We start from the raw sequence: 57,671 nt of genomic DNA on the forward strand, positions 1-57,671 counted from the left end.
CCACTGGCACGCCAGCGTCGATCATCCTCAGCAGCGTGTCACGGTGCTGGTGAAGGTCCTCCGAAAACGACATGGTCGTTGCAACCCCTCAGATCGAGGTGTTGCAACGACCACGTGAACCCGCCCTGCCGGAGGGCCCCGGCTGTTTCGTGCTGATCACCAGCCGGCGCCGGCTGGGCGCGCTGGAACACCTGCGGTCACTGGAACTGGCCAAGATGCCGCCAGCCGACGCCGCCGAACTGTTCCTCACCCTGGCCGGAGAGCAGCACCGCGCGGCCGCGGCGGACGTCGCCGATCTGGTGGCACGCTGCGATTTCCTGCCCCTGGCGATCCGGCTGGCCGCCGGGCGGCTGCGGCACCACCCGCGCTGGACCGTGCGGCACCTGGTGGACCTGCTGGCCTGCAAACAGCACCGGCTCAGCGAGATCCGCGCGGAGAAGCTGTGCATCACCGCCGCCTTCGAGCTGTCCTACCAGGGCCTGTCCGCGGACCGGCAACGCCTGTTCCAGCAACTCGGCGAGCACCCCGGCACCGAGATCGACGCCTACGGCGCGGCCGCGCTGGCCGGGACCGACCTGGCCACCGCCAGTCAGGGCCTGGAGGACCTCTACGACGACCACCTGCTCACCGAGACCGCGCCCGGCCGCTACGGCCTGCACGATCTGTTGCAGGAGTACGCCCGGATGCTCTCCCCGCCGGACCGGCGGCAACAACGGCGGGAGGCCCTGGGCCGGCTGCTGAGCTACTACCTGCACACCACCATCGCCGCCACCGCGCAGATCCTGCTCGCCGCCCCGGTCACCGAGGCCGCCGAACCCGCGCGGCCACCAGCGCACAGTCCCACCATCACCGGCGCCAACGCGTTGTCCTGGCTGGACAGTGAGCGTTGCAACCTGGCCGCCTGCGTGCTCACCCCCGTGCCACCAGAACACGCCGGACTGATCACCGCGCTGGCCACCGCCCTGCACCCGTACCTGCGCCGCCGCGGCAACTGGCAGCAGTCCTCGGTGCTCAACCAGACCGCGCTGGCCGTGGCCCGGCACGTCGGCGACCGGCGCGGCGAGGCCAACGCGCTCAGCATCCTGGGCAACGTCGCCCGCCTGGACGGGGACAACCTCGCCGCCACGGGCCACCTCGCCCAGGCCCTGGAGCTGTACCGGGAACTGGACGACCTGGCCGGGCAGGCAGGCACGCTCAACGAACTGGGCGTGGTGCAGACCCTGCTCTGCGATATCCCGGCCGCCAACACCAACCTCGTCGAGGCAGCCGCGCACTACCGCCGGATCGGCAACGAACTGGGCCAGGCACACGCCATGAACGACCTGGGTTTCCTGCGTTTCCTGGCCGCCGACTACTGCTGCGCGGGCGGCAACCTCCGCGACGCGCTCACCCTCTACCGGCGGCTGGGCAACATCCTCGGCCAGGCCAACACCCTGCGCGACGCCGGGTTGATCCGCGGTCTGTGCGGCGACTTCACCGGTGCGCGCTTCGACCTGGCCGAGGCACTCACCTGCTACCGCGCCCTGCACGACGAGCACGGCGAGGCCAACGCCCTCATCCACCTCGCGCTCTACCGGATCGCGACCGCCGAGTACGCCGAGGCGGCGCAAGACATCTCCCGGTCGCTGGCGCAGACCCGCGCTCTCGGCGATCGGCTCGGCGAGGCCAACGCGCTCGCCACCTTCGGGCAGCTGCGCTCGCTGACCGGCGACCCGGTCCAGGCCGCCAGGGACCTCACCCAGGCCTTGGCGCTCTACCGCCGGATGCGCAACCCACTAGGCGCGGCGGTGACCCTGTTCCGGCTCGGCGCGGTCCGGCTCGCCGAGGGCCAGGTCGAGCAGGCCCGCTCGCTGTGCCAGCGCTCCCTGGAAATCAGCCAGGAGATCGGCACGCCCTCGGTGACCGCCGATGCCTCACTCGGGCTGGGCCGGTCCCTGGTGCGGCTGGACAAGCTCGAAGAGGGCCGGGACCACCTGCGGAAGGCGCTGAGGATCTTCACCATGCTCCGCTGGCCGGTGGCCAGCCAGGTGGCCGCGGAAGTGGCCGAACTGGATCGAATTTTGCCGTCCTGACCAGGTGTTTTGCCAGGCTGTCCTGGATCTTGTCCGGAGTGGTGTCCGCACCCGCGGGAGAACCTTGCCTCGATCACACGAGGAGGTGGGTGCGGCCATGGTGGAGATCCGCCGGATCACCAAGAAGATCTTCTGCGACTGGGACGAGCAGGGTTGACCGGGAAAGGGGAACCCGTGCTGCGACCGCGGGTGAAAAGCGAGCACCGGCCGGTCCGCCGCGCCGACGGCCTGGTGCGCATTGGCGGCGCGGTGGCCGGGATCGCGGCCGAACTGCCCGATCCGGACGGTTCGGTGTGGACGTTGCTGACGGCCATGGACGGGGGACGGACGATGGACGAGGTGGTCGCGGAGGTGGTGCGGCAGTGTCCACACCGGACCGCGGCGGATGTGCGGCTGGCGATCCGGCAGCTCGCCACGGCCGGGCACCTGGAGGAGGCCGACGAGTCGGTGCCGAACGGGCTCACCGAGCAGGAGCGGGAGCGCTATGGGCGGGGGCGGGCGTTGTTCCGGTGGATGGACCTCACCCCGCGGCTCTCGGCCTGGGACGCGCAGTTGCGGTTGCGGCAGTCCCGGGTGGTGCTGGTCGGACTGGGCGGGGTGGGCTGCACGGCGGCGCTGGCCCTGGTCAGTTCCGGGGTCGGCCACCTGCACTGCGTGGAACCGGACGTGGTGGAGTTGTCCAACCTGAACCGGCAGGCGCTCTACACCGAGGCGGACATCGGGCATCCCAAGCTCGACGTCGCGCTGACCCGGTTGCGGGCGCACAACTCCGACATCACGGTGACCGGCGAGCGCACCCGCGTCGACGGCCCGGCCGCCCTGCGTGCACTGGCAGGCCGGGCCGAGGTGCTGGTGCTGGCCGCTGACGAACCGGCCGAGATCCGCTCCTGGGCCAACCGGGCCTGCCTGGCCACCGGCACCGCCTGGGCGCACGGCGGCTACCACGGCCCCCAGGTCAGCTTCGGCGTCTACCGACCGGACGGCGGGCCCTGCCACGACTGTGCCCTGACCGCCCGCCGCTGCCGCGATGCCACCCACCCGTGGACACCGCTGCCGGTCGGCGCCGCGGTGCACGCGGCCAACGCGGTCTCGGCGGGGCTGGCCGGGCAGTTCGTCGCGCATGCCGCGCTGAGCCTGCTCACCGGGGTGCCCGCGCTGCCGGTGAACCGGCGGTACGCGCTGAACCTGGTCACGCTGGAGCACCTGGCGTTGCCCGGTCCGCGGCGGCGCCGGCCGGACTGTCCGGCGTGCGGAAACGGAGGAATTCGCTGAGCCAACCGGGTGTTCCCGGACTCGGGCCACCAGGTCCGGGAACACACTGCCAGGGTGGGGTCGAACGAGGTCAGTGGCCGGGTGGGCGGCCATGTCGTGCAGGCGGGCACCATCAACCAGGTGGTGCTCGGCCCCGCCGCCGAGCTGCCCGTCCCCCGCCAGCTGCCACCCTCGGTGCGGGATTTCACCGGCCGCACCGGACCCCTGGCCACGCTCGACGCGCTGCTGTCCGGCCCGGCCGCGGCCACCGTGATCGCCGTGCTGGACGGCACCGCGGGGGTCGGCAAGACCACCCTGGCCGTGCACTGGGCACACCGCGTGCAGCCACAGTTCCCGGACGGCACCCTGTTCGCCAATCTCCGGGGTCACGGACCCAGCTCGCCACTGGACCCCCGGCAAGTGCTCGGCTGGTTCCTGGGCGCACTGGGGCTGCCGGAGGCACGCATCCCGGCCGAGCTGGACACCCAGACCGCGCTGTACCGATCGTTGCTGGCCGGGCGTCGGGTGCTGCTCGTGCTGGACAACGCGGCCGGCGCGGACCAGGTCCGGCCGCTGCTGCCCGGTGCGCCCGGCTGCCTGGTGCTGGTGACCAGCCGGGCCGGGCTGTCCGACCTGGTCATCGGCGAGGCCGCGGTGCCGGTCACCCTCGATCTGCCCTCCACCGCGGAGGCCACCGAACTGGCCGGGCGCCTACTCGGTCCGGTTGCGCCGCAAGGGATCGCGGATCTCGTGCGGGTGTGCGCGCGGTTGCCGCTGGCGCTGCGGGTGGCGGCCGGCCGGGTCCGCCGCCGGGGCGACCTGGACACGGCGATCGAGGAGATCCGGCGTGATCAACAGAGCGGGGTGCGCACCGTGTTCGACTGGTCCTACCGCCAGCTCACCGCCGAGCAGGCCCACCTGTTCCGCCGCCTCGGCCTGCACCCGGGCCCGGAGATCAGCGTGCCCGCGGCCGCCACACTGGCCACGCTCGACCTGGCCACCGCACACCGGCTGCTCGACGAACTCGCCGAGGTCCACCTGGTCGAACCCTTGGGCCCCAAGCGTTATCACCTGCACGACCTGTTGCGCGCCTACGCCGCCGAGGTCGCCGAAGCCGAGGACCCAGTCACCGACCGCGAGCAGGCCGTGCGGGCGCTGCTGGAGTGGTACGCCCAGGTCTCGGCCACCGCCGACCAGTTGCTCTTCCCCGGTTTTCCCTTCCTGCCCAAGGACTTCCCCGCCGCCGAGATGCCACTGACCGACCCGGCTCAGGCACTGGCCTGGTGCACCACCGAACGCGCCAACCTGTTCGCCGCCCTCCAGCTCGCGGCGGAACTCGGCGAGCACCGCCTCACCACGTACCTCGCCTCCACCAGCCGTTTCCGCCTGCGCCTGCCCCGCGATGTGCTGCCGGAACACGTCGAAGCCCTGTCCCTGGGCATCCGGGCCGACCCGGACTCCGCCGCCGAGGCGCTGCTGCGGCTGTGGCGCGCGGCCACCTGCCGGATGCTGTCCCGCTGGCCGGCAGCCCAGGCCGACCTCGATCGGCTGCTGGAGCTGGCCGAACAACTCGGCAGCGCGCGCTGGCGGGCCTCGGCGCTGTGCGAACTCGGCCTGGGCTGCCTGGAACAACATCGGTTCGCGGCCGCCCGCGAGCACTACACCGCCGCGCTGCCACTGGCCAGAACGACCGGCAACCTGCGTCAGGAAGCCGTGGCCGAGGGCAACCTCAGCACGATCTGCACCCGCCTGGGTGAGTACGAGGAGGCCCTCGGGCACGCCGAACGCGAACTGGACCTGCGCCGCGCGGCCGGTGACCGCTCCGGCCAGGCCTGGGCCTGGCTGGACGCGGCGCTAGCCTGGCAGGGCCTCGGCGAACACGACACCGCGATCCGGTTGTGCCAGGAGGCGATCCAGGGCTACCGGGACCTCGGGCGCGGCGGCGAGCCCCTGGCCAGGTGCCTGGAGACCTTGGCGGTGTCCTTGGCGCACACCGGCGATCCGGCCCAGGCCGCGCGGTGCCGGGACGAGGCGGCGGCGATCCGGGACGAATTGGGGCTGTGACCGGCCTGCCGCGATGAGTTCCGGCCGCGGCCCGAGTCTGTCCTGGTGACCGTTCGTCCCAGACCGCACGGAGGACAGCATGACCACCACGCCAGAGCACTCCACCACCACCTCGCCCGGCCGCCCGCCGGTCGTCGATCAGGCCACCTGGCAGGCCGCCAGGGACGAGTTGCTGGTCCGGGAGAAGGCGCACACCCGCGCGGGCGACGCCCTGGCCGCGGCCCGCCGCCGGTTGCCGATGGTGGAACTCGACGGCACGGTCGAGGTCGTCGGACCCCACGGCCCGGTCCCGTTCCTGGAGTTGTTCCAGGGCCGCCAGGAACTCGTGGTCTACCAGCACATGTGGCACGACGGCGCACCGCACCAGGGGCAGTGCGAGGGCTGCACCACCACGGCCTGGCACCTCCAGGACGCCTCCTACCTCAACGCCCGCGGCGTCTCCTTCGCCATCCTGACCGAGGGCCGCTGGGACGAGGTGGCCCCCTTCGTCGAGTTCATGGGTTACACCCAGCCCTGGTACTCGGTGCGCGGCCTGGCCGGGCCGGTCGGCGGCGAGATGGGTTACCTGGTCTGCTTCCTGCGCGTCGGCGACCGGGTTTTCCGCACCTATTCGTGCACCGCCCGCGGCAACGAGACGGTCAACTCCGCCCTCGGCCTGCTCGACCTGACCCCCTACGGCCGCGGTGAGGCATGGGAGGACAACCCCGAGGGCTGGCCCGAGGGAGGCCACTCCTGCTGGTCCTGGCGTACCGACGCCGACGGCAACGCCACCTGGGGCCCGACCGGCCGCCCGGTGCCGCAGTGGACCCGGCCCGGCGCGACCCCGGTGGAAACCCTCGGTCGGCAGGGCCACTGCCACTGACCCCACCGGTAACCTCCGAGAGGGGCAGGAGGAACCTCGGCGAGAGGATCACGGAGATTCACGCGACGGCTGGCGTGGCGCGGGCAGGTCTGATCGCCGATCTCGGCGCGCTGCTCCGGTGGACCAGGTTCGCCGGGCGCATCCCCCGGGTGCCCGCCCGCGCCGCCGAGTACGCCCGTCAGTACGACCGGGTGATCGCGCCGATCGTCGAGTCCACTGTGGACAGTGCACGGCGGGAGCGGATCGGCCGGGCGCTCAAGGCGGCCAGTGTGAAGCTCGGGTTCCTGCTCGGCGGGTACGCGGCCATGGCGGGGTTGCCGCTGCGCAGTGATCTCGCCGCTCTGAGCGGGGCGGTGACCAGGGCCTATGACGATCTGATCGACGACTTCGGCAGCCCCGCACTGGATCGCCGCCTGGCGGAGCTGTTCCACGGCCGGGACTTCCAGCCCGCCGGGGAGCTGGAACGGCTCTTCCACGGCCTGTTCCGCGAGGTCGAGCGGCGGCTCGGCCGGGACCGGGACGATCCGATCTTCACCGCGTTGCGCGAGCTGCACGGCTGCCAGGTCGAGTCCCGGCTGCGCCAGGGCGATCCGGCCATTCCCGCCGCCGAGCTGGCCCGGATCACCGCGGGCAAGGGCGGTTTCGGCACCGTGGTGCTGTTCGCCCTGGTCAGGCCGGGAATGCCGGAGCGTGAGCTGGCGCTGGTGTACGAGCTGGGCGGGGTGCTGCAACAGCTCGACGACTACCAGGACGTCGAACTCGACCGCCGTGCGGGTGTGGTCACCGCCGCCACCAGGGACGGCCTGACCCTGGCCCAGGTCTGCGCCGGACTGCGTGCGCTGGCGCCCCGGTTGCACGCGCGCTACGGCCGGGTGCGCCCGCTGTACGCGGTGGTCTACGCCTACCTGTGGGCCTCCTTCCTGCGCCGCCACCTGCCCCGCCTGGGCAGCGGCGGCGGCACTGCGCGCGGCCCGCTGGGTTTGCTGCTGCGGCCAGGCGACAACCTGGTGCAACAGGCAGTTCACCGGCGGCGATGACTTGTCCAGGGGCAGCCGGGTGGAGGATGGTGGTGCGGTGGCCGCGCCAAGCTCCCACGACCGCGATCTGCCGCGTCCCGACCTGGTGACGCCGCTGGTGGCCCGGTCCAGGGTGCTCGCCCGCGGCCTGTGCGCGCCGCGCGAGCCTGCCTTCGGCGCCGCACACACCCAGACGCTGTGGCTGGTGCTGGCCGCGCTGACGGTGCTGGCCCTGGGCCAGTGGGCGGTGCTGCCGCCACTGCGCGGCCCGGTCACCGCGGCCGGGGTGGCCCTGGCCGTGTACGCGGCCGCGCGCACCGGTTACCTGGTCTGGCTGGAGCGGCGGCAACTCGCCTTCGAACCGGCCTGGCTGGCCGAACGCTCGGCCTGGCTGCGCGACGGCGAGTTCGAGGTCCTCCGCTGTCTGGTCGACGGCCAGCTCCGCCAGCTCACCGAAGTCGACCTCGACCAGGCCCACTGGGTGCAACTCGACTTCACCCACTCCCCGGCCGGGATCGAGCGAATCCGCTTACGCGCCAAGGATGTGCGCATCGAAACCCGCCCCGGCGGCACGCCGACGGTCCGCTTCCCCGAGGCCCGCTACGGCTTGCAGCCCTCGGCCCGGACCACGTTCTGGCGACTGGGCGCCAGCGCGGTGCTCACTCTCGCCCGGCCAGCCGATCCCGCAGCAGCTCGTGCCGGAACTGGTAACTCGCCCCGGCCAGCCGCAGCACACCCAGCCGGTGCGCGTCGTCCAGGAACCGCATAAGCCGCAACGGTGTCCGCCCGCGCAGCCAGAACCACACCCGCGTGGTCCGGAACCGCCCGGCCGCACTGGTCGCCAGCACGGTCAGCCCCAGCCCACCGGCCCCCAGCAAGGCGCCGACCCCGGCCCCCAGCAACCCGATCAGCACCGGACTACTCACCGGCACCGCCAGCCCCAGCCCCGCCACCCCCACCACTCCGGCCAGAAATCCCCCGGTCACACACCCCAGCACCGCACCCAGCCCCGCCGCGTACACCGCCGAAAGCTGATCCCCGCGCAACACACTCGCCGGCGTGACCGCCTCAGCCGGTTCGGTCGGCTCGGTAAACCGCCGCACCACCCCAAAAGCGAGCCCAAAAACCAACCCGATCACCAGCCCGTACACCCCGCCGTACACCACCCCCACCGCGATCCCCCCGGCAATCGCGCCCACCAAACCAAAAACCAGATCCCGCCCCAACTCGTGCCGCCGCAACAACCGCGGCACGAACCGCCGCGGCGCCTCCGCCCGCAACAACCCCAGCAACGCGCCGCCCCCGGCGCCGATCGCCAGTCCCAGCAACGCCCCCAGCCCCGGCCGCCCGAACAACCCCAGTAACAGCAACCCCAACGGCGTGGCCGCGAATCCACCCACCAGCGCGCCACTGACCAGGAACACCGGCCGCGGCACCCGCAACCACAACCGCCACCAGTCCAGCTCCCGCTCCCCCGTGCGCGCGAGGTAGGAAAGCCACCGCTCGGCCTTGACCGGATCCCACCGCCCCACCGGATCCACCTCATTCGACAGCGGCGAGGGCGGCCTGGTCGCGAAGGCCTGACTGGTGAACTCATCCAGCAACCGAGCCTGCACCCCCTCCGCGCTGGCCAGGGCCAGCAGGTCGCCCGGATCCGTCCCCGGCTCGCGATAGGCGGTGCGCGCCAACGACACCATCAACGGCGTCCGCAACGCCCGCGCCAACGGATCAGCCGAGGCGTCCACCAACCGGTCCAGCACCGGCTCCCACAGTTCAAGGCGGCCCCGCGGCGTCGAGTCGAGCAGGTAGCCCACGATCGCCTCCTCCGTCAACGGCAACAACTCCACCACCTGGGATTCCCGCACCGCCCCACCCGCGTTGGCCGCCGCGAACTCCGCACTCCGGCAGGTCAGCACCAACGGCTCCTGCTGTCCCAGATCCTTGTCCAGGGCCCGCAAAGCCACCTCCCGCAACTCCGCGGGCAGTTCGTCCAGGCCATCCAGCACCGGCAGAATCCGCCCCAGCCCCAACAGATCCCGTGCCGCCGTCACCCCAAACCGCGACTCATTCCCCAAGAACGGATAGGCCGACACCAGTGACCGCAACAACCAGGCATCCAGGTTCTCCGCCGGATGCCACCCGGAAACCTGCAACAACACCGGCGTCCGCCCAGGATCCCCCCGCCGCAACAACTCCAGGATCAACAACAGGCAGAACCCGGTCTTCCCGGCCCCAGGCTCCCCGATCACCACCAACCGCCGCGGCGCGTCGCCAAACCCGGAAATCAACTCCCCCAGGTCAACCGACCCCGGCTCCCCCAACCCGCGGCACCGCACCGGCAACCGATCCCCGTCCTCCAGCATCCGCCGCCGGGCCTCCGCCGCCCACTGCCGCCGCACCTCGAATCCGAGCGCGTCGGCGGCGGCCTGGAGCTGTTCGGGCGTGCTGGGCTGGCTACCGGGACGCCAGCGGGTGGCGACCAGCAGCTGTGCCACGGCGGCACCACCGGAGAGCAGGGTGAGCAGGGTGGTCGCGTTGGACGCGCCGTACCGGACCCACATCACGGTGAGGCCCAGTACCAGCACACCCCATACGGCCATCTGGGCGAGGGTCGCGCGTCGGGTCACGAGTCCATTCAACCCTCGCGGTGTGTGCCTGGGGGATCACATTCAGTCAACTATTACCCGGCAGTTGACTGCCTGGCTGGTCGAAGAGGTAGCGGTTGCCGTGGTCGGCGCTGGCGCGGCTACAGCCGAGGCGTTGACCGGGCCGGCCGCGAGGGCGCTGCCGACCAGGAGCATGCCGACGGTGGCAGCCAGTGTGCCGACTGTTCTCGACCAGCGAGCGGGCGCACTCGGGTGACCATGCGTTGACGTCTCCCCACCACTGGCGAAAGCCCAGACAACTTCCCCCGAAAAAGTGCGGCAGGACCAACGGTCAACCACATCAATGACCGTATACGAGAAGACGTGGATCGGGAAAAACTCCGAATCAGCCAACCGCACGGCGTTCGACAACGCGATATTCGGAAAAGGGACTACCGGCAAGGGACTTTCGGACACTTCACTCCGAACGGTGCGGTGGGCCAAGGACTCAGCGGACCTCTCTCACGGCGTCGGCCACCCCCAGCACGGCCTCCCGCACGGCGGCGGGGCATTCCTGCGGGATGAGGTGCCCCGCCTGCTCGACGATCACGACCTTCCCGTTGCCTGCCAACGACATCAGCTCGGTCGCGACCCGGTTCAGCTCCGGCCGGACCGTGGCCATCCCGCGGTCGATCCGCCCGCCCTGCAGGCACACCGTGGGCACCGCGGGCGTGCCCGTGTCCTGGAGCCGTTGCAGCACCGGGAGTGCGGGCGGGATCTGCCTGGCCTCGCGGACTCCGGCTCGCATGGCCCGGCCGCAGGCGTAGTCGCGCCGGATGATCGCCAGGTCGGACTGGCTGATCTCCTCGGATGTGCCGTGTGGCAAGGAAAGCCGCATGATCAGGCGGCCGCCGCCGAGGCGCGCCAGCACCGACATGAGCTGGAAGGACCGGAGAATCCGGCCGGCGTGTTCCGGTGGGATGACCCCGGCGAGGGTGGCGTCGACGAAGACCAGTCCGGCGACCCGCTCCGGGTGCCGGTCGGCGAACAGCCGGATGATGGGTCCGCCCCAGCTGTGCCCGACCAGGACGACGGGAGCGTTCTCGCCCAGGACATCGAGCAAGTTGGTGAGGTCGTCGACGATGCGTTCGAGGGTCCGGTCGTGCGGGTCGAGGTCGCTGCCGCCGTAGCCTGCCCGGTCGTAGGACAGGGTCCGGTGCCGGGTGCTGATCTCGCGCTGGGTGTGGATCCAGGACGCGGCGGGCGCGCTCATCCCGGCTTCGAAGACGATCAGCGGGCCGGGGCCCTCGCCCGCCACCACGGTGCGGAGCGCGCGGCCATCGGGCAGCACGACCCGGTGTTCGGTGAGGCCCGGTCCGGGGTCCAGGGGGCGGTTGTGCGGCATGGGGCGGCCTTTCACTGGTGCCAGCAGGGCGGGTGGACGTCCGCCCACGGGGCCGCGTCCTCGACCTGGGCGGCCAGTGCGAGGAGTTCGACGTCCTGGCGCGGCCTGCCCACCAGCTGCACGCCGTGCGGCAGGCCGTCACCGTCCACATGCGACGGTAGCGAGAGCGCGGGCTGGCCGGTGAGGTTCACCCATGGCGTGTAACAGGACCAGCCGAGCATCAGGTCCGCCTCACCGTCGACGCCGTTGGCGAAGTAGTGGCCGATCGGGACCGGCGGACCGTTGGTGGTGGGGGTCAGGGCGAGGTCGAACTGGTTCAGTGCGGCCAGGAATGTGCTGGCATACCGGGCGAGGACGGTCTGGGCGGTCACGACGGCGGCCGCGGTCATGGTCTCGGCGGCGGCGATGAGGTGCTGGGTGTAGGGCTGGAACAGGTGTTGCCGGTCCGCGGGGACCAGCGTCGGGGCCATGGTGCCGACCGCGTACACGAACATGTCCTTGAGCGCCTGCCGCACCGGCCCGTCGCAGCCCGCCGGGATCGCGATCTCCCGCACCTCGTGGCCAAGTTCGCCGAGCAAGGCGGCCATCCGCCGCACCGCCCGCACGGACTCCGGATGTGCTGCCACGCCGTCGAGTCCGGTCCCGGTCCACATCGCGATCGTGAGCGGGCGAGCGGGCGGCCGGGTGGCGGCGCTGGCGAAGCTGGTCGTGGGTCGCCAGCCGTACAGGTCGCCCGGCGATGGCTGCGCCAGCACGTCCAGTAGCAGCGCCGCGTCCCGCACCGTCCTGGCGATCGGACCTTCCGTGCCCGTGCTGAGGAAGGAACTCACCGGCGGACTCACCAGGCCCCGGCTGGGTTTCACGCCGACCAGGTGGCAGGTCGCCGCCGGAGTGCGGGTCGAACCCGCGCCGTCACCGGCATGGGCCACCGGCAGCAGTCCGGCGGCGACCGCGGCGGCCGCGCCACCGCTGGAGCCACTGGCGTAGCGGCCAGGGTCATACGGCGTGACGGCCGGTCGCGCGGTGACGTCGTTCTCCGTGTAGCAGGCCGCGCCGAACTCCGGGGTGTTCGTCTTGCCCAGGATCACCGCGCCCGCCTGCCGGAGCAGTCCTACCGACCAGGCGTCCTCGGCCGGGACGTGCTCGGCCAGCGCGGCCGACCCGAACGTGGTGCGGATGCCCGCGGTCGCGTACAGATCCTTCAGCCCGAGCGGCAGCCCGCACAGCGGCGACCACTCGCCGCGGGCCAGGCGTTCGTCCGCGCGGGCGGCGTCCCGGCGGGCGAGTTCCGGGGTGACGGTGACGAAGGCGCCGAGCCCGGCGTCCAGGCGGTCGATGCGGGCCAGGTAGTGCTCGGTGAGTTCGCGGGAGCTGATCTCGCCTGCGCGCAGGGCGTCCAGCTGGGCCACCGCGGACAGCTCGTGCGGCTCGCTCACGGCGTCACCGTCGTTGCGGTGAGCAGGCAATGTGCCGTGCGGGTGATCGTGTCCAGATAGTCGGGGGTGAAGCTCGCGCGCCCGATCAGCCTGCGGTGCATCAGCGAGCCTTCGATCACGTCCGCGACCAGGTCCACATTGGGCGCCACTTCGATCTCACCCCGTTGCACGGCCCGGTCCAGCGCGTTGCGCAGCGGCAGGATCCGGCCGGAGGCCATCGTGAGGAACCTGGTCTCGGCGCCATCGCGCAGCTCGCCCAGCAGCCCGACCAGCCCGTCGATCCACGGCGCGGACCAGGCCGCGGCCAGGTCGTCGACGTAGGCCCGGAGGTCGCCGTGCAGGGAGCCTGCGTTGAACTCGCGCACCGGCGGCAGGTGCGCGGCGAGCGCGTCGGTGGCCAGCTCCGCCTTGTTGGCCCACCGGCGATACACGTCGCTGCGGTGCGCCTCCGCCTGGGTGGCGACCTTGGTCATGGTCAGGGCGTCATAGCCCTTGCTGGTCAGCAGCGCCCACGCCGCCGTCAGCAACCGGTGCTCAAGATCGAGATCCCGTGGTCGGCCAGCCATCACGCCCGCACACCCCCATTACGCTACGACTTGTAGCGGAAACGGTAGGGGTCGCGGGGCATCAGGTCAACCGGTCGCGGCGACGGACCATCCGCCAGCCGAGCCGCAGGGCCAGCGCGACCACCGGGATCGAGTCCACCGCGTTCATCACCTCGCCGATGATCGGCACGCCCAGGCGGGAGAACACGGGCGCCGACCGCCAGGAAGATCCGGATAGCCAGGACCTTGCTGAGCGCGAACCAGAACTCCAGTTCGCCGAACCGTTTCACCGACACCAGGTTCACTACCAGCAGGACGGCCAATGCGACTAACGCAGTCACCCATTGCGGTACTTCTGGCAACCAGCGATTGAGGTAGCTCGCGACCGCGGTGATCTCCACGATGCCGGTCATCGCCCAGCTCGCCCAGTGCCCGCATCACGAAGAAGGCCCAGTGACCTGGCGTTGCCCCCGTCCCGCGTCGCCGCGGCGGCCCGCGCTCGCTCCATGGCAGTGACCCCTCCGGCTCGGCACGCCATGGCGGAGCGGCACCCCATTAACAATTCAACAACGTCGGTACGCTGGCGAAGGATGCGATGGACTTTCGGGCAAGATGGAGCCAGGGCAGGCAGCGTCGCCGACTCACCGGAGAAGAATTCGCCGACATGATCGTCAGCTTCGAGGGACTCCAGTTCACCGCCGATCACAACTGGGTTCGTATCGGTGGCGATACCGCGCGGATCGGGATCACCGCGTGTTTCGCCGAACGGCTGACCGGGTTACGTGAGGTGCGGCTGCCCCGGCCCGGCGACCGGGTGCAACACCTGGCCCCGTGCGGGCTGCTCGCCACCAGCTGCTGGACCGGCGACCTGTTCACCCCGGTGACCGGCATGGTGACCGCGGTGAACCAGCGGGTGCTCGACGAGCCCGAACTGGTGCGCGGTGATCCCTACGGTGCGGGCTGGCTGTTCGAGGCCGATCTGGCGGACCAGCCGGGGCGGCTGCTCGACGGGCTCAGCTACCTGGAGCTGACCAGCCAGCACACCTGAACGTCGCCCGACTGTCCACAGTGGACTATCGGTGGCGCAACCGTTTCCAGGTGAACCAGGTCAGCACGCTCACGCTGATCACCGCGCCCAGCACGATCAACTCGATCCAGGCCCCGGACACGCCGATCACCAGCACGGTCAGGCCCAGCGCGTACGCGCCAAGCACGCCCAGCAGGGCCAGCACCGCCTGCCGGTTGCGCAGGGACGGCGAACTCAGTCCCAGGAACCGTTCCGCCAGCCGGGGATCCTCCTCGGCCAGCCGTCGCTCGATCTCGGCCAGTGCGCGTTGCTCGTGATCTCGTAGTGCCATCTCCGGCCTCCGCCCGTGTGCCCTCACGGGTACTACCTCGATCAGCGCTCAGTATCCACCCGGATCAGCCGGTCGGGTAGCTCCCACGCCCTGCTGGGGGACACGAACCGGTAGGCTGCGCGCTCTGGCGAGGATGGGGGTGGCGGCGGTGATCCGCTGGGCACGGGCCGGCGCCTGCTTCGCCGGTCACGGTCAGCCGCACCGGATCCGCTGGTTGCGCGCCCGGCTCGGCGAGCTGGCCCAGTTGATCGACTGGCGCACCGCCCAGTACTCCACCGGCTATCCGCTCGGCGAGTTGCTGGGCATGCCGTTACCGCCGGAGTTGCCCAGCGAACCGGTGCTGGGCACGTTGTTGCGCGCCGCGCTGCTGGACCGCGACGATCCGGCCGAGATCCAGCTGTGGTGGGAGCCGGACTTCCTGGCCGAGCTGCGCGCGGGCGTCACCAGCACCCTGGACACCCTGGACGAGTCCACCGGGCTGATCTCGCTGCCCGCCGATCCGGCCTCGGTGCGTGGCTGGAGTTCGGTGCTGCTGCACCTGCGCATCGCCTACACCGCCACCTGGGCGCCCGAACTGCTCACCACCGGCGAACTGCCCGACGCGCCCGCGGACCGGCAACTCACCTACCAGCACGCGGCCTGGCTGTGGGACGCGGTGAACACGCTGCACGCCTTCGCGGTCAACTGACCGTTCCTAATCAGTGAACATTAGTTGCACTGGCACGCCCCGAACGGTGTTGGGCATGCTCGGTTCCCGCGTTCTCGTCGTTCCCGCTCGGGCACGCGCATCCTGTGCGCGCTCCGTGGCGAGTGGGCGGGTTCCGTCACGCCCGCAGACACCACGATCGGCCTGGACGCTCCGATGCCCGGCACCATCGCTCTGGTGGTGCCGGGGCGGTGTCGTCCGTCGCCGGATCGGGTGTCCGAGAGCGCGTCGTCCGATCGCGATGCTCGCAGCATCGTGCCGGGTGGTGGCGCGACGGGGCGTGCACAATGGTTTCTGCCAGTGTTGCGCGCCCCACTGGGAGGTGTAGGCCGGGTCGACGGCCATAATCGCGAGACCGGTCTCAGCGGCCATGGAGACGAGCCGGTCGCGGAGTTTGCCGGTGGGCATGCCAGAGATCAACTGCCGGAAGCGTTTCTTCCGGCCGTGCTTCTCGCGGGTTTTCTCCGCTGTGAAGTCCAGGTTCTCGATCCCGATGGCAGCCACGCCGCAGCTCTTGGCCCAGTGCAGCAGGCCGGTGATGGCGTGCCGGATCTGCGCGTCGCGGTGATCAGCCGACCCGGACAGGTCGTAGCAGAACCGGCGCGGGTCACCGACCGGGTTACCGTGCACATCGAGCCGATAGGCCGCGAGGTGGTCTGCGTTGAAGTCCACGCCCACCATGCCCGCCGCGCGAGCCGTCTCCAGCGGGATGGTCTGGACAACCGGCCGCTGCCAGGAGGCGGTCACGTACCAGCGGCCCCGGTCCACGTCGTAGTGGATGCGGTAGGCGACCGCCTGGTTCGCCTCGATGCGGTCGCGCCATTGCGTGCCGCGGTGCGCGAACGCGATGCGGGCGGCCAGGACATACCGGCCATGCTTGGCATTGGCGAGATGGGTGAGTGGGGCCGGGAGCTTGATCGACACTTCGCCATCCGGGGTGACGCGGATGGTCTCGTTGCCGTACCGCTTCCCGGACTCGCCGTCGGCCTGGAGAAACCAGCGGGCCGCGTCCCAGCGTTCCCGCCACTCTGGCTTTGTGAGCTGTGCGGCATCCAGGTTGTGCCGGGTGTTCAGCAGGCGCCGGCCACCGCGCACGACATGCACGGCCCCGGCCTCCCGCTCAGCGCGGGCCACGTCGAGCCGGTGTTTCAGAATGTGCAGGCGGCGGGACTTGGCGAACCACTCGTGGTGGGACCGGTAGCCGCCCGGTGTCCGCTTGGTGCCCTTCTGGCCGATCGGCTGGGACAGTCGGTGCGTGAGCGTGCGCACACCGGCCTCAAGCCGTTGGATGTGCGCGAGCTGGCCACGGCGGGCCAGCGCCCACTGATCGTGCGTGGCCTTCGTAATCGACCCGGCCCACCGGGAGGACGACTTGGCGGTCAGGCCCTGCTTGCGGGCCGCCCACGTGCCCGCGGAGTGGCCGAGCCCGTCACGGCACCGCTGGGCCAGATCACCGGATGCCAAACGGCCCAGGTGGTCACCGAAGAGCTGGAGAACCTTGTTGTCCTCGGCCGTGAGGTGCTTGAGCCGGTCGCGGATCGCCACACCGCACGGCCCGAGGGCGACGAACGGCGCGTCGATGGCGCGGAGTTGCTTCGGCTGCTCAGTCACCGGCAGCCGCTGCTTTTAGGGCCTTGCGAGCCCTGTTCTTCGCCGAGCGGCGACCGCACAGGCGGGCGCAGAACGAGGTCAGCACCTCCACCATGTCGCGCACCAGGTCGTCGTCGACTTCGCCTTCCTCCAGCACTACCAGGCGGCGGCCGGTCACGGACAGGGCGGCCTCGACCAGCTCGACGTTCATCCGGCCGAGCCGGTCCTTGTGCTCGACCACCACAGTGGTCACGTTCGGGTCGGCCAGCAGACGCCGGGCCTTCATACGGCCACCGTTCATCCCGGAGGCGATCTCGGACTCGACACGGACGACCTTGTGACCGGCTTTGGCGGCCCATGCCGACAAACGGGCCGTCTGGCGTTCCAGATCGGCCTTCTGATCATGCGAGGAGACACGGGCGTCCAGACCCACCCCGCCCGTTGCCAACGGTGATGAATGCGCGTCGATGTTCACCAGGATCGTGCGTGGCCCGACCCGCTCAGCGGGGACCGGAAGCCGTGCCCTCACGGAACCAGCGGTATGCGGTATGCGGGTGAACACCGTTCGCTATCGCCCATTCCTTGAGGTTCGCGAAGTGAACATAACGCCTACTCAGAGGCTGTAATGCACACTAGAATTGACTCAATCCCGACCAGGTCCCGACCCCGCGGTGCAGGTGCGCGACCAGCGCGGAGCGGCGTGGCACGCCGAGCTTGCGGTAGACCCTGGCCAGGTGGGTCTCCACGGTGCGTTCGGAGAGGAACAGCCGGGTGGCGATGGCCTTGTTGGTCAGCCCCTCCCCCGCCAGCGCGGCGACCTCGGACTCCCGCCGGGTCAGATCGCCGGGCGCGCTGTGCGCGGGTCCGGGGCCTGCCGGGACGCGGCGCAGGCCGAGGCGGCGCTGCTGCCGGGTGGTCTCCTTGAGCAGCAGGTCCGCGCCCGCGCCGGTGAACAGGGCGGCGGCCCGGTCGAGTTCGATCAGCGCGCGCTCCCGGTTGCCCGCCTCGGCCCAGCCCGCTCCGGCGAGCAACCGCGCCCGCCCGTTCTGCACCAGGTCGCCCGCGGTGTGGAAGCTGCGGGCGGCGGTGACCGCGGTGTGCGCGGCGGTCCGGCCGTCGGCCTCGGCGAGCTGCATCCTGGCGCGGGCCAGTAGCGCGAATCCCCAGCCACGCGGCCGGTTCTGCTCGGCGGTGGACTCGGCGCGCCCGGCCCAGTCGCGGGCTTCGCTGAGCGCGCCGCGGGCCAGCGCGGCCTCGGTCAGCGTCTCGTAGTGCTCGGGCCGGTAGGCGTGCAGCAGGCCGGGCAGTTCCGGTCCGCCGAGGGCCTGGACCTCGGCGCGGAAGTCGGCGGCTTCGCCAAGGGCGAGGCGGGCGGCGGTGCGGCGGAACAGCACCCAGGCGCCGAGCTGGAAATCGCTGTCGTAGACATCCGGGTGCACCTCGGCCGCCTCGGCGCGGGCCGCTTCGACGCCGCCGCGCCAGCGCGCGATGGTCAGCGACTCGGTCAGCCCGATCAGGTAGGGCGGCAGCGCGCCGACCAGCCGGGCCGCCTCGATCGCGTCCCGCACCGTGGTCGCGGCTTCCGGCAGCCTGCCCAGCGCGGACAGCGACACCGCGCGCGGGGTGAGGAACTCGCAGATCAGCAGGTGCTGGTGGCGTTGCCGGGCCAGGTGCAGGCCGCGGTCGAGGTGGCGCACCGCGTCGGCGTGCCGGTCGTGCGTCTGCTCGGCCATGGCCACCCACATCAGCGTGTTCCACAGCGGCAGCACCTGGGCGTCCGGGAGTGTGTCCAGTGCGGTGGCGGCCATGTCCAGGTTGGCCCTGGCCTCCGCGCCGCCGTCGGGCGGGGCGAAGAGCACGGCCATCGCGCGGGCGGCGATCTGCAGTGACGGGTCGCGGCACCAGATCGCGGCGGCCCAGCCGAGCCGGGTGGCGGCCAGCGCGGATTGGTAGCCGCCGCGGCGGAACTCGATCAGGCCTCTGGTCAGCCACAGCACCGCACCGGCCGCGGTGTCGGTCATCGGGGCCCGGTCCAGTTCGCGGCGGACCAGGATTTCGGAGTCGGCGAGCTGGCCGCGCCAGCGGTGCAGCAGGGCGCAGCGGCCGACCGCGGTCTGTCGCAGGTCGTCGTCGCCGGGGGTGCGGGCCAGGATGTCGTGCAGGACGCTCAGCGCCTCCTCCACGTTGCCGGTCAGCGCGATGCTGGTGGCATAGCCCAGTTGCAGCCGCAGCCGGGGCAGGCCGGCGTTCTCGGGGGTGAGCCGGAGGGCGGCGCGGTGCAGGCCGGCGGCGGCGGCCGGGGCGTGCAGTTGCAGGTTCTCCGCGGCGCGGGTGAGCACCTCGATGGCCGAGACGTCGCCGATCTCGCCGCAGCGGGCCAGGTGCGGGGCGAGCTGGGTGGCCGGGGCGCCGCGGGCGCGCAGCAGGTCGGCGACCCTGCGGTGCGCGGTGGACTGCCAGAGCGGGCTGGCCGACTCGTACACCGCGGCCCGCAGCAGCGGGTGCCGGAAGGTGACCACCCGCTCGGGACCGTTGGCGCGCAACAGGTCTGCCGCGATCAGCTGCTGCGCGGCGGCGAGGGTCTCGGCCAGGCCGAGGCCGGCGGCCGCGGCGACCAGGTCCGGCTCGATCGGTTCGCCGATCACCGCGGCGGCCTTGGCGACCAGGCGGACCTGTTCGGGCAGCCGGGTGAATTCGGCCAGCAGCGCGGTTTTCGCCGGTGCCGGGACCGCTTCGGCGAGCTGGTGCGGGTGCAGGGCCGAGGCCGGGGCGCGGGCCAGCGCTTCCAGGTAGAGCGGGTTGCCGCCGCTGGCCTGGTGCAGGGCGGCGGCGCGCAGTCCGCCGACACCGGGTCCGAGCAGCCGCCGGGCCTCGGCCAGTTCGAGGGGGCCCAGCTCGATCCGGCGGGAGCTGCCAGCCGGGACCGCGCGGGTGAGCACCGCGGCCACCGCGCTGGGCAGTTGCCGTGGCCGGTAGGCGGCGATGAGCAGCACCGGCGCGCGTGGCGGCTGGCGGAGCAGCTGGGCGAGCAGTTCGGCCGAGGCCGGGTCGCACCAGTGCACGTCGTCGAGTACCAGCACCAGGCCGCGGTGCTCGGCGAGCAGTTCCAGGGCCCTGATCACCGCGCGGTGCAGCACGAACCGTTCGGCGTCCAGGTCGAACCGGTCGGTGTCGCGGCCTGCGCAGGCGGGGAAGACCGCGGCCAGCCGGGTGCGCAGGGCGACGGGCAGCACGTGGTCGGCCAGCAGCGGGTCGAGGGCCTCGACGAACATGCCGAAGGCCGGGCGCGGCTCGAACTCCACGCCGCGGCCCCAGCCGAGCAGCCGCCGCCCGGTCGCCTCGCGCAACTCCTCCAGCAACCGGGTCTTGCCCAGGCCGGGTTCGCCCACCACCTCGGCCACGGTCAGCCCGCCCGCGGCCGGTTGGCCGAGCAGCCGGGTCAGCTGCCGCAGCTGGGTCTCCCGGCCCACCAATGGCATCCTGCTCCCCCTTGCCAGTGCATCCCCCATGGGCGACGTTGCCAGTCCGGTTCACCGCGGGGCAACTCGACGATCACGTGCACAGACAACTGGATCGCGGATCGGCGCCAATCCTGCCTGACCGCTCGGGCAGCCACCGTGCCCTTCGGGGCAACGGGGTCCGGCCATCCGGGTGAACATCGACGTTCACCTCAACGGAGCAGTCCTGGCGTATTTCCGGCCCAGCGCGGCGTTCAGGCAGCCACTACGGCCAGTCACAGTCCACAGTGGACATACGTGTGGACGGTGCAGGGCGATGCTTGCTTGCCGCACAACACATCCAGCCACCAGCGGATTCACCCTCGCGGTGGTCATCGGTCGGATCATCCTGTCCGGGGGTATCCGCGCCGGTTCCGGACGAGATCAGTTCGCAATGAGCCTGTTGCCGCAACGCGGCGGGTTTGGCCGGATGCCCGCGCTAGACATGATGGGATGTGGGGGTGGATCTGGACGAGGTGCGAACCGACGGCCGGACGCCCGCCGAGCGAAGGGGACTCGCAGAGGCTTTGGGGCGAGCCGGGCATCCGGGTGCGGCCGCCTCCGCGCTGCGCGGACTGGTGACCGAGTTCATCGACCGGCTCGGCCCGGTGCACCGGGAGACGCTGGTGACCCGCGATCTGCTGGCCCGCTGGACCGGCGAGTCCGGTGATCCGCTGACCGCGGCCGCCGCCTTCGACGATCTGCTGCCGCTGCAACGCGCCGCCTTCGGCCCGGAGCACCCGCGCACCCTGCGCACCTGGCACAGCCTGGCCTACTGGACCGGTGAGGCGGGCGATCCCGACCGCGCGGTCGAGCTGTCCAGGGAGTTGCTGCCGATGCGCAGGCAGGTGCTCGGCCCGGCCGAGCCGGAAACCCTGCGCACCCAGCACTGCCTGGCGCACTGGACCGGCGAGGCGGGCGCCGTGCTGGCCGCGGTGGCGATGCTGCGTGCGCTGCTGCCGCTGCGCACCGCCACCCTGGGCCCGGAACACCTGGACACCCACACCACCGCGCACGAACTCGCCCTGCGCCGCGGCGAGGCAGGCGACCCCGGGTCCGCGGTCGACCGACTACGGGAGATCCGCACCCTGCGCCGCGACACGTTGGGCCCGGACGACCCGCACACCCTGAGCACCTGGCACGCCCTGGCCCGCTGCACCGGCCTGTCCGGCCAGCCGGCCAAGGCCGTGACCATGCTCGCCGACCTACTCGACCACCGCCGCCAGTCCCAGGGCCCCACCCATCCCCGCACCCTGCTGACCTGGCACGAACTGGCGGTGTGGGAGCTGGCGGCCGGTCTGCTCGCCGCGGCCAGGGAACGGCTGCGCGGCCTGTTGCCGGTGCGGGAGCGGGTGCTCGGGGCGGCACACCGGCACACCAGGGCGACCGCGCGGTTGCTCGCGGAGACCGGCGCGGGGAGCTGAGGCGCCGCGCTGCTCAGTCGTGGTGCTGCCCCGGCCGCACCGCCTGCACCGGCCGGGCCAGCAGTCCGGCCACCGCCAGCCGCACACCGTCGGCCGGGTCTCCCGCGAACATCTCGAACCGGCCAGCCGCGGGCCCGACCGGCGTCACCACGATGAACAACTCGACCGGCCAGGCAGGCACCGGGACGTCCTCGCGACGCAGCCGGCTCACCTCGACATCGGCACAGCGGATGACGAAAAACTCCGCACCCGCTGCCAGCGCGAGTTCACCAAGGCCGGCGGCGGCGCGGGCCTGACTGCGGCCGGTGAAGACGTCCACCTCGGGCCAGGGACCGGCGTCCGGCGGCAGCCGCCACACCTGGGTGCCGTTGAAGTCCGGTGGTCCGGCCGGGATGCCCAGCACCGGATGTGCTCCGGTGTCGGCGGGCTCTTGGCACGGTTCGGCGATGCTGGTCATCCGCGTCTCCCTCACGGCCGGGTGCGGCGTGCTGTGACCACTCCGATGAAAGCCGAGTTGGCGCAATCGTTGTGGCCACGGGCGGAAATGTGTCCAGATGCCCCTCGGGACGCGCCCGATCCGACCCACCCGGGCTCAGCCGGTGTCGTCCTCGGAATACAACGGCCGATCCTTGGTACGCCGCCAGTGGACCACACTGCCCACGATCAGCGCCCAGAGCGGGATGCTCCACAACCAGCCAAGCAACGGTTTTCTCGCCTCCCACCGTCGAGCCCGGCAGGCTCCGCGCGCGAAAAGGCCGGTCAGCCCCGCCGGACCAACGCAGGCTAATGGGATTACGCGGTCACCCGACAGGGCACCATCGGGTGAAACTCACGGTTGGCAATTTGCCAATAGCAGCCAGGCGGTCATCGGCTCCCGGCAGGCGAGCGCCCATTCCCACTGCTACTCAGGTACTTGGCCCGGCTGCTCAGGTAACTACGTCGAGTTTGCCCAAGTCGTACGCATGGTTGGCACAACTGGGCGTACCACTTTGGCCAAGTCGACGGCGGCTCACCCGGGTCGGAACACGACATCCGCCGCCGCGCGCAGGCTCAGCGTTCCGCCGGGGTGGATAGCGGCGCTGAGGATCCGGTTGTGCCGGTCGATGATCTGCTCGGCGGTCAGCCCCGCCACCGGGTCCCCGTCCGCCGCGGGCGCGTGCCCGTCGCTGACCAGCAGCACGTCCAGGCCATGACTCAGCGCGGACCGCGCGGTCGCGTCCACGCAGTAGTCGGTGGCCACCCCGGTCAGCACCAGGGTGTCCACCTCCCGCGCGGCGAGAAACTCCGCGAGATCGCTGCGGTAGAAGGAATCCGTCGCGGTCTTGGGCAGCACCACGTCGGTCGGTTCCAGCCCGAGCCGCGCGCTGAGCCGGGTGCCAGGAGATCCGGGATCGAACATGGATCCACTGGGCCCGAACTGCTGGACCGCGATCACCGGCACGCCGTGCTGCCGGGCGTCCCGCGCCAGCGCGGCGATCCGGCCGGCCAGCTCCACGCCTTGCCAGACCAGGGGGATCAGGACTTCCTGCATGTCGACGATCACCAACGCGGCCTTCATACCGGCACAGCCTATCCGGGCCGGGGCAGGCCCGGCGGTCTCCCGATTGACGGGGCCAGTGCGCTCAGGGCAGCAGAGCGGTCAGCGGCAGGTTGTCGATCTCCGACGCCCGCCGGGACAGGTACAGCTCGGCGTGGTGATAGCCGGTGTCCTCCTTGCCCGCCACCGCGATCCCGCGTTCGGTGCGGATGTCCCGGACCGAGCTGGCCTCGCCGGCGGAGGCGAATCGGCGCTGCGGGAAGGTACGCGTGGTCAGCCGTTCGATCACCAGGCCGAACTCGGCCAGGGTGTCCGCGATCGGCTGGTACGGGACGCCGCGCGACACGAAGGCGGCCACCCAGGGCGGGCGAGACAGTCGAGAACCCGTCGGAAGGTCGCCCGCGAGATGTACCCGACGCCACCGGTGAGGGCGATCAGGCTCGTGCCCGCCACCGCGGCACGCGGCGCGGGGCTCGGGTCCGCGAGTTCCAGGCTTTCGCCGAACCCCCTGTGCAGCAAGCCCGTCCGCCGCGCGTAGCTGATCGCCGATTCGGACATGTCGATCCCGATCACCGGCGGGGGCGTTGTGGCGCTTGCGGCTGGCGAAGAACTGACTGTCCGGCACCGCGGACTCAGCCGAGGTCCCGGCGTAGTGGTCGTACAGCTCGGCCAGGGTCAGCTCGTGGCCGAGCAGGGCGGCGTTGATGCCGTAGGAACAGCACAGGTCGATCACCGGACCGCCGCCGCTGGAGACCGCCAGGGTGCGGAAGATTCCCTGTGCGTGGTGCGGAATCTGGTAGTCCAGCGGGCGCAACGCCGCGAAGTAGGCACGCGGATCGCGGCCGATTGGCTACAACTAGCCTCATGCTCACCCGCTTCGCGACGCCGCGATTCACCGCCGATCACCTCTGGGTCCGGGTGGACGGCACCACCGGCCTCGCCCGGGTCGGCCTCACCGCGTTCCTCGCCGAGCGACTGACCGAGCGCCGGGAGGCCGGGTGACTGGAGCGGCTGGAGGTCGCCGATGTGCGGAACACATGACCCGGCGAGACCTCGGGCGGCCAGGGTCAGCGGGTGGCGGTGGCCGGAGAAGGCAAGTGGGAAGGAAGGTGTCCCGGCTCCAGGTTCCAGTAGCCGGCAGGCTGGGCTCCTGGCTGGCACGCAGTGCGGCGCCGAGGGCGTGGTGCAGTTCGGTCAGCAGCTCCAGCGCGGCCGGAAAGACAGTGGAGTCAGTTCTCACGCTGGACCTGAAACCGTTGGCGCACACCACGAATCCTGAGTTACTGCCAACACGGCCGTGGGTGGTGCCGCGGATGAGGGGGAACGTCCGGCGGTTCCGCTTTGTATCCAAGCAGATGCGGGGGCGGGGGGCGAAACCGTGACCGATTCCACCCCCCGCGCCATTACCAGCTAGTTACCCAACCATTCCGCAATGTTCTGACAGTATCGACAAGTGAACGCGTTCGTCGAGATGAGCCGTTTACTTCGCGAGTGCTCGGTGCCGATGTACCCTCGAACAGGGGTACCGACTCCCACGGCGAAGCTTAACGCACTCACCCCTTCGCCATCCCATCCCACCTCGATCTCACCCGGCCCCACGCCGCCATTGACAAAATAGCCAGTATTGTTGTCCTGCTTTTCGATATCGCCCCTGATCCACTTTGGCCCAATGCTCGCACTCACGGCAGGGACGTTCGCCAGACCCCCCTTGACGGTGCCAATCACACCTAAACCCTTGTCATCGACCGCAACGCAACCTTCTAGGCCCGCGGTCCCGTATCTACCGGAAATACCGCCACCACAGAGGGCCATTGTCGTATCGCGTGGCCGGAAGCAGACCAGCACCAGCGCAGGATTAATCAGACAGTTGGCAAGCTTGCCTGCCTCGCCAAGCCTTTCCCCAAATTTCCGCATGCTGGCGTCAAAAGCCTCGTCCTCTTTACGCTCGCGTTCCGCCTCCTGACGGTCCTTCGCTATCTTATTCGCCTTCGTCATGACCTGCGCACAGGGTCCGAAGGGCACCGCCCACTCATCGCCAGTACAGTGCATATTGAGCTCATCGACCAGCTCGGGTACTTGAATCCGCAAATTCTCTAACACCCCAGGGGCCAGCGGCGGCACAGTGGAATTGTACTCTTTCCAGTAATCCGAGGAAGACTTCTTCTGTTTCTTAGCAGCAGGGGAAGGAGTCCTGACATGATTGTCCGGGTTGAAAGCGGAAGATGTGCCCTCCGTCCAGCTGTAGAAGTTGCAGCTGTCGCAGTATGCCCCCGTGGGATCGCTGAAGGTGACCGGGTTGTTGGCGCTGTAGGTGTAGGCGTGCAGCAGCTGGGAATTGGCCAAGTCCAGCACCGGGTCCACCGAGAGGAACCGCCCCGTATCCGGGTCGTACTGCCGCACCCCGAGCGTGACGAACCCGGCCGAGGTGTCCTCGGTGCCGCCGACGAACCCCTTGTCGCCGGGCAGGTCGACCTGCGGTCCGCGCGGACCGCCAAAGGGCAGTTGCCTGCGCCGGTCGGCCTTGAGGGTCGTGGCGTCCACGGCGACGTTCATCGTGCCCTGGTGGTCGGTGGCCAGTCTGGTCAGCTGTCCACCGGTCCGCACGGCCACGACCTGGCCGTGCCCGTAGTACCGAGTCCCGGTCAACGCTCCAGTGGCCTTGTCGACCCGGACTTCCTGACCGCTCAACGTGATCGTCACCGAGGAAGGATCGTCGCGGACGATGCGTTCCCCGCCGGCCCCGTAGACGAACGAGGTGACCTTGTTCCCTTCGGTGACCTTGGTGAGTTTGCCTTCGGCGTCCCAGTCCAGCTTCTGCTCAGCACCGGAAGCCGTCTTGCGCGCGATGGTGTTGCCGACCTTGTCGTAGCCGGGTTCGTCGATGGCCACGGCGGCGCCGGGCTTGGCGAGGGCGGCACGATTCAGTTTGTGCCCGGTGTAGCCGTAGGTGCGGGTCGTCTCGCCGGTGGCCGCGTGCTGGGTGTCGCTGAGCCGGTTGCCCGACTTGTCATAGCTGAACGACTGGTAGTAGGGAGCGGGTCCGGCCAGTTTGTCGGCGGCCGGGTTGGTCGCGCAGCCGGTCGCGGTGGCCGGGGTCCATGCCTTGCTGAGCCTGCGCAGGTGGTCGTAGCGGAAGCACTGGTGATCGGCGCTCTGCCCGGCCACGTCGTCCGCGATGGACGTCAGGTTGCCCGCCGGGTCCTGGGTGTAGCGGACGTCGGCCTGGATGGGCTTGGTCGTCTCGGTGTCCACCACGGTCCGCTTCGGCCGCCGGGTGTCCGGGTCGTAGACGGAGGTGATCCAGGTGCGGCCACCGGCCGTGCCCATGGTGAGCAACTCGGGTTCGCCGAGCTTCGTGTACGTCGTGTCGGACACGTATTTCGCGGGTCCGTTCTGGTCACCGCCTTCCGTCTCCTTCATGCGGCCGAACTCGTCGTAGTGGTGCGTGACCGTTTCCGCGGCGAGCGAGCCCGGCGCGCCAGCACGACCAATCGCGGGCAGGCCCGTGCTCTTCACGCTGCCATCCGGGTTGTACTTGAACGTGGTCAGATACGAAGCGGAATGCCCTGCCTGCGTTGGCGGGATCGTCTGGGTGATCCCGGCGGGGCGACCGGCCGAGTCGTAGCTGACCGTCTTCGGGTAGGCGGCGGCGCCGACCCAGCGCGTGGTCGTTTCCGGCAGTCCCAGGCCGAATTTGGCCGTGTCGTACTTCCACTCGGTGAGCGGGATCTCCTTGCCGTCCTTGAGTTGCTTGACGGTCTTCTTCCTACCGAGTTCGTCGTAGCCGAACGTCAGCACGTCGCCGTTGGCGTCGGTGCTCTTCACCATCTGGCCGGCATCGTCATACTCCATGACCTGCCTGCCCTTGTCGGGATCCTCCGCGACGATCAGCCGGCCCCTCAGGTCGTACTCGCGCTTCCAGTACTCACGCTTCCCGACGTTGCCCGCCGGGCCCCTGACTTCGCCGATCTCGCCGTTGGGGCGGTAGCTGTACGTCGTGGAGTCAAACGAGCCGTCCGGCGCCAGCGTGCGCCGTTCGACGACCTGGCCACGCGCGTCGCTGATGGTCACGGTCGGCGTGCCGCCCGGCGGCGGAGTGACCTCGACCCGGTCACCGCCGTACTTCGTGGTCGTACGCCACGAGGATCCCGGTGACGTGAAGACCTCCGCCACCGCGCGGCCGGCGCCGTCGTACTCGGTGACGGTCCGCGGGCGTGGAGCGTCGTCGTTGGCCGCCTTCCACAACATGTCGTCGATGGGTTTGTCGTTGAAGAACGGCATGCTCTGCTCGAGGACCCGGCCGTGCGAGTCGTACCGGGTGTCGGTCAGCAGCCGCCCGCCGTCGGTCGGCGTCTGGGTCTGCCGAGGCCGCAGCTGACCGTCGTAGATCACCTTCGACTCCACGTAGGTGCCGCGCGGGCCGAGTGTCGCTGTGGTCACCACGTTCGGTGCGGTCTGTGAGGTCACATAGCCGTACTTCACGTTCCCATCAGAGGTGGCCCGGTCGCGGCCGGGTCGCCAGACCTCCGTCGTGCGACCGAGCGCGTCGAAAGCCGCTTCCGTGACGCGGCCGTTCGGGTCGACGGACTTCACCACCTGGCCGTTGCCGATGTTCATCGTCGCCGTGGTGACGAACCCCTTGGCGTTGGTCACCTTCGTGCCGGTGACCGGGCCACCGAGGGCCGGAGTGAATTCGCTTTTGGTGACGTGGCCGAGCGTATCGGCGACCTCGAGCGCCCTGCCATGCGCATCCAGCCGCCTGGCCGTGGACACGGTCACATAGACCGGACCTGACGCCGGACGTTCCTTCAGTTCCTGCACGGTGAGGGCGTTGCCGGAACCGTCGTAGGTGGTCAACGTGTCACCCAGCACGTACTTCGCCACCGGAATGAGCATCTTGCACTCGGGTACGACGAACCGCTCGACCCGCGAGGGCAGTTCCATCAGCCATTTCGCGGTGTCACGAACGTAGGTGGTCTTCGTGCACCGGTCGTCGGTCGCGTCACCAGGCACGCCGTAGTCGTGCGCCTCGACCACCATGCCGGTCGGATCGGCTTCGTCGTAGAGGTTCCGCGCACGGATCTCCTGCTGCCCACCGGCCGCGAGCGTGGTGAAGGCCCGGGTGCCGCCGGGGCGGACCAGGCGCGCGTGGTAAACCCCGCGCTTCGCGGTCGGCTCCGCGCGCACGTAGGAGTCGGTGATCGTCTTGCTGACCACCGCGGTCGTGTCGCCGAGATAGGTGATCGCCTCCCGGGCCTGGCCCTGCAACCAGTTCTCGTCGGGCACCGATCCGCCTTCGGAGTCGGTCACGTGCACCACGCGGGTGGTGCCGTCCTTGAGCTTGTCCCCGTGCATGCCGCGGTGGAAGGTCTGGGTGGACTTCGTCCGGCTCTTCGGGGCGTCGGAGACGTTGCCGGTGCGGACCTCCACCTGCTTGAAGCCGCGGAAGGAGTTCCAGGTCTTGTCCTTGTCCTCGACGAACTCCGTCTCGTCGTAATGCCATGCGGCGCCGCCGAGGTAGGCGTAGTCGGTCTGGGTGGTCAGCTCGCTGCCGATCCAGTCCGTCGTGGTCACCGACGCCACCACGTACTTGTGGAAGAAGTCCGTGCGCTCCTTGGAGTACGGCGCCGCCCACTTCGCCGGGAAACAACGCAGTGTGTTCAGGTCAGGCCTGTTCTTGTCCGGCATGGACTGGCCCGGCACACAGTCGGGATCGGCGTAACGCACCGAGGTCACCGCACCCGTTTCGGACACGATGGCCCCGATCCGGAACCGGATCAGCGCGGAATGCCCGTCGCCCTGCTCGACGACCCGGTTGGCCTTGCGCAGCCCCTCGAAGCGGACCTCTGGCTGCTTGATCTCGCCCCCGTCGTGCCCGGTGTGCGTGATGCCGGCCAGCCACAGCGCGGGCTTGCCCTTGCCGTCGTCGTTGGGATAGGGGAACTCGTGCCGGAGTTTCCACGAGTCCACGGCACGCCAGCGCTCTCCCCTGACCTCGGTGCGGATGGTGTCCAGCCGCTTGGTCGTCCAGAACGACGGCGACCAGGTGTCCTTGCAGGTCCCGCCATCGCATTTCAGCTTGAGCGGGACGTCCGGGAAATTGGCGGGGTGCTTGGCCGGGTCACAGTCCGATCCTGGCACGCAGCGTTCCGCCACCTCGAAGATCACTCGGCCGGCGCCTTGCAGTGTCCGGTCGTCGCGCAGGCCGTACTCGATGCTCTTCAGCCAGCCACCGCGCACGTACGAACGCGCCGAGGTGTTCTTGTTGAACCCGTAGTGGTTCGACTCGGTGCCGTAGTTGTAGAGCATCACGTCACCGTTGCGGTTGACCACCTTGTCGAGGTTCCAGCGATAGCCCTGCTCGCACGCTGAGCCCGGGTAGTCGTTGGGCCGGTGGCACGGCTCGCCCGCGTCGTCACCGACGACCGGGACCGTCCAGGTCGCCGCGGAGTCGGTGCGCACGCCGAACCAGTACTGCGTGCCGTCCGTGGTCGTGATCCGCCAATGCTCCCCATCCCTGGCGCCGTTCTTGTGCTGGTTGTTGAAGATTCGCTCGACCCTGGAACCGTTGTCGTGCTTCGGCCGCCACACTCCGGTCTGGTCGTCCCGGATCAGCATGGTGTTCATGCCGTTGAGCGACAGGACCGCGTTGTCGCTCTTCCAGCACAGGTCGCCCGGGTTGTCCTCGGGACGGCCGGGCAGGTCGGTCTGGCAGCCGCCGTAGACCCGCTCCACGGCACCGGACCACAGGTTCCACCCGTCGCCCACCCAGGACGCCTGGTTGTTGCTGGCACTGGTCAACCCGTCGACCGCACCCGAGGAATACGACAGCGCCAGCGAGGGCTGGCCACCGGGAGACGGCGGTACCCGCAGCGGATAGGACCAGGAGAAGTCACCACCCTGCCCGGAGACCTCCCACTTTCCGGACTGCTCCAGCGGAGTCGCCCCGTAGCCGCCCTCACCCGGCTTGCTGTCCGGCTCTCCGGTCTGGTTGCCGCGGCGAGCCGAGTTGGCCGCGTCGTCCTTCTTGGTGTCCCGGTTTCCCTGACCGACCGCGCGCACCGCTGTCGGTTCGACCTCGGCCGGCTTGACCGAAGGCTCCGTGGCCACCTCCGGTGCCGCGGCCGCCGTCGTCGTGACGAGGAGCGAGGCGCCCAGCATGACCACGACCGCGAAGGCGGTCCGCCGTTTCAGCGCGTTGAACCTTGACAAGTGCTTTCTCCTTGGAGGATAGGAAGTCACGCCGGTACCTCGCTGCCGTAGGACTTGTACAGCTCCCAGACCCGGTCCGAGCCCAGGTTCCCGGTGTAGAACCGCACGTCGTCGATGCGTCCCAGCCAGTGCTGCGTATCGGTGTCGCCGAATTTCGCCCGGCCGAGCTGCAGGTTCTTCGCGCTGTGCCAAGGATCCTTCAGCGTCCCGTCGCCGACTCGCAGGCCGTTGACGTAGAGCCAGAGCGTCTTGGTCTCCGCGTCGTAGGTGCCGGTGAGATGTGTCCACTTCGAATCGCCGATTTCGGTGGGCAGCGCCGACGTCGCGACCGAGGTGATGCGGCCGTTGGTCTCAGGTAGCTCGAAGACCCAGGTGCCGAACTGGTTGTCGCGGTCGTCCTTGACGTGCCCGAGCCGGAACTTGCGCCCCTGCCCCTGATCGGCGTCGAGGCTCACCGCGGACATCTCGCCGTTCTCGGTCATCCGCAGGTTGACCCAGGCGGAGACCGTGAAGCTCTGATCGGTCCGCACGTCGATCCCGCCGGTCTGGACCGCGCCGTCCTTGCCGTTGAGCCCAACGGCCTTTCCGGTCCGACCCGGACCGAACACCGCACCGCCGATCAGCTCGCCACGACGGCTGCCCGAGGAATCGCTGGTGTTGTCGTCGAGCTTCAGGTGGTGCGCCAGCGTGAGGTCGTGCCCGGCGATCGTGCGGATCTCGGACTCGAACAACACTCGCTGGTACACGCGGACGTCGTCGACGCCTCCTTCGAAGAAGTCCACTCCGGCGTCGTTCCGCTGGGCACTGCCCACCCGCAGGCCCTTCGGCGCGGGCGCGGGTTCCTTGTGCGCGACCGAGTTCACGATCCGGCCGTTGATGTACAAGGTGATCTGCTGCCGTTCCGCGTCGTACAGCCCGGCCAGATGGGTCCACACGCCGGGCTGCACGGCCCCGCCGGTCGCGATGTTCCGCCTGATCGACCCTTCGGTGGTCACCGCGGCGAACGCCCACTTGCCGTCGAAGGTCGACTGCAGGGCGAACCCGCTCTGCTCCTTCACCATGCCCTTGCCCGGCGGGGCGCCGTCCTGCGACACCACGGTGCCCGCGACGTCGGTTCGCACCGGGTTCACCCACGCCGAGATCGCGAAACTCCGGTTCGTCTCCAGGGCGTTGGGCATGGTGACGTGGTCGTCCCGGCCGTCGAGCTTGACCGCGAAGTCATCCGGGTTCGGCGTCGTGGCCTGCCCCGGCATCCAGCCTGGACCGCCCACGAGCGTGCCGTCCAGGTGCCTGCCGGAGTCGTCGGTGGCGGTGCGGTCGAAGCGCCAGGACCCGACGCTGACATCGTCGCCGCTGATGATGCCGCGGATCTCGGCCTCGCCCAGTGCGCGGCTGTAGGCGCGCACCTCGTCGACGGTGCCCTCCCAGTGGTCGTTGAGCTGGCCGTTCCATTTGTTCCGGCCGACCACGAGCGGACCGTTGGTGGCGAAGTAGTGCTCCCACGGTGCAGTGCCCGCGTGCACACCGTTGACGTAGAGCCTGACCTGCTTGGCCTCGCGGTCGCCCACGGCCGCGAGATGTGTTGGCACACCGGGCCTCGCGAGCTGACTCGACAGCACGCGCGCGTCCGGCGGCCTGCCCTCATCGTCCTCACCGGAGGGTGCCAGCAGCTCCCACCGGTCCTCGCTGTTCACCCGGCGCTGGCCGAGGAGGAACCCGCTGCGCCGACCGCCGTCCTGAGACAGCGCGGTGCGCGCGCACCCTCGCACAGTGGCGCGGCAGGGCTCAGGTTCACCCAGGCGCCCACGGAGAAGCTCTGATCGGTGCGCAGCACCTGGTCGCCGGTCTCCGCGGTGTCGTTGGTCCCGTCCAGCTTCAGCGCGTTGCCGACCGGGCCGCCCCGCTCGAACGCGGCGCCGTTGCGCAGCGTCAGGTGCTGGCCGCCGCGAATCGAGTTACGTGCGGTGACACCGGTCTGGTCCTCGAACCGCCACTGTCCTGTTTGGACATTGTCGAGTCCGACGAGGGTGCGGACGTCGAGGCCGCTCAGCACGCGGTCGTAGACGCGGACCTCGTCCACTGCTCCTTGCCAGCGGTAGGTCTCCGGCGTGCCGTTCCAGGTGGCGTGCCCGATCCGGAGTTCACCGGTGGCATTCCACGACGGCACGGTCCGCGGCGTGGTCTGCGCGTGGATGCCGTTGACGTAGAGCCTCAGCACGCCGCCGTGGGCGTCGTACACGCCGGTCAGGTGCGTCCAGTCGCCGCGTTGCGGCTTGCCGACCTCGGACACCGCGAGATCGGACGGCTTGTCCTCGGTATCGGAGCGGCCCATGCCGAATGCCCACCGCGGTCCCTCGTTCGACTGCATGTGCCACAGTGCGAAACCGGGGAACCGGTTGCCCTGCTGGCTGACCGCGATCGCGTGTTCACCGGCCTTCGGCGGCTGGGGGAGCTTGGCGAGGTTCACCCAGGCCGAGACCGTGAAGCCCGCGTCGGTGCGCACCGCGTTGGGCGCGCGCAGATGCCCGGTCTTGCCGTCCAGCTGCACGGCCGCGCCGACCGCGCCCGCCTCGGTCCAGGTCGCACCGCCGTGCAAGGTGGCGTCCCGATCGCCCAGATACGCCTCGTCCCGGCCGTGACTGTCCAGCGGCCACTGGGATTTCGGGCCGTTACCCGGGCGAACCTGGAACTTGTACTCGGTCTGCTCAGCACTCCGGTTGCCCGCCCGGTCGACGCTGCGCACCAGCAACACGAGCGGTCCGTCGGTCGGCGGGGTGAGCGTGACCGTCGCGGTGCCACCGAGCCCGTTCGCGTTCACCGAGCCCGTTTTGCCGGCGAATGTGTACTCATAGCGGTCGATATCGATCACGCCACGCGGGCCGAAGGTGAACCGGTCGGGCACACCGGCCCCGCCGTTCCACTCGTTGTCCTGCCGGTACAGCGTGCCCGCGACCGTGGGGCCCACCTCCGGAACGCTGAGATCCACGTAGAACTCTTGGCCTCCGGAGGCCCGCTCCCCGGTCAGCGCACCGTCATGGGCCTTCATGCTCCAGCTCACACCCTGGCCGTTGTACCTGGTGAGGTCGAACGCCGAAGCCACGCGCAACCCGGACGGCACCCAATCCGTGGTCTGCTCATGCTCTTTCACCTTGGGGTTGAAGAGCGTGATGGTCGCGTTGACCGATCCACCGTCGGGATCGGCCACCCTGCCGCCGAAGATCATCCGGGCGCTGTTGACGTAGCTCTTGCCGGCGCAGTTCGCGCAGCTGCTCGTGATCAGCGGATCGGTGGACAACTCGGTCGGCTTGTCGGGCCGCCGGTTGAACTCGACCCAGATGTGCGGGAAGCTGTCGGTGCCGTTCTCTTCCTTCTGGACGTAGAACCGCTTCCAGCCCGCGGTACCGCTCTCGGTCCGGTCCTTCAGCCCGAAGGTGATCGCGCTCTGACCGGTGTTGGCGATGTGCTGGACCTGGCCGACGACGTTGTAGCCGACCCAGTCCGGGCCACACGGCTGTCCGTACTTGGCCACCGGCTGCGTCTGTCCCACCCGGTTGCCGTCGTTCATCCCTGGCTGGTTGTTCCAGGTCGTACCGGGGTGGATGCCGTTCGTCCAGTGCAGGTCCAGCCAGGGCACGTCACCGGGATTGCAGGAGTGCGCGTATTTCCACCCCTGCTTGATGTTGAAATGCGCCTGGTTGATCACCGCCCCCGCCAGCGGGGCTGTGTCGAACTGGAAGTACGCGCGGTCGATGGAGCCGCGGCCGCCATCCGGCGATACGCCGGTGCGCGCCACGCCCAGGCGCGTGGCGCCCAGGTCCTCCGGCTGCATGTTCCAGTGCGTCGTGGCAGGCCAGACGCTGCGCACCAGGGTCCAGCCGCTTTGCCATACCGAGTGGTAGCTGTACTGCGGGTCGATGATGATCGGCAGCACCGCGGCGGGATCGGCGAGCAACGCCCGGTCCGGCGTCAGCGACAGGTGCCCCGCACCGGCCTCGACGCGCACACCCGCCGTCTTGCGCTTGCCGTCCCCCGCCGAGTCCCACATGGTCGCGGCCGGCGCGCTGAACACCGTCCGGCCCTTGTCGTCGACCGCGGTGAGCCGCCCGGTCGGGTCCGTGGAGAGCCGCACGCCCTTGGCCGCGATCCCGAAGGTCACCTTCGCCAGCGCGGGGTTCGCGGCCGCTTCCCTGGTCCTGACCACCAGCTCGTGGGTGAAGCCGTCCTGGGTCACGCGCGCCCGCAGATCGGTGCCCGGCAGGACGTCCGGATAGGTCGCGGTGGCGCCGTCCAGCACCGGGCGCGGCAAGGCCCGCGGCCAGCTCAGGGCGATCTCGCTGCCTGCCGCGGTGATCCGGGCGAACGGCCCGGTCCCGCCGCCGGAGAACGCCACCTCGGTGAGCGTGGCCTTCGGGCCGATCGTGCCGTCCGGCCGAGCGGCCAGTGCCGGATCGATGTCGACCCACTTGTCGCCGCGCCTGACTCGTTCCGGCATCAGCGACTGGTCCATGGTCACCGAACCGGTCGGATTGGCGAAGAAGCGGGATCGCTCGTTCTTGAGACCAGTGATCTCCACCTTGGTGCCCTGTCGCGCCGCGGCGATCATGGCCGTGTGCTCGTCCGGCGCCTCGGCGACGAAACCCGGCTTCGCCCCGACCTCCGCGGTGTTCGCCATGGTGCTCTTCGCGGTGTTCGTCGTGGTCAGCATGGTCGCCGTCACCGCGGCGATCAGCGCCGCGGTGATGATCTCCCGCGTCTTTCCCCAGTCGGCCATGACTACACCCGATCCGCGAGTGTGATCAGGCGGTCGCCGAGCGCGAGACGGCCAGCCGTCTCCAGCTCAAGCCCGTCCAGCGGACCGCGCGCAGTCGAACACGTAGTGTGCATTGGAACCCTTTGTTTCCCCAGGCGGTGACCGACGCTCGGCGTCACCGCAAGTCGACCGCCGCTGGTCGGCGACGGTTCACCCCAGAAGCCGCGCACCGCTAGGCGGGACGACCGACCTGGCCGGCCAGACGCAGGCCGGACACCTCGAGCTTCGGAAATCGAAGGTAACCAGCGCGTTGCGGCAACAACAGCCGCGGAACGACAAAGGCCCGGTCGCTTTCTGTACGTTTTGTCCTCCGCAGGCCCGGTGACTTGCTACGATCCCGGAAAAGGTCACGTCCTGGGGGTGGTTCATGGCAGGCGAGCCACGTCATGCGCGGCCAACTGATCTCGGCGCGTCCCGGGTCTTCAGCTCTTCGAATCCCGAAGAGATCAAGGCGCTCATCGACCTCAGCGGACAAGAGCTTCGCTGGACTCCCCGCGCGCGCGACAACGGCGAACTGAGAGTCACCCAGTTCGGCCGTTTGCCGGTCACCGGCCTCGCGCGGATCTCGTTTTCCTCGCACGAAACGCTGTTCGACCTCGACGCGGAACTGCGGGTCGAGGAGCCGGAAGACGTCTACGTGGTACATCTGCCGATACCCGGTGTCCAGCACCCGGTTCCGGATGTCAACGGCGAGGAGATCCAGTCACCGCACGCCATTCTCGGCCCTGACGAGCCGCACCGATGGACCCGGCTGCGCAACGCCACCTTGATGACATTGAGTATCCAAGGCTCGGACTTTCGCGCGGCACTGGCGGACCGGCTCGGCGACACCCCGGCCACGCGGCTGCGGTTCAACCCGGAAATCAACACCGCCGATCCCGGCATCGCCTCCTGGGTTCAGCTCGCCCAGACCTACCTCCACCTTTCCCGGTCAGGTTTCGCCGCGGCATCACCATTGACTGACTCGCATCTCCGGCAGGCACTCCTGTACGGGCTCCTGGACATGCAGCCACATTCCCTGACCGATGCGATGACAGACCACCACGTCCGGGCGCACTCGGCCGCGGTGACCAAAGTCAGGGAGTACTGCGAGGACAACGCCGCGGAGCCGATCACGATCAGCGAGCTGGCCGCGGCCAGCCACACCACCGTCCGGGCACTGCAACGCGCGTTCCGTCGCGAACTCGACACCACGCCGATGGAGTACCTCCGGCAGGTCCGGCTGGCCAAAGTCCACGCCGAACTGATCGCGATCGGCAAAGGCGAAATCCGCGGCACGATCGCCGAGGTCGCCGCGAATTGGGGCTTCTACCACCAAGCACGTTTCGCGCAGAGCTACCGCCAGCGGTACGGCCACCTGCCCAAGCGGACAGTGCGAGACTGACCAGGCCTTTCTCCCGGTATGAGCCGGGCGGGCCCGGGGCCGCGACGGAGCGTGCACCGGCCGGGCAGGCCCTGATGACACCGGCTTGACACCCATCTGATGCCCCGGCTCCGCAGAATCGCGGGTGACCGCCCAGCGCACCGGTGCGGCACTTCGCTGCTACCGAAGACGCGATTGCTTCTCACTATTACCGGCCGCAATCAGGGCAGCCCGCCCATCGAGTCAGGCTTCCGATCGGAGTGTCCTAAAGTGTTTGTCAGAGTACTCAAGATGACGGGGCTGCTGACCATCAGCGCGGTCGCGGTGATCACTCTGACAGCGAATCCGGCACCAACAGCGGGCTCCAGTATCCCCATGGGCGACCAGCGCCCACTGAAGAACGTGCAGAACCAGCAATGCGCCACCGTCACCACAGATGCGATCGGCAGCTTTCTTGCCCTACAGGCCTGCGACGCGCACAACACAGCGCAGCAATTTCTGCCGATATCGATCACAGTCTCACCTGAGCGGCACTTCGCCATCTACCACTGGGCTTCCAGGAAGTGCGTCACAACCGACAGCGAAATCGTGACGCTGACCGAATGCGCCTACGGCTCCACGCAACTGTGGCAGGAGCGCCCGGTCGAATCACCCAGCGGGGCTTTCGAGTTGGCCCATGCCGAGAGCCGCAAGGTACTGGAACCAATCACCGCAAACGTGCGTGAAGGTGACCGGCTGCGGCTTGGCGCCTCTCGCACCAGCCCCAGCCAGCTTTGGCGCACAACGCCCTAGCACTTCCTCAGCTGGTGCAGCCGGAAACAGGTAAAGGTCGCTTTGCGAGCACCAGCGCATCGCAAAGCGACCCTCACTCACCGCACCTGCGATCAGCGGTCCTTCGCGAACAGACCCCATACCCCATAAACCGGCGTGTTCGGTGCACAGAACCACTCACCGTGACGCAACTGCTGCGCGCCGAAGAACCCGGCGTCCTTGCACTGGCCTTGAGTCGCGTAAAAGCCACGGTACTTGTAGTCACTCGATGCCTGCGCAACACCCGCGCTCATCGCACTGAGCGAGGCAAAGGCAGCGACGATCGCACCAGCGGCGGCGACCCGCCGAATTCTGCTCTTCATGAGATCAGCAATATCCTAACTGTAAAGCGACAACTCATCAGGCGGACAGACTCAACGAGTCCGAGCCAAACATCCACCGGTGTCAGCACGGAATCACCCTGGTGTCACCTGCTCCGCGAGCCTGGCTCAGGGCCTGATGGGTGCCCGGTCTCGACCACTCACGGTGCGCCCCGAGCCGCGGCATGCGCAAGAACGGGTCGCCCTACCGGCTCGGCAACCTACGCCGACGTCGCGCCGTAGCCGAGCCGTGCGGGTACGCCGGAGAGTCCATGCTGAGGCTTCGCCGGGTAGCGCGGTGACGGCCGCACCTCAGTAGGTGACACCAAGCTGATTCCCAGCAGACACCCGCACCTACCACACTTCACCAGTCCGCCTGACCGAAGGCTGCTGCCCGGTGGTGCGGAACCCGTTCGCGGTAGGCAATCGGGAAGGTCGCCCAGCTCGACGGCTGGGCGACCTTCCCGTTTGTGGAGCACACGAAGAACTGACGTGAGTTGAGTTCGATTGAGGAGGCTGAATGTTTTCGCTGATCAGGCTCGATCTGTCCGACGAGGACACGCTTCGGCAGCTCTGGACACTCCAGCGGCTGGCGTATGCCATGGAGGCGGAACTCATCGGCTTTGACGGTATTCCTCAGCTGCACGAATCGCTTGCCGAACTACGCGGCTGCGGTGAGTCGTTTCTCGGCGCCTACGACCGGGCCATGCTGGTCGGCGCGGTGTCCTGGCAGCGCACGGACGATCAGGCGCTGGACATCTGCCGGCTCGTCGTGCTTCCGCACCGCCACCGCTCAGGCATCGCGACCGCACTGCTCAATGCCCTTGACCTGCTCGAACCCGCCGAGCTGTGCACCGTTTCCACGGGGGCGGCCAACATCCCGGCGCGCACGCTGTACCAGCGCCGTGGCTTCCACCCCGTTGACGAACAGCAGGTCGCCCCCGGGGTCAGCATCACCCATCTCGCCCGCACCACTGACTAGCGCGCGACTGCTCGACTTCGTCCCGGTCGAGCACGGACAAATTGGCCAGCATCGAATTGGGGCGCTCGATCGTCAGAGAGGGGAACGGATTTGAAGCCGGAATGGTACGAGCAGCTGTCCACCGCCACGGAGCTGGCGGAACTGGGTTTCCGCTTCCTGCCCGCCGCCGACCTGTCTGAAGGCAGGCACAGTCAGATCCGGGTCGGCGATATCGGCGGTTTCACCGCCAGGCTGGGCCTGGGCATCTCGCTGATCCTGCGCCCCGAAGAGCCCGAGGTGCTGTACGCGCGATTCGCCGACGACCACGGAGAGACCCTCAGCCCGGAGGTGACACAGCCCGAGCGGCTTTTCAGCGGCCGGGTACCGCTGGTGGAGATCCCGCTCGCGCCCACGGTCGCCACGCTGACCGGGCTGTACGCCCGCTACGTGGCGCCCGGCCGCACCCTGCCCGCCGTGAGCCGTTTCATCAGCCCCCGGCTCATCGAGCCCGGCGGGCGAGTGACCTGCTACCACGAACAGGTCCGGCGGCTGCGCATCCCGCTCGGCGTGGTCGGCGACGTCGAGGCCCCAGCCGAGGACCCGGTCACGGCAGCCGAGAGCGCCATCATCGACATCGAACGCGACTTGATCTTCAACTCGTTCCTGGCGACCTGCCAGTGGACCCTGCACACCGGCAACCACATCACCGCGGACGGCACCCAGTTCCGCACCCCGTACACCTCGGCGGACACCCTGTACTCCCGTTCCCTGCTCAGCCTGGACTGCCGCTACTCCGAGTTCGGCGCCCACCTCACCCTGGAGGTCGACTACGCACCCGAGCCGGATACCTCGGCCGTGCGCGGGGTGCTGTCCGCACTGGGCGAGCATTGGCCGGACAACGACCTGCTGCCCGATGACCTGCCCTTCGACGTGCTCGGCGCGATCGCCGGACTGCACCTCACCATCCAGCCCATGGCACGGCAGCGGCAATGGCTGGACGAGGGCGACGACAGCACGCTGATCGGCCTGTACTACCTGATCGCCGAGAACGACTCGCTGCCGGCAGGCCCAGCCGGACCGCTGCGCGAGTTCCTCACCCCGTACGCGCACAGCCCACACGAGAACATCCGCGACCGGGTGGCGATCCTGGCCCAACGGCACGGTTTGACCGATCTGTCGGATAATCGTCCACAGAGGACGGAGGCGAGGGCGCTACCGGCACCGTTCGAGCGAACGACCTGACGCAGGCTGGAAGAGGTGGTGTTGTGCCCGAGCGTTCCTTCAGCGTTCTCGGCCCGTTGGAGGTCATGCTCGACGGGCAGCCGGTCGAGGTCAGCTCGCCGAAGCTGCGGGCCCTGCTGGCGACGCTGCTGGTTGAGGCAGGCCGGACGGTGTCGCTGGACCAGCTCGCGGAGCGGTTGTGGGGCGAGGACCTGCCACCGACCGCGCGCAAGACCATCCATTCCTACGTCGGACGGCTGCGCAGGCTGCTGGCCGATGACGCGGTCAGCCCCACGCTGATCCACACCCGGCCGGACGGCTACCGGATCACGGTGGCACCCGCCGAACTCGATCTCGCCCGGTTCACCGCGGCGGCGGCGGAGGCGAGCGATTCTGAGGACCCCGCCGCCGAGTCCACATTGCTGGAGCGGGCGCTGGGCTGCTGGCGTGGTGCGGCGCTGTTCGACGTCGCCTCGGAGTCCTTGCAGCGTAACGTCGTGCCACGACTGGCCGAGGCGAGACTGCAGGTCGTGGAACGGCGGATCCGGGTGCTGCTGGAGCTGGGGCGGCACCGGGACATCGTCGGCGAGCTGATCCAGCTCACCCAGGAGTACCCATGGCGGGAGGCGTTCTGGACTCAGCTCGTCCTCGCGCTGCACCGGTGCAACCGCCGGGCGGACGCGCTGGAGGCCTACCGCACGGTGCACCGCAGGCTGCGGACCGAACTGGGCATCGATCCGGGAGAAGAACTCCAGCAGGCCCACCAGGCGGTCCTGGCCGACGAGCCCACGCCGGAAACGGCGCCCGCGATCCCGGTCAGCCAGCTACCCGCGGCGGTCCGCGGCTTCACTGGCCGCCGCGAGCAGGCCGAGGCGCTGACCCAGTTGCTCGTGGCTGACCAGGAGGCGGCCACGCCGTCGATCGCGGTTGTCTCCGGCCCGCCCGGGGTGGGCAAGACGGCGTTGGCGATCCAGGTCGCCCACCGGGTCCGGGACCGGTTCCCCGGTGGACAGCTCTACATCGACCTGCAGGGATTCGCCGCCGAGCCACCCATTCCCACGGTGACGGCGCTGACCAGATTCCTGACCGCGCTCGGCACGCCCACCAGCCAGATCCCGGCCGATCCGGCGGCCCAGGCCGGCCTGTACCGGAGCCTGCTCGCCCGCCGCGAGACGCTGGTCGTGCTGGACAACGCCGCGACCCCGGACCAGGTCCGTCCACTGCTGCCAGGAGCCGCGGGCAGTGCCGTGCTGATCACCAGCCGCGACGACCTCTACGGACTCGACGCCAGCCACGGCGTGGACCGCCTGTCGCTGGACGTGCTTGACCCCGGCGACGCGGCCGCCGTGCTGACCGCCATGCTCGGACCGGACCGAACCAGCGCCGAGCCGGAAGCGGTGGCCGAACTGGCGCGGGCCTGCGGCCACCTGCCGCTCGCTCTTCGCGTCGCCGGAGCGCAGCTCGCCAAGGACCGGCACTGCCGGATCGGCGATTACACCGGCGAGCTGCGCACGGCGGACCGGCTCGCCCGGCTCGCCATCGACGGCGACCAGCGCACCGCGGTGCGGGTGGCCTTCGACCACTCCTACGCCCGGCTGGCCGAGGCCGACCGCCGGCTGTTCCGGCTGCTCGGCGTGGTGCCCGGACAGGACTTCGGGATCGGTGTGGCCACGGTGATCGAGCCCAGCGCGGCACGGGCGATCCACCGGCTCACCGCGGCCAATCTGCTGCACCAGCACCGGCCCGGCCGGTACCGCATGCACGACCTGATCCGCGACTACGCCGTGCTCCTGGCCCAGGCCGACGACCCGGCGGGCGAGGCGGGGACCGTGCTCACCGAGGTGCTCGACTGGTACGAGCACTCGGTCGCCGAGGTGACCCGTTGGGTGCACCCGGCGGATGCGCCTGCCGAAGTCAGGTTCGCCTCCGAGACCGCGGCGCTGTGCTGGCTGGACGAGGAACAACCCAACCTGCTCGACGCCCTGGTCTTCGCCGCCGGGCGCCCCTGGCTGGCCGAGCGCGCCTGCCGGCTCGCCGTCGCCCTGCGCGAGTTCCTGCAGGGGCGCTGGCACGCCGGTGAGGTGCTGCCCGCCTGCCAGGCCACGCTGGCCGAACTGGACCGCGGGGGTGACCCGGCGAGCCAGATCCTCTTCCTGAACATCCTCGGCAAGATCCACGCGCGGGTCGGCGACTATGACCGCACTGTCCGCTGTCATCGCCGGATCGTCGAGCTGGCCGAGCGCAGCGGCGCGCACCAGGCCGCGGCCGAGGCGCTGGACAACCTCGGCCTGGCCCACATGGTCCGGGGCCGTATCCAGGAGGCCAGGCACTGCCATGGCTGGGCGCTGGCGGTGAGCCGGAAAGCGGGCGCGTCCCAGCTCGAAGCCCAGGTGCTGGCACACCTGGGCATCACGATCATGATGGGGGGCGAGCCGCGCACGGCCATCGGCCACTTCCAGGACGCGATCGCGCTCGGACGACAAGGCCACAACCGGCATGCGACCCTGACCGCGCTGATGGCGCTCGGCGCGGCGCACAAGTACCTCGGTGCGCTGGATGAGGCGATCGCCTGCCAGGAGCAGGTCCTCGCGGAGGGCAGACGCCTCGGTGACCGGATATACGAACTCTCCGCACTGTTCACGCTGGCCTCGGCCCATCAGGAGGCGGGAAACCTCGATCCGGCCGAGCGCATGGCCACCGAGGCCGTCAGCCTGTTCGGGGAGATCGGCGAGCGGCGCCTGGAGGCAGGCGCCCAGACGGTACTGGCCGCGGTGCGCCACCAGCGTGGCGAGTACACCGCGGCGATCGCGCTGTTCACCGAGGCCGCCCGGATGGCCAGGGACTCCGACGGGGGCATGCACGAGATCGTCGCCCTGATCGGACTCAGCCAGGCCCAGTGCCACACCGGTGCGGCCCGCCAGGCACTGGCACACGCTGACCAGGCACTCGCCGCGCTGCACAAGCGGGGCATGCTCATCCTGGAGGCCGGCGCGCTCACCGCCCTCGCCCAGGCACACCTCGGCCTCGGCGAGCTGGACCAGGCCAAGGCGCGGGCCGAGCAGGCCGCAGGCTTGGCACAGGACCGAGGTCAACGGGTGGTCGCGGAGCGGGCCCGGCAGCTCCTCGACCTGGTGGTGCGGACCTCGGCAGCGACCGGCTCCGGGCCACTGCAGGTCTGACGGCTCCAGGCCTGCCCGCGCAACCTCGGCGGCGTCAGAACGGACCCTGCGGAGGCTGGATCCGTTCTGACTATCCAGCGCGCTAGCCGGTGGTCCGCCACAGCTGGCTGGGCACCGCCCGGTGCGGGCCGAGCCCCACCCGATCTCCCTCGCCCGTGCCCAGTGCCTCCAGCACCTTGCCACTCCGGGCATGGGTGACCCGGAACGATCCGGCGGGCGCCACGGCGGCGTTCTCCGTCCACAGCTGGTCGGCGCCGTAGGCGCAGTCCTTCAGGAGGACCGCGTCGCCGTCGGCCGTGACGCACTTCCTGGTGGCAAAGTGGTAGATGCCGAAGTACCGCTTGCCATCGACAGTCCTGGGCATCGGCAGGAGCTGCTGGGCGGTGTTGTCGAGGTCGCAGACCCGCAGGGTGAGAAAATCTCCTGCCGCGTCCACGCTGACCGTGGCGCACAGCTTGCTCTGCACGTTCTTCAACGGCCGCCAGCCGCCCAGCGGTTCCACGCCGGCCGCGGCGAGTGCGGGACCGGCCAGCAGGGTCGCCCCCATCGCGGTGCTCATGGCCGCCACCACTGTTGCCTTGACCATTCTTCTGCGCATGCCCGGACACTCCGATCGCAAGTGCTTGTCACCGTGGAGCCTGCGGATTCGGGGTGTCAGAACGGAATCATGCCGGTATCACCGGCACCGGCGGGTTGACGATGAGGCCGAGCACGAGCTGAGCCCGCTGCTTGGCGAGCCACCGGCCGCGGAGCGAGGCCAGCCGAACGGCCAACTCGGCCTGTTCTCTAACCCTGCCTGCCTCACCGAGGTCGAGCAGGGATCGCCACCCCGGCCTGCCGGTAGGCCCACTGGGTCAGGCCGGAGCAGTCGAAGCCGCGGCCCGGGTTGCTCGCGCCCCACCGGTAGGGCACGCCGAGCTGGGTCAGGGCCGCGCGCACCGCGAGCGCCCCTGGATTGGGTGCGGGTGCGGCGTTGGTCGGCGCGGCGGGTCTGGTGGGGGCTGGAATCCGGCTGGGTCGGACCCGGGGTTCGCGGCTGGGTGTGTGGTTGGGACGAGCTGTTTCCTGTTGTGCTGCTTGGGTTCGTTCGGTCAGGGAGCCAAGCACACGGGTGGCTCAGCGGTCGTTCTCGTGCACGTCCGGAATGCCGTCCTGATCGGAGTCGATCTCCTCTGCGGCGCAGATCCGTCGATGGGCTCGGTTGCGGGCTCGCAGCACCATCGTCGCCAGCAGCGCCGCCAGGATCGACCCGGCGAGGATGGCGACCTTGGTGCTCTCCGCGTGCGAGGTGCCGTCGAAGGCCAGCTCGCCGATCAGCAGCGAGACGGTGAACCCGATCCCGCCCAGCAGCGCCAGCCCGATGACGTCGACCCACGCCAGGTCGCTGTCCAGCTCGGCGCGGGTGAACCGGGAGACCAGGAAGGTCGCCAGGGTGATACCGATGACCTTGCCCAGCACCAGCCCGCCCATGATGCCCACGGCGACCCGGTCGGACAGCGAGGTGCGCAGGCCGTCCAGGCCGCCGAGGGTGACACCGGCGGCGAAGAAGGCGAACACCGGCACCACCACCGCGGCCGAGATCGGCCGGAACCGGCGCTCGAAATGCTCGGCCAGCCCAGGCCCCTCGCCGTAGCGGCGGATGACCGGCACGGTGAAGGCCAGCAGCACCCCGGCCACGGTGGCGTGCACCCCGGAGGCGTGCACCAGCGCCCAGGTCACCGCGGCCAGCGGTAGCAACAGCCACCAGGAGCGCACCCGCCGCTGCACCAGGAAACCGAACAGGGCCAACGGGATCAGCGCGAGTAACAGCGGCCCAGCGGACAACTCCCCGGTGTAGAAGACGGCGATGATCACGATCGCGATCAGGTCGTCCACCACGGCCAGGGTGAGCAGGAACGTGCGCAGCGCCGAGGGCAGGTTGTGCCCAATCACCGCCAGCACGGCCAGGGCGAAGGCGATGTCGGTCGCGGTCGGGATCGCCCAGCCGCGCAGGGCCGAGGCATCACCCAGGTTGACCGCGGTGAAGATCAGGGCCGGGGTGAGCACGCCGCCGACCGCGGCCGCGACCGGGACCGCGGCCCGCCGGGGGTCACGCAGGTCACCGGCGACGAACTCGCGTTTGAGCTCCAGCCCGGCGACGAAGAAGAAGATCGCCAGCAGGCCGTCGGCGGCCCAGGCGTGCAGGGTCAGGTCCAGGTGTAGAAAGGCCGGTCCGAACTCGACCTCCCGCAAGGCCGCGTAGGACTCCGCCCACGGCGAGTTCGCCCAGACCAGCGCGAGCACCGCGCCGAGCAGCAACAGCGCGCCGCCGACGGTCTCCCTGCGCAGGATCTCCCGGACCCGTTCGACCTCCGGCCAGGACGCTCGGCGGAACACGCGGACACTGCGAGCTGTGCCGTCGGACATGGGGCTCCCCGGCTTGGCTGACGCGGATCGGTGCGTAAGGGCCGCGTGCACAAACTCCAGCGGCAGGCGAGGCGGGTGTGGACACGGTGATCTCCCGGGCACGGCGAACACAGCTCGCCGACCAGACTTCCCGGCACACCACGAGACGTCGCCTCGCCGGGATCACCCTAACCGGACGGTCCCGGCGCCGCAGTGGATCCGCTCCGGCGGATGCGATCGCGGTCCGATCGGGCGAACCGGTTTGCCCTTCGGGCGCGTTTACGGCATCTTTGCGCGCGGAGCGCCGGGAAGCCTGGTCGGCATCCGCCCCCGACAACGGGTTGGCGGATCAAGGAGACTGGGATTTCCGCATGGTGCTGGTGCTCGCCTTCGGTGTGGTGTTGTTGATCAGCGTGTCCCTCTCCGGGGTCGCCGCGCGCACGATCCTGTCCACCGCGTTGCTGTTCCTGCTCGCCGGCGCCCTGCTCGGTCAGGGCGGACTCGGCTGGGTCGAGATCGCACCCAACTCGCCGATGGTCACCGTGCTGGCCGACATCGCGCTGTTCACCGTGCTGTTCACCGACGGCGGCCGGGCCAACCTGCGCGCACTCCGTGAAGGCTGGCGCCTGTCCGGTCGCGCGCTTGGTCTGGGCATGCCGCTGACCATGATCGGCATCGCGGTGCCCGCGCACTACCTGGCCGGACTGGACTGGCCCACAGCGCTGCTGCTGGGCGCGATCCTCTCCCCCACCGACCCGGTCTTCGCCTCGGCCATCGTCGGCCGCACCGACGTACCACTGCGGCTGCGCCGCCTGCTCAACGTCGAATCCGGGCTCAACGACGGCCTCGCGCTGCCCTTCGTGCTCATCTTCCTGGCCACCGCGGCCAACCGGGAGGCCAACTGGGCCACCATCGGCCTGGAACTGGGGCTGGGCCTGGCCATCGGCGTGGCGGTGCCCGCGGTGATCGCCCTGGCCTGGCGGCTGCGCCTGCTCACCGCCGAACCCCGCCTGCACGCCCTCGGCCCACTGGCCGCCGGGGTGATCGTCTTCGCCGCCTGCCACCTCACCCACGCCAACGCCTACCTGGCCGCCTTCGCCGCCGGGGCGATCCTGGCCACCCTGGATCACCTTGCGGCGGAACGGTTCGAGCCGCTGGGCGACCTGCTCTCGGAGATCACCAAGTTCGCCGCGCTGCTGGTCTTCGGCGCGCTGATCACCCCCGAACGCATCTCCCACCTGAGCGTGGGCGACTGGGCGGTGGCGGTGCTGGCGATCCTGCTGGTGCGGCCCGCGGCCATGCTGCTCTCCCTGCTGCGCACCCCGCTGCCGGCCAGGGAACGCAGCGCCGCGGCCTGGTTCGGCCCCAAGGGATTCGCCTCGGTCATCTACGGCCTGCTCGCCCTGCAAGCCGGCATCCCGGCCGGGGAACACGTCTTCGACCTGGTGGCCATCACCATCGCACTCTCGATCGTGCTGCACTCCTCCACCGACGTCCCGGTGGCCAGGGCACTGCGGATCGAACCACCCGACACCCTGCCCACCGGCCACACCGAGACCGCCGCACCAGCGGCAGCGGACCGATGACTCGTCGCGTCGCCGCGCCGGCGCGGGTCCGGCGGCAGGAACCGGTGTCCAGGAGCCAGCGTGATCGAGGCTGACCTCAGCGACATCCGGCGGCTGCGGCTGCGCACCGTCGCGATTCGCGGCCTGGACGACCTGGTCAGGCCGTCGGAGTACCGGGTACGGCCGGAGGTGGCGACCCGCGCGGTCCGGCGGCTGCGGCTGCGGGGTGGCCTGATGCTGCTGTCCGGCCTGGCACTGATCGTCGGCTTCATGACCGGCGCCACGGTGCTGGAGGACCGGTCCGCCGACCTGGAGTCCACCGGCGCACGCGTGCCGGGCGTCGTGGTCGAGGTACGCCAGGGGCTGGCCAGAGGTCTGCCGGATTCGATCGAGGTGCGGTTCGCCGTGGACGGGATCGAACGGGTGCGCTCGATGAACCTCAACGATGTCAGTCCTGTCCTGAACCCGGGCGACCCGATCACCGTGTTCTACGACCGCGCCGACCCGGAACGGATCGGTGCCCCCGGGGTGTCCAACGACCCTTTCTGGACCTTCATCCCGATGGTCATCGCCTTCGTGCTGGGCACTCCCCTGTCCGTGGCCGGAACGATCGGGTACAGCCGGTGGCGCCGCCGTGCCCGCGCACTCCGGCGAAGCGGCTGGCGACCGGGCCGTGCGGTGACCGTCCGCAGCCGGAGCCGCGTCGTCACCATCCAGTTCGACGACCCGGCGGGCGGCCGGTTGACCGTCGTGATGACCCGGCCGGTCATGCTGCCGATACCGCGCGAGATCGTCCTCGGGCCGGTTCTCGTCGGCGGCAGCCGTAGGCGGCTGAGCGTCCTGTTCCTCCGAGGACCTGTTCTGGCCGCGGTCAAACCGGGCGCGATCGACTAGCGGGACCGGAACGGCGAGCACCACTGGACTCGGCGCTCCAACTGCGGTCTAATTTTGTTATCGGTACCGTCTCGTTAATAAATTAGGGGGCATCATGGACTCGACGGAAGTGCTCGTGGTGGGGGCCGGGCCGACCGGACTCACCCTGGCCTGCGGGCTGCGCGCGCACGGTGTCTCGGTGCGCGTCCTCGACGGCGCGCAGGGACCGGCTGCTACCTCGCGGGCCAACATCCTGCACGCGCGCGGCGTGGAGGTGCTGGACCGGCTGGGCGCGCTCGGCGACCTGGTCGAACGGTCGGTCACGGCGCTGCGGATCACCGTCAAGCTCGGCGAGCAGACGATCAGCCAGGTCCGCTTCGGCGATGTCGGTCTGGGCACCGCCCGCCCGGCGTTGCTGGCCTCGCAGGCCACCATCGAGGCGCGGCTGCGCGACCGGCTGGCCGAACTCGGTGGGAAGGTCGAGTGGGGCATGCCGGTCACCGCGGTGGCCCAGGACGCCGACGGGGCGACCGCGACGCTGGGCGACGGGCGGGCAGTGCGCGCGGGCTGGGTCATCGGCTGCGACGGCGCGCACAGCACGGTGCGCAAGGCCGCCGGGATCGGCTTCCCCGGCGCGCCGGTGGCCGACTCCTGGCTGCTCGCCGACGTGCACATCGACTGGCCGGGCTCCGATCGCGCGGGCACCGTGGTGTGGCTGCACCGCGACGGCGTGATCGGCGCGCTGCCCATGCGCGAGGTCGGCGGCGCGGAGGACCTGTGGCGGCTGATGACCTACCTGCCCGGCTCGGCCCCCGGGCAGCTCGACGAGGCGGAGATCCTCGACCGCTTCCGCGAACTGCTCCCCCACCGCACCGGCATGAGCGACATCCAGATCCGGGACGCGGCCTGGGCCTCGGTGTTCCGCATCCACCGGCGGCTGGCCGAGACCTACCGCAGCGGGCGGATCCTGCTCGCCGGGGACGCCGCGCACATCCACAGCCCACTGGGCGGACAGGGCATGCTCACCGGCATCGGCGACGCGGAGAACCTGGCCTGGAAACTCGCCCTGGTAGTCAGCGGACGGGCAGGGCAGGCCCTGCTGGAGACCTACCAGGCCGAGCGCCGCCCGCTGGCCACCGAGGTCCTCAAGCGCACCACCGCCAACACCCGCCTGCAGACCAGCGACCACGTACTGGCGCGTTTCCTCCGGGAGCGGATCATGTCCCCGGTGGTGAACCTGCCCCCGGTCCAGCGCTGGGCCACCGCGCTGGCCGCCCAGCTGTGGGTCTCCTACCGGCGCGGCCCGCTGGCCGGACCGGGCAGCCGCTTCGGCGCGCGGCCCCGTCCCGGTGACCGCGTGCCCGACCTGAGCTGCCTGCGCGACGGGAACGCGACCCGGCTGCACGCCGAACTCGGCGACCACTGGGCGGTGCTGGGCTCGGGGACGACGGCCGCCGCGCCCGCGGCCGCCGCGCGGGAGCTGCTCGGCGACCGCGTCCACGGCTTGGTCTGCGCCGAGGTCCCGGCGGGGCAGGTGTGGCTGGTCCGCCCGGACGCGCACCTGGCCTGGCGCGGCGAACCCGGTTCCGGCGGCCTGGAACGATGGCTGGACACCGCGTTGCGGCACGGAAGGGCAGGATGAGCGGACCGGAGACGAGCACCACGGACAACGGCAGGCGGGGCCGCGGCAGGCCCCGCGCGCCGGAGACCGACGCGGCCATCCTGCGGGCAGCGCTGGAGTTGTTCGTCGAACGCGGCGTGGAGGGCGCGTCCATCGAGGCGATCGCCCGGCAGGCCGGGGTCGGCAAGCTGACCGTCTACCGGCGGTGGGCCGGCAAAGAGGAGCTGATCGCGGCGGCGATCGAGACCTCACGGGCCGGGATCCCCGAGCCCACCGCCGCGGACTTCGCTGACCTGCCGGTGCCCGAACTGGTGCGCGGACTGCTGCCCAGCGCGGCGGCGGCCCTGACCGACCCGCACTTCCACGGTCTGATCGCCCAGGTCTACGGCTCCAGCCGCACCCACCCGACGATCATGGCGACCTACTGGGAGCACTACGTGCTGCCGCGCAGGCGCGCCACCCGGCTGCTGCTGGAACGCGCCCAGCGGGAGGGCCTGCTGGCGCCGGAGGCCGACCTGGAGGTCCTGATGGACATGATGGTCGGCGCGGTGATGTACCGGGTGATCCAGCCCGAGCCACTCAACGCCGACACCGCGCTCCGCTATCTGGAGGCCGTCTACCGGCAGGCGGGCCTGCTACCGGCCTGAGCACCCTTGCCAACTCGTTGAACACGTGTTTAACCTGGTCACCGTGAGCGTGGCGCAGGCGGAGCCGGATCGGGCCGCGGTGATCGAGCGGATCCGGGACGCGGCGGTGGGCTGTTTCGGCGCGCAGGGCTTCGGCGCTTCCGTCCGGTCCATCGCCACCGCCGCGGGGGTCAGCCCCGGGCTGGTGATCCACTACTTCGGGTCCAAGGACGCGCTGCGCGCGGCCTGTGACGAGCACGTCCTGCGGTTGATCAGGGACGCTCCGGCGATCACCGGCCGGAGTCCCGCGGACTTCCTCGGCGGGCTCACCGCGGCGCGCGACGCGGTCCTCGTCGCCTACGTCGTGCAGGCGCTGCTCGCCGGTGGCGAACTGGCCACGGCGTTCCTGGCGGACATGATCGCCGACGTCCAGCGGCACCTCGCGCAAGCCGAGGCGCGGGGCGAGGTGCGGCCCAGCCGGGATCCGGCGGCGCGGGCGCGGTTGCTGGTGCTGCAGAACGTCGGCGCGCTGCTGGTCCACCTGCGCCTGACCCCGCCGGGCGAGGCCGGTCTGGCCGAGTCAGTGCGGGCGCTGTCGGAGGCGATCACGTTGCCCGCACTGGAGATCTACACCGACGGGCTGCTCACCGAACGCCGCCTGCTCGACTCCTACCTCCGCTACGTCACCGACCCGCCCGGCCAGGTGCCCGACACCTGACCCGCGGAGGGCGCCGTCCTCCGCGCCCCGCACCTTCCTGGAGGACCCGATGCGAGTTGTGATCATGACCGTGGGCACCCGTGGCGATGTCGCGCCCTTCCTCGGCCTGGGGGTCCGGCTGCACGCGGCCGGGCACGAGGTGACCGTGGCCACCCAGCAGTCCTCGGCCGAGCTGGTCACCGGCGCCGGACTGGCGTTCCGGCCGCTGCCGGGGGACATGAAGGCCGATATGGCCTCCGCCGACGGTCAGCGCTGGACCAAGGCGGGCGCCACGCTGCGGGCGATCCCGGCCCAGCTCAGGCTCGGCAAGCGGTTCATGATCGGTATGGGCCAGGCGGTGCTCGCCGCGGCGGCGGGCGCGGAGGTGCTGTTGCTGGCGCGGGCGCCGATGATGCACGGCTACCTGGCCGGTCAGGCGCTGGGGATTCCCACGGTGGGCCTGGAGCTGTGGCCGAGCGTGCCGACCGGCGACTTCCCGCTGCCCCTGTTCGGTGACCGGAACTTCGGCCGCTGGGGCAACCGGAACCTGCACCAGCCGGTGCTGTTCGCGCCGACCCCCTTCGACGCCGACTTCAAAGGGTTCTGCCGGGAGATCGGCTTGCCACCGGTGGGCATCGGCCGCATCCGGCGCACGATGCTGGCCGATGAGCGGTGGCCGATCCTGCACGGTTACAGCCCACTCGTCGTGCCGCGACCGGCTGACTGGCGGCCGGGCGCGGAGGTCGCGGGCTACTGGTGGCAGCCCACCCCGCCGGAGTGGCGGCCCGCCCCCGAGCTGGCCGACTTCCTCGCCGCCGGTGCGCCGCCGGTGTTCATCGGGCTCGGCAGCATGGCCTCCGGCGAGGGCGAGCGGCTTTCCGGGATCGTGGCCGAGGCCGCCCGCCAGGCCGGGGTGCGCGCGGTGGTGCAGGCAGGGTGGGCCGGGTTGTCCGCGGCCGGGGACGATGTGCTGACAGTCGGCGACATCCCGCACGACTGGCTGTTTCCCCGGATGGCCGCGCTCGTGCAGCACGCCGGGGCGGGCACCACCGGCGCCGTGCTGCGCGCCGGGGTGCCCACGGTGCCGGTGCCGGTCGCCTTCGACCAGCCGTTCTGGGCGGGCAGGCTGGCCCGGCTGGGGATCAGCCCCGGCGCGCTGCCGTTCAAGAGGCTGGCCGCGCCCGCACTGGCCGAGCGGATCCGTCAGGCCGTCGGCGAACCCGCCTTCGCCGATCGAGCCCGTGTCCTCGGCGAGCGGGTACGCGCCGAGGACGGGGCCGCGCCGGTGCTGCGCGTGCTGGAGGAGCTGGCCGGTGGCTGAGTCAGCAGGCGGAGTTCTTCCTGCCACCGCCTCTGCGGTGTCCATTGTGGATTCCGCTACCTCGCAGTGCGGACAAGGTGTTCTTCCAGTGCCCGCACCGCCGAGGTGACCCCGTCCTCGGCGCGGACCACCCGGCTCAGCTCCTCGGCCCGCCGGGCCAGGGCCGCGTCCCCGACGGCCGCGGTGATCGCGGTGGCCAGGCCCTCGGCGGTGAGCCGCTGCTGGGGCACCGGGACCGGGGCCACACCGACGGAGTGCATCCGCTCCGCCCAGTGCGGCTGGTCGGCCACGAACGGACACACCACCTGCGCACGCCCGGCGGCCAGCGCCGCCCCGGTGGTCCCGCCACCACCGTGGTGCACCACCGCGCTCATCCGGGGGAACAACCAGTCGTGCGGCGCCGCCTCGATCACCAGCACCCGGGGCGAGTCCCCGACCGCGGCGATGCCACCCCAGCCGGTGGCCAGCACCGCGCGGACCCCGGCCCGGCGCACCGCCTCGGCCACGACCGCCCCGGTCCGCTCGGCCTGACCGGCCATGCTGCCGAAACCGAGGTAGACCGGGGGCGGACCTTCGTCGAGGAACTGGCTCAACCGTGGCGGGGGTGTCCAGTCCTCGGCTGCGGGCAGGTACCAGAACCCGGAGGTGCGCACCGCCTCCGGCCACGCCGGGTCAATCCGCGCCACGTTCGGGCTGAACGCCTGCAGGACAAGGCGATCCGCTCCGTCGGGCTCGTGCAGCACGTCGTGTCCGCCGCGCCGCACGGGCAGGCCCAGCTGCCCGGTGCGCCAGGCGTTGGCCACCCCGGCGTGGGCGCGCAGCGTGCCCGAGACCGCGAGGTAGGTGGCCCGGTTGAAGGCGGTCGGCAGCCGGGGCAGCGGCACCATCGGGCACGGAAACAACGCGGTGGGCACCCAACCGGGTTGCAGGGTCGCCAGCACAGCCGGCACGCCCAGTAGCTCGGCCACGTGCTGGGCGGGCAGCGACGGCGAATGCACCACCACATCGGCCTCCCACCACACGGCCCGGCCCAGATCGCGCAGCACCGCCGACATCAGCGGCTTGATCCGGCGCAGGGTCCGCACCGCGCTGATCTTGCCCCGCACGCCCCGGTAGCCGGTCTCGATCGCCTCCCGCGCCGCCGGATCCGTCAGCAGGCGGTTCGGCCCTTCGTCCAGTGGCGCGAAGTCCACGCCGTACTCGGCCGCCTGCGCGGCGAAGGAGGCCGGAGCGGCCAGCCGCGCCTGGTGCCCGGCCGCGCGCAACGCGACCGCCAGGGCGAGGAACGGTTGCACGTCGCCCCGGGTGCCGTGGGTGACCAGAAAAGCCTTCACCGGCCCCGCTCCTTCCCGGCCACCGCGGTGAACGCCGCCAGCCACCGGTCATCGGCGAACAGCCCGTGGGTCAGCATCTCCAACCCGGCCCGCGCCCCGCGCACCGAGGTCGCGGTCTCGGCCACGTCACCGCCGAGCAGCCTGCCGACCTGCTCACCCAGCACCAGCGGGGCCAGCAGCCAGGACACATAGGTCACCGCCCGCGCCCGTGCGTCCTCGCTCGGCCGCACCCAGCCCCGCGCCTCGCCGTCGGCCAGCCACCGCTGCGTGCGCTCGACGATCTCGGCGAACACGGTGGCCGCGGCGGGTGAGCCGTCCAGTAGAGCCCGGCCGAGGTAACGGCGCACCGGAGTCGCCGACTCCAGCATGTCCGCGAGCGCGCCGAGATCGGACGGGTCGGTGTCCTCGCCGTCGGCGCGGATGAGGGCGAGCACGTGCTCGTCGCAGGCCTGCCGCAATCCGTCCTTGGACCCGAAGTGGTGCAGCACCAACGCGGGTGAGACCCCGGCATCGGCGGCCACCGCGCGCACGCTCGTGCCCGCGACCCCGTCGGCGCCGAAACGGGCCAGCGCGGCGTCCCGAATCCGGGCCCGCGCGCTGAGATCCTCGACTGAACGCATGAACAGGATACTAAACACTTGTTCAGCGCAACGTCGAGCGCTCACCTGTCAAGACGGCGTAAGGATCGGCCAGGCAGGGCCGTTATCGATTCGCAAGCAGCGCGCGGACGGTCGGCGGCGAGCGCGGATTGCCCGCGGCACTCCGCGTAGGGCAAGGTGGTCACCGGTGTGCCGGGAAGCCTGGTCGGCACGGTCCGCTCCGCCCGGAGTCGGCCGTAGTGACGGACGAAGGCGGGCGGGTATGCCATGAGCGACCCTCTGGTGCGCACACACCAATTGACCAAACGCTTCGGCGCGTTGACCGCGGTCGAAGACCTGAACCTCGAACTCGCACCCGGTGAGGTCCTGGGTTTCCTCGGCCCCAACGGCGCGGGCAAGACCACCACGATCCGCATGCTGCTGGGACTGGCCAGGCCCACGGCCGGACGAGCCAGCGTGCTCGGGCACGACGCCTGGTCCCAGGCGCCACAGGCACATCACGAGGTGGGGTTCCTGCCCGCGGAGTTCGCGTTGCACCCCAGGCTCACCGGCCTGGCCAACCTGGACCACCTCCGCGCGCTGCGCCAGCTCGCGCCCGGCCCGCACGAGGCCAGGGCACACGAGCTGGCCGAGCGGCTGGATGTCGAGCTGCACCGTCCACTGCGGACGCTGTCCTCGGGGAACAAGCGCAAGATCGGCATTATCGCCGCACTGGCCCACTCGCCCCGGCTGGCTGTGCTGGACGAGCCGATCAGCGGCCTGGACCCGTTGGTGCAGAAGGAGTTTCACACCATCATCGACGAACTCCGCGCGACGGGAGCCGGGATTCTGCTCTCCTCACACACCCTGCCGGAGGTCGAACGGGTCGCCGACCGGGTGGCCATCATGCGCGCGGGCCGTCTGGTGGCCTGCGCCCGCACCGACGTGCTGCTCGGGCGGGCGCTCCACCGCTTCGAGGTCACCTTCGCCGAGCACGCCGACGCGGCCGCCTTCACCAGCCAGGCACTCCCGCTACCCTCAGTGTCCTATGTGGACAATGAGGGGGCGGAGGTGCGCTTCGCCGTCGAGGGACCGGTCACCGAGGTGGTCAGCGCCCTGGGCCGATACCGTGTGCTGGCCTTGCGCACACCGGAGACCGAACTCGAAGACGTGTTCCTGCGCTACTACGGCCCCGCCGCGGAGGTGACCCGGTGAACGCCGTGAGGACTTCCGGCGTGGTTCCGGAACTGTTCCGGCGGGCCGTGGGCGAACGCCGCCACACCCTGCTCGGCCTCACCGTGGGCGCGCTCGCGATGTGCACCCTCGCCCTGGCCATGTACCCCTCGCTGCGCGGCCAGCTCGGCGCGCTCACCGCCGCGCTGCCCCCGCAGCTGACCGCCTTCTTCGGCATGGACGTGCTCACCCCGGCCGGCTACGTCTCCTCGCAGATCTTCACCAAGATCGCCCCGCTGCTGGTCATGATCACCGCGATCGGCGCGGGAGCGCTGCCGTGGACCTTCGAGCGTTCCGGCGTGCTGGCGATGTCCCTGGCCGGTCCGGTCCGCCGGAGGCAGGTGCTCACGGCGCACGCGCTGGCGGTGCTCGCCGAAGTCCTCCTGCTCTCCGGCGCGGTCGGCGTGGTGCTGGTGGTCCTGCGCGAACCGACCGGCCTGGACATCCCCGTTGCCCGTCTGCTGGCGGGCACGGTGGCACTGGCGTTGCTCGGTGTGCTGCACGGCCTGCTCACCCTCGCCGTGGGCGCGGCCAGCGGCTCCTCTGGCCTGGCCCTGGGTGTGGGCACCGGGGTCGCGCTCGGCGGTTTCCTGCTCAGCGGCCTGGCCCCGCTGGTGGACACCAAGCTGCTCGGCCTGATCAGCCCGTTTCACTGGGCTTTCGGCGCCCAGCCGCTGGAGGTGGGCTGGACTGGAGAGGTCCTGCTGGGTCTGCTCGCCCTCTCGGCAGGCTGCGTAGTGCTGCTTGCCACCGCGGTGACCGCCTTCCAGCGCCGCGACATCGGCTGAACCCGGAAGGTCTGAACTCGACTCCGGCGCGGATCGGCTTTCGCGATCTGACAGCAACGCGCCGGGTTCCGTCATCATCGTCTGCACAATCCCCCACAGCCAAGGTTTCGGCGCCGGTTTCGGGCGTTGCGTTACCTGAGCTGCTGTTCGCGCTCATTCGCGGACCTGCACGTCGTAGCCCTTGTCCACGTGCAGCTTGCGCGGTCGGCGAAGGGGCCACCCGACCGGCTCCTTCGCCGGCCAGTGGGCGGGTTCGGGTCACACACGCACCTCGTGCCGCTCAGGCCGGGTTGATCCCGTGGTGAGCCGGCGCTGCACGCAGATCCACCGGTTACTCGGCCAGGCAAGGCGATTCAGCCGGTGTGAGGCGCCAGTACCCGTGCGGGTTGAAGAAGAAGTCGTCATCGTCGTACCGGTGACACGGGCGTTTCCGCAGTACCCATCGTGGCGCGTCGGGGGCGAGCCGGAATCCTTCGCCCTCCTGGATTTCCCGGGCACGACGCTCGGTCAGCAGGTAGATCGCCAGGCCGTCGATCAGCGCGACCCGGTCCTCCAGCGAGTCGGGCTCCCCGGAGGACTCCACCTCCACATCCGGCGCGGCCAGCAGGTGCATGCCACAGCTGAACAACAGCTCACCGGTGGAGATGGGCCGCTTGACCCAGGCGTGGTAGAGGGCGTCGGCCAGGTGGGCCGGGCCTGGGGCGGTGGCGGCGTTGTCCGCCAGTCTCAGCCACCGGTCCCGGCCATGGGTCAGACCGCTGCTCTCGTTTTTCACCGCGGTGGCGCCGGAGCGCAGCAGCGCGGCGGTGACGGCCAGCATCCGCCGGGAGAGGTCGAGTGAGGTGGCCGGGGTCATCGGCGGTGAGAGCACGTAGGCAACGGAATCGTGCGCCGACAACGATTCCCAGTCGGTGCCGGTGAAGGTCGCCGTGGCCAGACAGGCGCGGAACGCCTCCGGCATCCGTGGGTCGTGCGCCACGGACGAGTACTCCGGGTCCACGCTGAAACCAGGTCCCCCGACCTCGGCCACGACGTTCTGGACCACCATGGGCGCCAGGCCCGAGCCCAGCACACAAAGCACATGACGCGGCCGCACTACCTGATCTTCGCCAGACATGCGGGCACGGTACCCCCAGGACTGTCCGGTCGGGACAGTCAGCACAGCGGAGGCAGCAGCTGCCTCGGCCCCGCGGGTGCTGCACCATGGTGCGGTGGACGACGTGACCGAGCTGCTCGACCGGATCTGGCGGACGGACGCGGCTGGCATGCTGGGTGCGCTCAGCCGTCGGCTCGGCGACTTCGACCGGGCGGAGGAGGCGCTGTCGGACGCGCTGACCGAGGCGCTCAAGCGCTGGCCCGAGGAGGGCGTGCCGGAGCGCCCCACCGGATGGCTGGTCACCACGGGCTGGCGCAAGGCGCTGGACCG

At 70.5% G+C, this 57,671-nt stretch carries 44 protein-coding genes and 2 pseudogenes (1 of these 46 running past the window's edge); 24 read left to right on the forward strand and 22 right to left on the reverse strand.

Annotated elements, in window-relative coordinates:
• Positions 1–101 precede the first annotated feature (101 nt).
• The 6 genes from ACTOWY_RS37615 to ACTOWY_RS37640 all read left to right on the forward strand — a co-directional run bounded on the left by ACTOWY_RS37615 (position 102) and on the right by ACTOWY_RS37640 (position 8,034).
• Positions 102–2,072 (forward strand): tetratricopeptide repeat protein, encoded by a 1,971-nt coding sequence (locus tag ACTOWY_RS37615; RefSeq protein ID WP_441314353.1) that lies wholly within the window; start codon positions 102–104, stop codon positions 2,070–2,072.
• 174 nt (positions 2,073–2,246) lie between these two features.
• Entirely contained in the window at positions 2,247–3,344 is a 1,098-nt protein-coding gene (locus tag ACTOWY_RS37620; protein WP_441314354.1) for a HesA/MoeB/ThiF family protein, read from the forward strand.
• Positions 3,345–3,398: 54 nt separating this feature from the next.
• Positions 3,399–5,387 (forward strand): ATP-binding protein, encoded by a 1,989-nt coding sequence (locus tag ACTOWY_RS37625; RefSeq protein WP_441314355.1) that lies wholly within the window; start codon positions 3,399–3,401, stop codon positions 5,385–5,387.
• Between the two features lie 79 nt (positions 5,388–5,466).
• Positions 5,467–6,249, forward strand: coding sequence for a DUF899 family protein (locus tag ACTOWY_RS37630; protein ID WP_441314356.1), 783 nt, complete (start codon positions 5,467–5,469; stop codon positions 6,247–6,249).
• Positions 6,250–6,323: 74 nt separating this feature from the next.
• Positions 6,324–7,286: a hypothetical protein gene (locus tag ACTOWY_RS37635; protein WP_441314357.1), complete on the forward strand. Its 963-nt coding sequence runs from the start codon at positions 6,324–6,326 to the stop codon at positions 7,284–7,286.
• A gap of 37 nt (positions 7,287–7,323) precedes the next feature.
• Complete coding sequence (locus ACTOWY_RS37640) at positions 7,324–8,034, forward strand: hypothetical protein (protein ID WP_441314358.1); 711 nt, start codon at positions 7,324–7,326, stop codon at positions 8,032–8,034.
• Here the strand turns inward: ACTOWY_RS37640 and ACTOWY_RS37645 are convergent.
• The 5 genes and pseudogenes from ACTOWY_RS37645 to ACTOWY_RS37665 form a co-directional block, all read right to left on the reverse strand.
• Complete coding sequence (locus ACTOWY_RS37645) at positions 7,925–9,892, reverse strand: hypothetical protein (RefSeq protein WP_441314359.1); 1,968 nt, start codon at positions 9,890–9,892, stop codon at positions 7,925–7,927. The two genes, ACTOWY_RS37640 and ACTOWY_RS37645, sit on opposite strands and share 110 nt — an antisense overlap.
• Positions 9,893–10,358: 466 nt before the next feature.
• Positions 10,359–11,255, reverse strand: coding sequence for an alpha/beta fold hydrolase (locus ACTOWY_RS37650; RefSeq protein WP_441314360.1), 897 nt, complete (start codon positions 11,253–11,255; stop codon positions 10,359–10,361).
• A gap of 11 nt (positions 11,256–11,266) precedes the next feature.
• Complete coding sequence (locus ACTOWY_RS37655) at positions 11,267–12,691, reverse strand: amidase (RefSeq protein WP_441314361.1); 1,425 nt, start codon at positions 12,689–12,691, stop codon at positions 11,267–11,269.
• Positions 12,688–13,257 (reverse strand): TetR/AcrR family transcriptional regulator, encoded by a 570-nt coding sequence (locus ACTOWY_RS37660; protein ID WP_441314362.1) that lies wholly within the window; start codon positions 13,255–13,257, stop codon positions 12,688–12,690. The genes ACTOWY_RS37655 and ACTOWY_RS37660 overlap by 4 nt, the downstream gene beginning before the upstream one ends.
• Positions 13,258–13,448: 191 nt before the next feature.
• Positions 13,449–13,667 (reverse strand): annotated as a pseudogene (locus ACTOWY_RS37665) (amino acid permease); the annotation flags it as partial.
• 233 nt (positions 13,668–13,900) lie between these two features.
• Here ACTOWY_RS37665 and ACTOWY_RS37670 point away from each other — a divergent pair.
• Positions 13,901–14,284, forward strand: coding sequence for a glycine cleavage system protein H (locus tag ACTOWY_RS37670; protein WP_441314363.1), 384 nt, complete (start codon positions 13,901–13,903; stop codon positions 14,282–14,284).
• 25 nt (positions 14,285–14,309) lie between these two features.
• On the opposite strand, the gene ACTOWY_RS37675 is transcribed toward ACTOWY_RS37670, so the two are convergent.
• A complete protein-coding gene (locus tag ACTOWY_RS37675; RefSeq protein ID WP_441314364.1) occupies positions 14,310–14,594 on the reverse strand; it encodes a DUF3040 domain-containing protein in 285 nt (94 codons plus the stop codon).
• A gap of 148 nt (positions 14,595–14,742) precedes the next feature.
• On the opposite strand from ACTOWY_RS37675, the gene ACTOWY_RS37680 reads away from it, so the two are divergent.
• Complete coding sequence (locus ACTOWY_RS37680) at positions 14,743–15,282, forward strand: DUF2017 family protein (protein ID WP_441314365.1); 540 nt, start codon at positions 14,743–14,745, stop codon at positions 15,280–15,282.
• A gap of 6 nt (positions 15,283–15,288) precedes the next feature.
• Here the strand turns inward: ACTOWY_RS37680 and ACTOWY_RS37685 are convergent, their stop codons facing one another.
• From ACTOWY_RS37685 to ACTOWY_RS37695, 3 genes and pseudogenes are all read right to left on the reverse strand, one after another.
• Entirely contained in the window at positions 15,289–16,911 is a 1,623-nt protein-coding gene (locus tag ACTOWY_RS37685; protein WP_441314366.1) for a hypothetical protein, read from the reverse strand.
• Positions 16,904–17,507: pseudogene (locus tag ACTOWY_RS37690) on the reverse strand (IS607 family transposase). Before ACTOWY_RS37690 ends, ACTOWY_RS37685 begins: the two are co-directional and overlap by 8 nt.
• A gap of 15 nt (positions 17,508–17,522) precedes the next feature.
• Complete coding sequence (locus tag ACTOWY_RS37695) at positions 17,523–20,369, reverse strand: helix-turn-helix transcriptional regulator (protein WP_441314367.1); 2,847 nt, start codon at positions 20,367–20,369, stop codon at positions 17,523–17,525.
• A gap of 479 nt (positions 20,370–20,848) precedes the next feature.
• On the opposite strand from ACTOWY_RS37695, the gene ACTOWY_RS37700 reads away from it, so the two are divergent.
• Positions 20,849–21,811 carry a tetratricopeptide repeat protein gene (locus tag ACTOWY_RS37700; protein WP_441314368.1) on the forward strand — a complete coding sequence of 321 codons (963 nt, stop codon included), beginning with the start codon at positions 20,849–20,851 and terminating at the stop codon, positions 21,809–21,811.
• Between the two features lie 13 nt (positions 21,812–21,824).
• Here ACTOWY_RS37700 and ACTOWY_RS37705 read toward each other — a convergent pair whose 3' ends face one another.
• The 3 genes from ACTOWY_RS37705 to ACTOWY_RS37715 form a co-directional block, all read right to left on the reverse strand.
• The gene (locus ACTOWY_RS37705; protein WP_441314369.1) at positions 21,825–22,268 is read right to left on the reverse strand and encodes a hypothetical protein; all 444 of its coding nucleotides are present in this window, start codon (positions 22,266–22,268) and stop codon (positions 21,825–21,827) included.
• Between the two features lie 552 nt (positions 22,269–22,820).
• Positions 22,821–23,369: an isochorismatase family cysteine hydrolase gene (locus tag ACTOWY_RS37710; protein ID WP_441314370.1), complete on the reverse strand. Its 549-nt coding sequence runs from the start codon at positions 23,367–23,369 to the stop codon at positions 22,821–22,823.
• 64 nt (positions 23,370–23,433) lie between these two features.
• Positions 23,434–24,162, reverse strand: a complete 729-nt coding sequence (locus ACTOWY_RS37715) for a hypothetical protein (RefSeq protein WP_441314371.1) — start codon at positions 24,160–24,162, stop codon at positions 23,434–23,436.
• 50 nt (positions 24,163–24,212) lie between these two features.
• On the opposite strand from ACTOWY_RS37715, the gene ACTOWY_RS37720 reads away from it, so the two are divergent.
• Positions 24,213–24,350, forward strand: a complete 138-nt coding sequence (locus tag ACTOWY_RS37720; protein WP_441314372.1) for a hypothetical protein — start codon at positions 24,213–24,215, stop codon at positions 24,348–24,350.
• Positions 24,351–24,758: 408 nt separating this feature from the next.
• On the opposite strand, the gene ACTOWY_RS37725 is transcribed toward ACTOWY_RS37720, so the two are convergent.
• Genes ACTOWY_RS37725 through ACTOWY_RS37735 form a run of 3 tightly spaced genes read right to left on the reverse strand, consistent with a single transcriptional unit; the run spans position 24,759 to position 35,331 of the window.
• Positions 24,759–30,560, reverse strand: coding sequence for an RHS repeat domain-containing protein (locus ACTOWY_RS37725; RefSeq protein ID WP_441314373.1), 5,802 nt, complete (start codon positions 30,558–30,560; stop codon positions 24,759–24,761).
• 26 nt (positions 30,561–30,586) lie between these two features.
• A complete protein-coding gene (locus ACTOWY_RS37730) occupies positions 30,587–32,254 on the reverse strand; it encodes a LamG domain-containing protein (RefSeq protein ID WP_441314374.1) in 1,668 nt (555 codons plus the stop codon).
• The gene (locus tag ACTOWY_RS37735; protein WP_441314375.1) at positions 32,251–35,331 is read right to left on the reverse strand and encodes a LamG-like jellyroll fold domain-containing protein; all 3,081 of its coding nucleotides are present in this window, start codon (positions 35,329–35,331) and stop codon (positions 32,251–32,253) included. Before ACTOWY_RS37735 ends, ACTOWY_RS37730 begins: the two co-directional genes overlap by 4 nt.
• Positions 35,332–35,737: 406 nt before the next feature.
• On the opposite strand from ACTOWY_RS37735, the gene ACTOWY_RS37740 reads away from it, so the two are divergent.
• Positions 35,738–36,754, forward strand: a complete 1,017-nt coding sequence (locus tag ACTOWY_RS37740) for an AraC family transcriptional regulator (RefSeq protein ID WP_441314376.1) — start codon at positions 35,738–35,740, stop codon at positions 36,752–36,754.
• 270 nt (positions 36,755–37,024) lie between these two features.
• Entirely contained in the window at positions 37,025–37,525 is a 501-nt protein-coding gene (locus tag ACTOWY_RS37745; RefSeq protein WP_441314377.1) for an RICIN domain-containing protein, read from the forward strand.
• 92 nt (positions 37,526–37,617) lie between these two features.
• On the opposite strand, the gene ACTOWY_RS37750 is transcribed toward ACTOWY_RS37745, so the two are convergent.
• Positions 37,618–37,866: a hypothetical protein gene (locus ACTOWY_RS37750; RefSeq protein ID WP_441314378.1), complete on the reverse strand. Its 249-nt coding sequence runs from the start codon at positions 37,864–37,866 to the stop codon at positions 37,618–37,620.
• A 517-nt stretch (positions 37,867–38,383) separates the two neighbouring features.
• Here ACTOWY_RS37750 and ACTOWY_RS37755 point away from each other — a divergent pair.
• From ACTOWY_RS37755 to ACTOWY_RS37765, 3 genes are all read left to right on the forward strand, one after another.
• Complete coding sequence (locus tag ACTOWY_RS37755; protein ID WP_441314379.1) at positions 38,384–38,845, forward strand: GNAT family N-acetyltransferase; 462 nt, start codon at positions 38,384–38,386, stop codon at positions 38,843–38,845.
• A gap of 90 nt (positions 38,846–38,935) precedes the next feature.
• A complete protein-coding gene (locus ACTOWY_RS37760; RefSeq protein ID WP_441314380.1) occupies positions 38,936–40,066 on the forward strand; it encodes a hypothetical protein in 1,131 nt (376 codons plus the stop codon).
• Between the two features lie 23 nt (positions 40,067–40,089).
• Entirely contained in the window at positions 40,090–43,224 is a 3,135-nt protein-coding gene (locus ACTOWY_RS37765; RefSeq protein ID WP_441314381.1) for a BTAD domain-containing putative transcriptional regulator, read from the forward strand.
• A gap of 82 nt (positions 43,225–43,306) precedes the next feature.
• On the opposite strand, the gene ACTOWY_RS37770 is transcribed toward ACTOWY_RS37765, so the two are convergent.
• From ACTOWY_RS37770 to nhaA, 3 genes are all read right to left on the reverse strand, one after another.
• Positions 43,307–43,783 (reverse strand): RICIN domain-containing protein, encoded by a 477-nt coding sequence (locus ACTOWY_RS37770; RefSeq protein ID WP_441314382.1) that lies wholly within the window; start codon positions 43,781–43,783, stop codon positions 43,307–43,309.
• A 242-nt stretch (positions 43,784–44,025) separates the two neighbouring features.
• Complete coding sequence (locus tag ACTOWY_RS37775; protein ID WP_441314383.1) at positions 44,026–44,163, reverse strand: C40 family peptidase; 138 nt, start codon at positions 44,161–44,163, stop codon at positions 44,026–44,028.
• A gap of 177 nt (positions 44,164–44,340) precedes the next feature.
• Positions 44,341–45,630 carry a Na+/H+ antiporter NhaA gene (gene nhaA, locus ACTOWY_RS37780; protein ID WP_441314384.1) on the reverse strand — a complete coding sequence of 430 codons (1,290 nt, stop codon included), beginning with the start codon at positions 45,628–45,630 and terminating at the stop codon, positions 44,341–44,343.
• A 350-nt stretch (positions 45,631–45,980) separates the two neighbouring features.
• On the opposite strand from nhaA, the gene ACTOWY_RS37785 reads away from it, so the two are divergent.
• From ACTOWY_RS37785 to ACTOWY_RS37810, 6 genes are all read left to right on the forward strand, one after another.
• Complete coding sequence (locus ACTOWY_RS37785) at positions 45,981–47,195, forward strand: cation:proton antiporter (protein WP_441314385.1); 1,215 nt, start codon at positions 45,981–45,983, stop codon at positions 47,193–47,195.
• A 60-nt stretch (positions 47,196–47,255) separates the two neighbouring features.
• On the forward strand, positions 47,256–48,068 hold the full coding sequence (locus tag ACTOWY_RS37790) for a hypothetical protein (protein ID WP_441314386.1): 813 nt from the start codon (positions 47,256–47,258) through the stop codon (positions 48,066–48,068).
• A gap of 94 nt (positions 48,069–48,162) precedes the next feature.
• Positions 48,163–49,689 (forward strand): FAD-dependent monooxygenase, encoded by a 1,527-nt coding sequence (locus ACTOWY_RS37795; protein WP_441314387.1) that lies wholly within the window; start codon positions 48,163–48,165, stop codon positions 49,687–49,689.
• The gene (locus ACTOWY_RS37800) at positions 49,686–50,315 is read left to right on the forward strand and encodes a TetR/AcrR family transcriptional regulator (protein WP_441314388.1); all 630 of its coding nucleotides are present in this window, start codon (positions 49,686–49,688) and stop codon (positions 50,313–50,315) included. Before ACTOWY_RS37795 ends, ACTOWY_RS37800 begins: the two co-directional genes overlap by 4 nt.
• Positions 50,316–50,358: 43 nt before the next feature.
• Positions 50,359–51,012: a TetR family transcriptional regulator gene (locus ACTOWY_RS37805; protein WP_441314389.1), complete on the forward strand. Its 654-nt coding sequence runs from the start codon at positions 50,359–50,361 to the stop codon at positions 51,010–51,012.
• Positions 51,013–51,061: 49 nt separating this feature from the next.
• Positions 51,062–52,312 (forward strand): glycosyltransferase, encoded by a 1,251-nt coding sequence (locus ACTOWY_RS37810; protein WP_441314390.1) that lies wholly within the window; start codon positions 51,062–51,064, stop codon positions 52,310–52,312.
• A 56-nt stretch (positions 52,313–52,368) separates the two neighbouring features.
• Here the strand turns inward: ACTOWY_RS37810 and ACTOWY_RS37815 are convergent, their stop codons facing one another.
• A complete protein-coding gene (locus tag ACTOWY_RS37815; protein ID WP_441314391.1) occupies positions 52,369–53,646 on the reverse strand; it encodes a nucleotide disphospho-sugar-binding domain-containing protein in 1,278 nt (425 codons plus the stop codon).
• Positions 53,643–54,266: a TetR/AcrR family transcriptional regulator gene (locus ACTOWY_RS37820; protein ID WP_441314392.1), complete on the reverse strand. Its 624-nt coding sequence runs from the start codon at positions 54,264–54,266 to the stop codon at positions 53,643–53,645. Before ACTOWY_RS37820 ends, ACTOWY_RS37815 begins: the two co-directional genes overlap by 4 nt.
• 246 nt (positions 54,267–54,512) lie before the next feature.
• Between ACTOWY_RS37820 and ACTOWY_RS37825 the strand changes: the two genes are divergently transcribed.
• Positions 54,513–55,439 (forward strand): ABC transporter ATP-binding protein, encoded by a 927-nt coding sequence (locus ACTOWY_RS37825; protein WP_441314393.1) that lies wholly within the window; start codon positions 54,513–54,515, stop codon positions 55,437–55,439.
• Positions 55,436–56,245 (forward strand): hypothetical protein, encoded by an 810-nt coding sequence (locus tag ACTOWY_RS37830; protein WP_441314394.1) that lies wholly within the window; start codon positions 55,436–55,438, stop codon positions 56,243–56,245. Before ACTOWY_RS37825 ends, ACTOWY_RS37830 begins: the two co-directional genes overlap by 4 nt.
• Before the next feature lie 331 nt (positions 56,246–56,576).
• Here ACTOWY_RS37830 and ACTOWY_RS37835 read toward each other — a convergent pair whose 3' ends face one another.
• Complete coding sequence (locus ACTOWY_RS37835; protein ID WP_441314395.1) at positions 56,577–57,362, reverse strand: hypothetical protein; 786 nt, start codon at positions 57,360–57,362, stop codon at positions 56,577–56,579.
• Between the two features lie 94 nt (positions 57,363–57,456).
• On the opposite strand from ACTOWY_RS37835, the gene ACTOWY_RS37840 reads away from it, so the two are divergent.
• Positions 57,457–57,671, forward strand: partial view of an RNA polymerase sigma factor gene (locus ACTOWY_RS37840; RefSeq protein ID WP_441314396.1) — the 5' portion only. It continues 994 nt past the right edge of the window; 215 of the gene's 1,209 nt are visible here — the first part of the coding sequence; the start codon lies at positions 57,457–57,459; its stop codon lies off the right edge, out of view.

The organism is Crossiella sp. CA198, assembly GCF_052078295.1.
Classification (GTDB): domain Bacteria; phylum Actinomycetota; class Actinomycetes; order Mycobacteriales; family Pseudonocardiaceae; genus Crossiella.

Coding starts and splice junctions, on each gene's coding strand:
- ACTOWY_RS37630 (WP_441314356.1), top strand. CDS start 5,467: ATGACCACCACGCCAGAGCACTCCACCACCACCTCGCCCGGCCGCCCG.
- ACTOWY_RS37650 (WP_441314360.1), bottom strand. CDS start 11,255: ATGCCGCACAACCGCCCCCTGGACCCCGGACCGGGCCTCACCGAACAC.
- ACTOWY_RS37660 (WP_441314362.1), bottom strand. CDS start 13,257: ATGGCTGGCCGACCACGGGATCTCGATCTTGAGCACCGGTTGCTGACG.
- ACTOWY_RS37670 (WP_441314363.1), top strand. CDS start 13,901: ATGATCGTCAGCTTCGAGGGACTCCAGTTCACCGCCGATCACAACTGG.
- ACTOWY_RS37675 (WP_441314364.1), bottom strand. CDS start 14,594: ATGGCACTACGAGATCACGAGCAACGCGCACTGGCCGAGATCGAGCGA.
- ACTOWY_RS37695 (WP_441314367.1), bottom strand. CDS start 20,369: ATGCCATTGGTGGGCCGGGAGACCCAGCTGCGGCAGCTGACCCGGCTG.
- ACTOWY_RS37705 (WP_441314369.1), bottom strand. CDS start 22,268: ATGACCAGCATCGCCGAACCGTGCCAAGAGCCCGCCGACACCGGAGCA.
- ACTOWY_RS37710 (WP_441314370.1), bottom strand. CDS start 23,369: ATGAAGGCCGCGTTGGTGATCGTCGACATGCAGGAAGTCCTGATCCCC.
- ACTOWY_RS37720 (WP_441314372.1), top strand. CDS start 24,213: ATGCTCACCCGCTTCGCGACGCCGCGATTCACCGCCGATCACCTCTGG.
- ACTOWY_RS37735 (WP_441314375.1), bottom strand. CDS start 35,331: ATGGCCGACTGGGGAAAGACGCGGGAGATCATCACCGCGGCGCTGATC.
- ACTOWY_RS37740 (WP_441314376.1), top strand. CDS start 35,738: ATGGCAGGCGAGCCACGTCATGCGCGGCCAACTGATCTCGGCGCGTCC.
- ACTOWY_RS37745 (WP_441314377.1), top strand. CDS start 37,025: ATGACGGGGCTGCTGACCATCAGCGCGGTCGCGGTGATCACTCTGACA.
- ACTOWY_RS37750 (WP_441314378.1), bottom strand. CDS start 37,866: ATGAAGAGCAGAATTCGGCGGGTCGCCGCCGCTGGTGCGATCGTCGCT.
- ACTOWY_RS37755 (WP_441314379.1), top strand. CDS start 38,384: ATGTTTTCGCTGATCAGGCTCGATCTGTCCGACGAGGACACGCTTCGG.
- ACTOWY_RS37770 (WP_441314382.1), bottom strand. CDS start 43,783: ATGAGCACCGCGATGGGGGCGACCCTGCTGGCCGGTCCCGCACTCGCC.
- nhaA (WP_441314384.1), bottom strand. CDS start 45,630: ATGTCCGACGGCACAGCTCGCAGTGTCCGCGTGTTCCGCCGAGCGTCC.
- ACTOWY_RS37785 (WP_441314385.1), top strand. CDS start 45,981: ATGGTGCTGGTGCTCGCCTTCGGTGTGGTGTTGTTGATCAGCGTGTCC.
- ACTOWY_RS37795 (WP_441314387.1), top strand. CDS start 48,163: ATGGACTCGACGGAAGTGCTCGTGGTGGGGGCCGGGCCGACCGGACTC.
- ACTOWY_RS37800 (WP_441314388.1), top strand. CDS start 49,686: ATGAGCGGACCGGAGACGAGCACCACGGACAACGGCAGGCGGGGCCGC.
- ACTOWY_RS37810 (WP_441314390.1), top strand. CDS start 51,062: ATGCGAGTTGTGATCATGACCGTGGGCACCCGTGGCGATGTCGCGCCC.
- ACTOWY_RS37820 (WP_441314392.1), bottom strand. CDS start 54,266: ATGCGTTCAGTCGAGGATCTCAGCGCGCGGGCCCGGATTCGGGACGCC.
- ACTOWY_RS37825 (WP_441314393.1), top strand. CDS start 54,513: ATGAGCGACCCTCTGGTGCGCACACACCAATTGACCAAACGCTTCGGC.
- ACTOWY_RS37835 (WP_441314395.1), bottom strand. CDS start 57,362: ATGTCTGGCGAAGATCAGGTAGTGCGGCCGCGTCATGTGCTTTGTGTG.